The sequence below is a fragment of the Deinococcus multiflagellatus genome (assembly GCF_020166415.1).
Lineage (GTDB): Bacteria > Deinococcota > Deinococci > Deinococcales > Deinococcaceae > Deinococcus > Deinococcus multiflagellatus.
In genome coordinates this window covers 1-56,358 of record NZ_JAIQXV010000009.1, presented here as the reverse complement: position 1 = coordinate 56,358, position 56,358 = coordinate 1, and the positions used below count along the sequence as shown (strand labels likewise).

Genomic DNA, 56,358 nt, shown 5'->3' with positions numbered 1-56,358 from the left:
TGGGCCCGCACAGCGACCTGTACGCCCTGGGGGCGGTGCTCTACCGCGTGGCCTGCGGCAGTCCGCCCTTCGTGGGTGACAGCGACCAGAGCGTGCTCTACCAGCACGTGTACGAGGCCCCCCCCGATCCCCGCGACCTGAACCCGGCGGTGCCCGACGCCGTGGCGCGCGTGCTGCTGCGGCTGCTGGCCAAAAAGGCCGCCGAGCGCCCGGACAGCGGCGAGGCCCTGGCCCACCTGTGGGCGCTGGCGCGGCGCGACGTGTGGAGTGCCCACGCCCGCGGGCAGTACCGGGGCGGGCGCGCCCGCAGCGGCGAGCACCCCGACGGCCCGGGGCAGGTGGAGGGCCTGCGCGAAGCCTGGAGCGTCTCGCTGCCCGGCGAGGTGACGTGGCCCGCCGCCGTGATGGGGGAGGGCGATCTGGTGGCGGTGGGCACGCGCGGCGGGCAACTGGTGCTCACCCACGCTTCGGGCCGCCCCTTTGCCACCTACGCCGCGCGCGACGAGGTGACGGCCCCCGCCACCTTTCACGGCGGCCACGTGCTGTTCGGCGCCTGGGACGGGACCCTGCGCCGCGTGAACCTGCTGAGCGGCGCGCAGCTGTGGCAGCACCAGGCCCGCGCGGAATTCACGGGCGCCCCGACCCTGTGGGGCGGGCAGGTGCTGGCCAGCAGCCGCGACGGCCACCTGTACGCGCTGGACGCCCGCACAGGCGAGTTACGCTGGGCCTACCGCACCGGGGGCCCGGTGGCCGCCAGCCCGGTGCTGTGGGCCGGCGCCGCCCTGATCTGCGACGAAAGCGGCTGGTTGCACGCCCTGGACGCCCGCAGCGGGCACGCGCTGTGGAAAGTCGAAGTGGGCACGGTCCACGGCACCCCCGCCCTGCTGCCGCTGGAGGGCGCCGAGGCCACCCTGGTCGTGGCCACCTGGGAGGGCGAGGTGCACGCCCTGGCCCTGAGTGCCGCCAGTGGCCGCGCCGCCCTGGCCCCCGAACCCACCCTGTGGACCTACGACCTGGAAGATGAGGTCTGGGCGTCCCCGGCCCTGAGCGGTTCGCTCCCGGGGGGCGTGGCGGTGCTGGCCGGCTGGGGCGGCGAGGTGCGCGCCCTGCGCCTGAGCGACGGTGAGGACCTGTGGACCCACCGCTTGGGTGGCCGCGTGACCGCCAGTCCCGTGATCAGTGCCGGGCTGGTGTTCCTGGCGTCCGAGGAAGGACAGCTGTGTGCGCTGGACCTGCGCACCGGCCAGTCCCGCTGGACCCACCGCGAGGCCGCTGGGGTACAGGCCACGCCCCTGGCCGCCGACGGCACGCTGTACGTGGCCTTTATGAACGGCGTGCTGCGCGCCTACCGGGTGTTGGGCCGCAGCTCAGGCCCTCAAAGTGGATCTTGAGATCAACCGAGCGATGCGAGTCGTGAACACAGGAGGTTGGACCGGGCGTGGCGGCTGTTTGGTGCTCTCCTAAACAGTCTCCACGTGAGGGGCGATGGCCTGGGCAGCGGGCCGCACGGGTCCAGTCGCCCGCGTGGGCCACACCCAGGGGGGGCGGCACAGGCCTGGGCCGATAGCCCGCCGATCAGGGTTCCGGTTCATCCGTGATGAAAGAACGGACCCGACCGAAGGGGCCCGCAGAGAAGAAACGACGGGGCCGCAGAGGCGTGGGGGCGCCGAAGCGACGCGCAGGGGCTGGAACGGATGATCTGGCATCCGTCTGAGCCTCCCCGCATGCCTGGACACTCTGGAATAAATCTCACGCAGGGATGACATTTGCTTTCACTTGCCGGCCTACACTGAGCCCACCGACCGCGCCGCGGCCTGTTGATAAGGAGACGCCCCATGCCGAATATTGGACCCGCTGAACTGATCGTGATTCTTCTGGTGGCCCTGGTGGTGTTTGGCCCGCGCAAGCTGCCAGAACTGGGCAAGAGCCTGGGGGCGGGCCTGCGCGAATTCCGCCGCAGCACCCAGGGCCTCAAAGACGAGTTTGAAGGCAGCATGCGCGACGGCCCGGCCCGGCCCACCCAGACCATCGCCCCGGCCGCTGTCGCCGCGCCAGAGCCCGCTGCGCCTGTCTCGGCCCAGAGCGTGGCGGCCCCCACGGCAGCGGCACCCAGCCAGCCCGAACAGCGCTAAAGCTCCTCTCCGTGAAAGGCCCCCCATTGTGAGGGGCCTTCTTCGTTGCACGCCGCTTTTCGAGGGCGCGCGAGGCGCAGGACAGCTGACCAACTGCGTGCTGGGCGACTCTTTACCCACTGGCCAGATCGCGTGGGCGGTAGGTCACCGCCTCGGCCAGGTGGGCCTCGCGGATGTCGGCGCTGCCAGCCAGATCAGCCACGGTGCGCGCCACCCGCAGCACCCGGTCAAAGCCGCGTCCGGTCAGGCCCAGTTGCCGGGCAGCGGCGCGGGCAAAGGCTTCAGGGCCGCTGCCCAGCGGGGCGGCCTGCCGCAGTGCCTGCCCGTTCAGGTCGGCGTTGCGTGCGCCCTGCCGCGCCTGCATGCGCTCGCGGGCGGCCTGCACCCGGGCGCGCACAGCGGCCGAAGGCTCGGGTTCCGGCGCGCGGGTCAGTTCGTCCACCGTCAGGCGGGGCACGCGCACCAGCAGGTCCAGGCGGTCGAGCAGCGGCCCACTCAGGCGCGCGGCGTAGCGGGTGCGTTCGGCAGGGGTGCAGGCGCAGGCCTTTTCCGGGTCGCCGTGGTGGCCGCAGGGGCACGGGTTCATGGCCCCGATCAGTTGAAAGCGCGCCGGGTACTGCACACTGGCCCGCGCCCGGCTAATGGTGACGTGGCCGTCCTCCAGGGGTTGCCGGAGGGTCTCCAGCGCCTTGCGCGAGAACTCGGGGAATTCATCGAGGAACAGCACGCCCCGGTGGGCCAGGCTCACTTCACCTGGGCGCGGCACGCTGCCCCCGCCGATCAGGCCGGCGTCGGACACCGTGTGGTGGGGCGCGCGGTAGGGCGGGTTCAGGTTCAGTTGCCCCCGGGTGCCCAGCAGCCCAGCGGCTGAGTGAATTCGGGTCACCTCCAGGGCCTCGGCGCGGGTGAGGGGCGGCAGCAGGCCTGGGGCGCGGCGGGCCAGCATGGTCTTGCCACTGCCCGGCGAGCCCACCAGCAACAGGTTGTGCCCACCGGCCACCGCAATTTCCAGCGCCCGGCGGGCCCCGGACTGTCCCTTCAGGTCGGCCAGATCCAGCAGGTCGGTGTCTGTGCGCTGGGGCGTGGGCGGCAGCGTCAGGTTCAGCGGGGCCTCGCCACTGAAATGGCGCACGGCGTCGGCCAGGTGGCGCGCGCCGTACACCCGCAGGCCATCAATCAGCGCGGCCTCGGGGGCGTTGCCTTCGGGCAGCAGCACCTCGGCCTGCTCGTTGGCGGCCAGCAGCGCCAGATTCACCGCCCCGGCAATGGGGCGCAGGCTGCCGTCCAGCGCCAGCTCGCCCGCGATCAGGGTGCCGGCCAGTGCGGCCTGGGGCAGCAGCTCCTGGGCGGCCAGCAGCCCCAGGGCAATGGGCAGGTCGTACAGCGGGCCTTCCTTGCGCAGATCGGCCGGGGCGAGGTTCACCGTGATGCGCGCCGCCGGGAACGGCAGCCCGGCATTGCGCACCGCCGCACGCACCCGCTCGCGCGCCTCGCTCACCGCCTGGTCGGGGAGGCCCACCACCGTGAAGGCGGGCAGGCCCGGCGAGACATCCACCTCGACTTCAACGGGGACGGCATCCACCCCAATCAGGGCCACACTGCGGGCGCGGGCCAGCATCAGGCGGGCCTCGGAAGGGCGAAGACGATCACACCGGGCAAGCTAGCAGGGGGGCGCGTGGCGTGTTGCCGCATTTGCAGGCCCCCGACCCGCAGGCGCAGTCTTTTGCAGCTGAGCGAGGCCCTTGACGGATACGGACTGCCGTCTATGTCCGAACCATGCAGAAAAGAGCTGGACGCCCCTCCACTTTCCGGACGTCCGCCCTTTTTCCATCTCTGCCCCGCCGCTCTGCGGGCCCCTTCGGGTGCGGCCAGAAGCCGGCTGAGCGGTCCTTACTCCTCGCTGCTGTCGCGGCCCTCGCGGGTGCGGCCGTCATCGGCGCCGCTGCCGCCTTCCACCAGAGCACCGGGGCGCACCACAGCCGGCACGGCGCTGGTGGTGCCGTTCACCACGGCGGGCACCACCCCGGCGAGGTCGTCGTCGCGCCGGGCCTCGCCGGGGCGGGGGTCGTTGATCAGGTTGCCGCCCTCCTGCTCAATCTCTTCCACGCTCTTGCCCAGGGGGGCGTCGCCGTAGCGGTTGTCGCCTGTCATGGGGCAGTGTGGCGCGCGCGGTGCGGCCCGGGGGTGAGAGGGGCAGCCGCTTTTTCTTTACGGCCCGCCAACGGCCGGCACGTTCACCAGAGGTTCAGGCGCGCTGGGCGCGGCCCGCAGCGGCAGGTATGCTGGGCGGGTCGAAGAGGAGGACCCATGACCCAGCGTGCCCCGAGTGAGCGAGCCGTGCAGGCCCTGCAGGCCACCGGTATGAATGAAACCCCCCTGGCGGCGCTGGAGCGCGACGACGCCCTGTTTGCCCTGACCGCCCAGACCCTGCTGTACCAGGACAGCGGCGGCACCCGGCGCGTGACCCTGCGCGACCTGACACGCATTCACAGTGACCAGGAAGGCACCTTGCGGGTGGAAACGCCGGCCGGCACCGCCCTGACCGCCAGCCTGCTGGGCTTTGACCCGGCCAGCGTGCAGCAGTTCTTTGGGCAGGTGCGTGACGCCACCGCCCGCGCCAAGGAGCAGCCCAGTTCGCCGCTGCCCCAGACGGGCACGGCCAAAACCTTTGCCCCGGCGCCCAGCCCTGCGTCGGCTCCGGCCGCCCCTGCTGCCACGGTTCGCCCCGCGCCCACCCCGGTCCCACCCGAGCGCACGGTCATTCAGGCCAGCCCCGAGCGGCAGGACGAGCCCCGTTCGGCCGCCGCGCCGCGGGTGGCCGTGCCCGAAGCGGCGCCCGCTGTCACCCGGCCCGACCCGGTGCCGGCCACGCCCCAGCCCGAGCGCCCCGCGCCCAGCCCGGTGGTGATTTCGTCCTCGGGCTTCAGCCCCTCAAGGCCCGAGGCGCGTCCAGAGGTTCCGACCTCGGCCCCAGCCGCGCCGGCCGCCGGACTGCCCCTGCGCGGGTCGGCGGGCGCGGCCGCCACCCTGGCCCGGCAGGCCGATGGAGTGGCCGGGCTGAGCGGGCGCCTGCGCCTGTTGGGCGCGGTGCTGTTCGTGGGCGCGCTGGCCCTGGCCTTTTTCCAGTTTCAGGGCGGCGAGCCGCTGGCCGGGCTGTGGACCCTGCTGGCGGGCGGCGTGGGCACCATTGCGGTGATGGCCCTGGCGGACCTCGCGCGGCTGCTGGTGGCTCTGGCACGCGCCTCGGTGGAGGGGGCCGGGCTTCTCGATGTGGACTGAAGCGCGCGAGTTGCTGCGCGGCGCCGTTGCCATTCCCTCGGTGTCTGGGCAGGAGGCCGAGGTGGCGGCCTATCTGCAGGGCTGGATGGCGGCGCGCGGATTTGAGGCCCATATCGACGAGGCAGGCAACGCCGTGGGCGCGCGCGGCCACGGCCCCTTGACCGTGGTGCTGCTGGGCCACATGGACACCGTACCGGGCGATATTCCAGTGCGCGAGGAAGAGGGGGTGCTGTACGGGCGCGGGGCCGTGGACGCCAAGGGGCCGCTGTGCGCCTTCATGGCGGCGGTGGCGGCCCTGCCCGAAACCGCCCTCACGCGGGCACGCTTCGTGGTGATTGGCGCCACGGAAGAAGAGGCCCCCAGCAGCCGGGGCGCGCACCACGCCGCGCGCCGCTGGCAGCCGGACCTCGTGCTGATTGGCGAGCCCAGCGGCTGGGAAGGCCTGACGCTGGGGTACAAGGGGCGGCTGGTGGTCAGGGCCCAGGCCACCTGCCCGAACTTCCACACGGCGGGCGAGGGCCGCAGCGCCGGTGACGACCTGACCGAAGCGTGGTTCCGGGTGCGGGCCTGGGCCGCGCAGGCAGGCGAGCCGGGCGGCGTGTTCGGCGGGGTGCAGGCCACCGTGCAGGACCTGCAGGCCAGCACCGACGGCCTGACCCAGCGCGCGGCGGGCACCTTTGGCCTGCGCCTGCCGCCCGCCGTGGCCCCACAGGCCGCCGAGGCCGCCATCCGTGAGGCCCTGGCGGACCTGGACACGGTGACCCTGACCTTCGTGGGCCACGAAACCGCCGTGCGCCACCCCAAAGACAACGCCCTGACCCGCGCCCTGCGCGTGGCAATCCGCGCGCAGGGCGGCACGCCCGTGTTCAAGGTCAAGACCGGCACGAGTGACATGAACGTGGTGGCCCCGCACTGGCCGGTGCCCACGCTGGCCTACGGCCCGGGCGACAGCGCGCTGGACCACACCCCCAACGAGCACCTTGCCCTGGCCGAGTATGACCGCGCGGTGGCGGTGCTCACGGCGGCACTGGGCGCACTGGCCACAGGCGCCGCGCCGTGCGAAGCTCCCAAGGCCCGGTGAACTGGCCTTCACGCGCCCGGCAGGCGGCACCCGCCATGATGCCCGGGCGATGTTTGAACCCGTCACCCTGATCCTGCTGCTGTTTGTGGCGGCGCTGGTGCTGTTCGCCACTGAATGGCTGCCGGTAGACGTCACCGCCCTGGGCCTGCTCTCGGCGCTCTTGGTGCTGGGCCTGATCTCGCCCAAAGCCGCCTTTGCCGGCTTTGGCAGCGATACGGTGCTCACGCTGGCCTCGCTGTTTATCCTCACTCGGGTGCTGCTGCGCGCCGGGGTGATCGAGTGGATTGGGACGGCGCTGGTGCGGCGCTCACGCAACGCGGCCGGGACCCTGCGCGCGTTGCTGGGCACAGTGGCGGGCATCAGCGCCTTTACCAGCAACACGGCCACCACCGCCGTGTTTCTGCCGGTGGTTTCGGGCGTGGCGCGCCGGGCCGGGCTGCATGCCAGCCGCGTGCTGATGCCGCTGGCCTTTGCCAGCATTCTGGGCGGCACCATCACGGTGATTGGCACCAGCACCAACCTCGTGGTGTCGGGGGCGCTGCCGGCCCTGGGGCAAAAGCCACTGGGGTTTTTCGAACTGGCCTGGGTGGGCGTGCCGGTGGCGGTGGTGGGGCTGCTGTACCTCTTTTTTGTGGCGCCGCGCCTGCTGCCGGCCCGGGACGCAGGGCTCGAAGAGCGGCTGCGTGCCTACCTGGCTGACCTGACGGTGGTGCCGGGCAGCGCCCTGGTGGGCCAGACCCTGCGCGAGGCGGGCCTGGGCCGCGACCACGGCCTGACCGTGTTGGCCGCGCGCCGGGGCCAGGACACCCTCTACGCCCTTGGGCCCGACTTCCTGATCCAGGAGGGCGACACCCTGACCGTCGAGGGCCACACCGAGCGCATTCTGGCGGGCAAAAGCACCCTGGGCGTGGTCAGCAAAAGTGAGCAGAAACTGCAGCCGGCCGACCCCAGCGGCGTGCGGCTGGTTGAGGCGGTGGTGATGCCCGGTTCACCGCTGCTGGGGCGCACCCTGAAAGAGGCGCGTTTTCGGGAGCGCTACGGGGTCTCGGTGCTGGCCCTGCACCGCCGCGCCCGCACCCGCGAGCGGCTGGCCGGGCTGCGCGTGCACGTGGGCGACGTGTTGCTGGTGCAGGGCAGCCCCGAACGGCTGGGCGTGCTGGACGAGCATCTGGCCGTGCTGGGCGACCTCACCGAGCACGTGCGCGACCTGAAACGGGCGCCGCTGGCCCTGCTGCTGTTTGGCGGGGCGGTGGTGCTGGGCGGCCTGGGTGTGGTGCCGCTGGGGGTGGCAGTGGTCGTGGCCGTGGCCCTCAGTCTGGCCCTGCGCCTGATTTCCCCCGAGGAGGCCTACAGCGCCGTGGAGTGGCCGGTGATCGTGCTGGTGGCCTGCATGCTGGCCTTTGGCAGCGCCTTTGAAAGCAGCGGCGCGGCCCAGGTGCTCACCGGGGCCCTGTCGGGGGTGCTGGAGCCGCTGGGGCCTTATGGGCTGCTGGCGGCGCTGTTTCTGGTCACCGTGGCGCTGACCCAGCCCATGAGCAATCAGGCGGCGGCGCTGGTGATGCTACCCCTGGCCATGGGCACCGCCAAGGCCCTGGGCTACGATCCCCGGCCCTTTGTGATTGGCATCACCGTGGCCGCCAGCAACTCCTTCATTACTCCGCTGGAGCCGTCGTGCATGCTGGTCTATGGCCCCGGGCGCTACACCTTTGCTGATTTCGTGCGGGTGGGCGCGGGCCTGACGGCGGTGACGTTCGCGGTGGCCCTGCTGATCATTCCCCGCGTCTGGCCGTTCTAGAGCAGTTGACATAAAGATGATGTTGGGTTTCGACCCTCTCCCCTCGTGGGAGAGGGCCTCGCGCAGCGAGGGGTGAGGGGGTTCTATGGTCAACCGCTCTAAGCGCGGCGCCTGACGAAGTCGCTTGTTGAGAAGGCCGCCTGCTCATGCTGCCGTTCAAAGCGGTTGGGTATCCCGCGTAGCGGGGGAGAGCGCAGGTCGCCGCCACCTCCTACGCCCGCCTTGGGGTCAGCCATCGGGCTGGTGGTCAGTGCCGCAGTGCCCGTGCAGGCGCGCGTCTGGCGGCATCAGTGCTGAGGCGGCAGGGCGCGCAAGGCTCTGCCGCGATTTGCTTCAGGAAGGGCTGGACAACCCGCACCGTGCTTCACTGGTGGGCCGGCGCCGCAAAGTCGTGCGGCCAGCCCAACGGCCAGCCGCCACTTCACCCCTCTGTGTGAAGCGGCGGCTGCGCGGGTGGCGCCGGGGTTAGATAAACAGAGGCGCGTCCGGGTCGTCGGGCAGGGGCCGGTCCTTGCGGGCCAGCAGCGCGGCGGTGGTGCCAATCCCGATGATCGCGCCCAGGGCAATCACGATCAGCGCCCAGGTGATGCGCGCATGCGATTGGTCAGGATTGCGGTCTGAAGCCATGGCCGCAGGATACCAGGGTGCCCCTGAACACGTTCCTTACACGGGGTTCAGAGTTTTGGCGGGGCAGGCAGAGTGCGCGGCAGGCGGGCCCACAGCAGCAGCAGGGCCGCCCCGCCCAGGGCCACCAGGGCCAGCAGCCCCCAGCGCGGGCCCAGCACCCAGTCCCGGCTGATCAGGGTGCTGGCCAACAGGGCGCCGGGCGGGCCCATGCCCACCAACACAAAGGAATACAGGCTCATCACGCGTCCGCGCAGGGCGTCAGGGATGGTGAGCTGCACGGTGCTGTTGGCGCTCACCAGGAGGCTCAGCATGCCAAAGCCGCAGGCGGCCAGCACCGGAAACGCCAGCGCCGGGCCCGGCGTCAGCGCCAGCAGCGCCGCGCTGCCCAGCAGCAGCAGCGCCCCCAGGCGCAGGTTGCGCAGCGGGTTGGGTTTGCTGGCCTGCCACAGCGCCCCCGCCATCGCCCCAATGCCAAAGGCCGCCGACAGCGCCCCGAAAGTGGCTTCCCGCGCGCCAAACACCACCCGGGCGTAGTAGGGAATGATCACATTGAAATTGATGATGGTCAGGCTCAGGGCGCCCACCAGCAGCATCACGTGGCGGACGGTGGAGGTGGCGCGCACATAGCGCAGGCCCTCGCCAATGTCGGCCAGCATGCTGGCGGGGCGGGCCTGTTCCCGCTCGGGAAAGGGCAGGGTGGCCAGCACGTACAGCACCACGAAAAAGGACGCCACGTTCAGGTAAAAGGGCAGGGCCAGCCGCGCCACGTTGTCGGTGTCGCCCCCGGCCAGTACGGTCACCCCCAGCGCCGCCACCACCCCGAACAGCGCCTGCCCCAGCGTGCGGCTCACATTGAACGACAGGCTGTTGAGCGCCACCGCGTTGGGCACGTCGCTGCGCGGCACAAAGTCCACCACCATGCTCTGGCGTGCGGGCATATCAAAGGCGTTGGCCACGCCGCCCACAAAGGCAATCACCATCACCAGCGGCAGGGTCACCAGATTGAGGTGGGTGGTGACCGCCAGCGCCAGGGCGGTCAGCAGCAGGGTGATCTGGGTGCTCAGCAGCACCCGCCGCCGGGGAACGCGGTCCACCACGGCCCCTGCAAACAGCGACAGCAGCAGGCTGGGGGTGAACTGTGCCACCGTGACCCAGCCCAGCGCGGCGCTGGAGCCCCCCGAGAGTTCCAGCACCAGATACTGCTGGGCCGTGGCCTGCATCCATGAGCCCACCAGCGACAGCAGCTGCGAAGTCCAGTAGCGCCGGTAGTCCGGGTGACGCAGGGCAGAAAAGGTGCGCTGGCGCCAGCGATCAAAAGCGGCGGTCATGCAGGGCCTGCGGTCACTGCCAGGCAGGCCCTGCGGGGCGGCGGAATCCTTCCCATGCGCTTCACGCCGCCCACCATACGCCTGGCGTTCGCCCTGGCTCCCCGCAGGAATGCACAGAAGGCGCGCCCTGGGTCCCGCCCCTCTGGACGCAGGCCGGGGAATGGGCCCACCCACAGCCCAGGCTCATCGTTGGGTCTGGGGCGCCCGGCCCCGCAGTGGTTGCAAAGAAAGCCGTTGGGCGCGCCGTGAGGGTGGCCCAGGCGCCACCCACACTTGCAGGGGAGCGGGCGCCGTGTTACGGTGCGCGGGTCTACCCCTGGTGTTTTCTTCACGCTGGTCTCATGGCGGCCGCCTCTTGCCTGCCTTCCCCCCGAGTGATCCCGTGACCCACACCCCCCCCACCCTTGTCGCTGCGCGCCTCGCCCTGCTGGTGGGCGCCCTTGTGCTCGGTCAGGGCAAAGCCCAGACCGCCGCGCCTGCAGATCTGCGCGTGGCCTCCAGTGTCACCGTACAGGCGGGCGATACCGCCTACAGTCTCGCGCGCCGTGCCGGGCTCACCCTGGACGCCCTGCTGGCCCTGAACGGCCTGAGCACTCCAGACCTGAAGGTGGGGCAGGTGCTGAAACTGCGCGCCCAGGGGCCAGCTGCCGTGCAGGCGCAGGGTCTGCCCGCCGCGCCCGCCCTCACCCACACGGTGCAGGCGGGCGACACCCTGTTTGCCCTGGCGCGGCGCTACGGCGTCAGCGTGGACGCCCTGCTGGCCGCCAACGGCCTGAGCAGCGGCGCGGTGGTCCGCACGGGGCAGGTGCTGGTGCTGCCGGCCGGGGCCCAGGCCAGTGCTGTGGCCAGCGCGGCCCCGGCCGCCCCAGTGTCCGTCCCCGCACCCGCGCCGCGCCCCGGCGTGCAGGGCTCGCCCTTTGTGCCGGGGGGCCCGGCGCCCAGTGCGCCCCAGGTGCAGCCCGGCGCCCCCATGCCGCAGCCCGGGCGGCCCACCAGCCAGGCCCCGGCCCTCCCTTTGGCGGAAACCCCCAGCCCCCTGGGCCCCAGCGCGGACTGGCGGCAGGCTGCCCTGGCACTGCTGAACACGCCCTACCTGTATGGCGGCACCACCCCGCGCGGCACCGATTGCAGCGGCTTTGTGCTGCAGGTCTTTACGCCTCTGGGGGTCAGCCTGCCGCGCACCAGCGCCGATCAGGCCAGGGCCGGGCAGGAGGTGGACCCGGACGACCTGCAGCCCGGCGACCTGGTGTTTTTCGACACCGAGGGCCGGGGCCGGGTGACGCACGTGGGCATTTATCTGGGTGAGGACCAGTTCGTGAGTGCCAACAGCTACCAGGGCCGCGTGACTGTGGACACCCTGCGCGCGGACCGCTACTGGGGCCCCCGGTACCTGCTGGCCCGCCGCATCCTGAACAGCCCCCTGGCCAGCCGCTGAGGCGCTGAAGGGGGCGGGGGGCCTGGGGCGACAGCGGCCCCGGTCCCCCCGTTCACCCTAAGCGGCAGACGCTGTGGGCCCGGGCGTGCGCCAGCGGCCCCGGCTCAGGGCCAGCAGGGCCGCCACTGCCAGCAGGCTCAGCAGCAGCCCGGCGTGCCCCCCGCTCAGAAAGGTCAGGGGCAGGGCGGCGCCCAGTGCCAGCGGCGCCAGCAGCAAGCGGCGCAGTGGGGCCCCTGGCAGCACCAGCAGCGCCAGCCCCAGGCCGGCGGCGGCGCCCAGCGCCTCGGCCAGCAGCGGCGGGAGGTAGGCGGTCAGCACCCCGCCCAGGGTAAAGCCCAGGCCCAGGGCCAGCAGCGCGCCGGCCAGCGCCAGGGGCGGCAGGGGCCGGCGGCGGCTTTGGGCCCAGGCCAGGGCCAGCAGGGCGCTCAGGCTCAGGGCCACCGCCTGGGCCACATGCACCTTGCGCAGCGTTTCGCGCAGATTGCCGCCGGTAAACACCACCGCCACGTCCTGCGCCGTAATGGCGTCGGTCAGGTGCCAGCGCAGGGTGGTCTGGCCGCCCAGGGCCGCGCGGGTCTGGCTGGTGGGGAACAGGGCGTAACGCTGGAACTTGGCGGGCCGGTCCGCATTCAGGGTCAGGTCGAAGTCGCGCAGGGCCTCGCGGCGGCTCAGCACATAACTCCAGCTGCGCGCGCCCTGGTGGCGGTAGCGCACCTGCACCGTCACGCTGCCGCGCGCGGGCACCTCGCCTTCCCAGCTCTGGCCACTGTCCTGGGCGCCGGGGCGCAGCGGCACGCCGTTGACCACCAGGGCAAAGCCGCTCAGGGTGCCGCTGCCCTGCGGCAGGGGAAAGGTGAAGCGCATGGTGGCGGGGGTGTCCAGGGGGTTGCTGAAGCGGTAGGTCGCGCCAAATGCCGCCGTGTAGTAGGTGCCGCGCCCCCCCGCCGGATCGGTGAAGCGCAGGTCGGCCTGCACCACCGCGCGGTCCAGGTCCACCGGGCGCTCGGTCAGCAGGGTGACGGCGCGCGAGTAGGTCAGTGTGTTGCCGCGCCGCACGAAGCCTTCTTGCAGGTCCTGCACGCTGCCAGGGGCGTCGCCCAGGTAGGGCAGCAGCCGGGTCCATTCGTCGCCCACCCCAATGCGCGCCACCACGTCGGGCGGCAGCGAGAGGCTGCGGGTGTAGGTGCGCGTTTCGAGCAGCGCCGCGCTTGGGGACGGCTGCGCGGTCTCGCCCCCTTCCGGGTCGGCGGCGTTGGCGTACCGGGCACTTTGCTGGGCACTCAGGCGCAGGTCCACCGCGCGCTGGGTCAGACCCGTGGCCAGCGTGGCTCCGGCAAGCGCCAGCGCCAGCAGCAGCCAGCCCGTCATCTGGGGCCCGGCCCGCAGGGCCGCCGCCAGTGCGGCGCGCGCCCGCTCACGGTCCAGCAGGCCCAGCAGCAACAGGGCCAGCAGGGCCGCCCCCAGCAGCGCGCCCAGTGGCAGCGCCAACCGCACCAGCTCATGCAGGGCCGCCAGCAGGGCAGAAACAGCAGCTTGAACCATGTCAACCTCCGGTGAGTAAAGGACTCATTGGAGTACACCACTCAAGCAAGGGGGTGGCGTCCCTCTTTTGGAGGAGGGGGGCGGCTGGCGTAAGCTCAGGGTATGCGCCCCCTGCTGCTGCTCCTGTTGTGCACCCTGGCGTCGGCGGCACCCGCCCCCTCCGTGCGGCCGGTGCTGGCCACCCTGGGGGGTGAAGCCCAGCCCTACCTGCTGGGGGCGTGGGCGCAGGGCCGCTGGCTGGGTGCTGACGCGGCCCGGGGACAGGTGCCGGCGGGGGCCACCTATACCCGCCTGCAGCTGGGCGCCGCGCCCCAGGCGGTGCGTGGCGGCAGTGTGCAGCCTCTGGACGTGCCCTGCGAGCAGACGCTGACCGTGCCGGTCTCGCCTGCCCCAGTGCTGCCGGGCGGCGCCCTGTTCGCAGGCGCGGGCGGACCGCTGCAGCCGCGCCCGGTCACGGTGCTACCCACCGCCAACCCCACCTACGCGGCGCTGGTGAAAGCCGAGCTGCAGCGCCGGGGCCTCCGGGCGCCGGTCGTCACCCTGACCCGTCTGGTGCGCACCGATCTGGACGGCAACGGTGCCCAGGAGGTCCTGATTGAAGCCAGCCGTTTCCGCGAGCGCAGCGGCGACTTTCCGCCGCCCGTGGGGCAGCCTGGGGACTACAGCCTGCTGCTGCTGCGCCACGTGGTGAACGGGCGCGCCGTGACGACCGTGCTGGGCGGGCATGTGGCCCCCCTGACCCCCTGGGACCCAGACGCGGGCGCCCCCATGCCCATGGCCACCCTGTACCGGCTGGTCGGGGTGGCCGACCTGAACGGCGACGGCCGCATGGAACTGGCACTGAGCAGTGCCTACTATGAGGGCGCGGGCGTCTCGGTGCTGGAGTGGCGCCCGGCCGGGGTGCGCCGCACGCCCCTGGAAAGCGGCTGCGGGGTCTAGGGCCCGGCCAGAGCAAACTGCTCTAGACTTGGCCACCATGAGTGAGCGTGTCTTGGTGGGCCCGGCCGGAGCGCTGCCCGAGGGCGGGCAGGTGGCGGTCACGGTGGAGGGTGTGGGCGTGGTCGTGGTGCATTTTGAAGGGCAGTTCTACGCGCTGCGCAACAACTGCACCCACAAGGACTATCCGCTGCTGGGCGGCGCCGTGAGTGACGGCCGCATCACCTGTGAGAAACACGGCGGCCGCTTTGAACTGGCCACGGGCAAGGCGCGGGCCCTGCCTGCCGTGAAGCCTGTGCGCATCTACCGCACCGAAGTCGAGGACGGCCAGCTGTACGTCTGCGCGCTCTAAGGACCTCGCCCCGAGAATGGAAACGTTTCGGCGCTCTTCTGAAACGTTGAAATAGGAGGGGCGAGGTCCTTTTTTCGCTTCTCGCTCTGCTCGGTTGATCTCAAGATCAACAGCGAGTGACTTAGTTCAGGTCCTTGGGCCCCGGGTCTGGCGGCCAGGGCAGTCCACGCCCGCCGCGCAGGGCGTACAGTACGGTGGTTCCATCCGTTGGTGTCTGAGCCGGCCTCGTGGCCGCCGGAGGTCTTATGCTGGACGACCCGCAGCCCAAGAAACGTAGGCGCAAGGCCCAGGCGGCGCCCGAGCCGCTGGTGCCGCCCCTGATCACGCCCAATCTGCGCGACAGCCGCGCGCCCGGGCCGCTGCCCGCCCCGGCCCGGCCCCGGCGCGTGACCCTGGCCGCCTTCCTGGCACCCCCAGCGCCTCTCCAGGGGGCGCCCACCCAAGAGCCGGCGCTGCGCCGCCGCGCCCGGCGCCGGCGCTAGGGCTGCCTGTGGGGGCGGGGGGCCAGACGCGGCGCTGACGGTTCAGGGTCCCGTGCTGTAATACCGTGACACTGCCCTGACCGCTGGCCTGTCTACTGCCCAAGGAGTCTGTCACTGTGCCCCCCAAGAACACTTCGCGTCCGGTTTCCACCTCTGTCTCGTCCGCTGCCCGGCCGCGGCGGGCCTCTGGTCCGGCCGCCTCCAACCAGACCCACAGCACGGTGGCCAACCCGCAGAGTCCCCTGCTCAACCGGGAGTTGTCGTGGCTGGCCTTTAACGAGCGGGTGCTGGCCGAGGCCAGAGACGAGCGCAACCCCCTGCTGGAACGCCTGAAATACGCGGCCATCTGCGGCAGCAACCTCGACGAGTTCTTCATGGTGCGCGTGGCAGGCATTCACCGCCAGATTGCGGCGGGCGTGCACACCCCGGGCCCCGACGGCCTGCCCCCACAGGACACGCTGACCCTGGTGCGCGACCGCACCCAGGTGATGCTGCGCGAGATCGAGGCGGTCACGCGGCGCATTCTGCGCGACCTGGGCCGCCAGGGCGTGAAACTGGCGCGCGTGTCTGAGCTGGGGCGCCGGGCACGGGCGCAGCTGCGCGAGCATTACCTCGCCGAAATCCAGCCGGTGCTGACCCCGCTGGTGGTGGACCCCAGCCATCCTTTTCCGTACCTCAGCAACCTCAGCCTGAACCTTGCGGTGCTGCTGGACTCTGGCGAGGACGACGAGCCCGAATTCGCCCGCGTGAAGGTGCCGGTGGGCGTGCTGCCGCGCGCCGTGTGCATTGCCGACACGGTCCTGCTGCTGGAAGACGTGATCGCCGCCCACATTGGCGAACTGTTCAAGGGCCGCCGGGTGCTGGCCGCCCACGCCTTCCGCGTGACCCGCAACACCGACTACGAGTTCGAGGAAGAGGAAGCCGAGGACCTGCTCGCCACCATTGAAGACGGCCTGCGCCGCCGCCGCTTTGGCTCGGCGGTGCGGCTGGAGGTGGTGCGCGACACGCCGCCGGCCCTGATCACCTTCCTGCAGGAGCGCCTGCGCCTGGCCCCCGAGGACATCTTTACGCTGGAAGGCCCGCTGGGCACCGCTGACCTGATGGGCCTGCCCGTCAAGCGCCCAGACCTGACTTTCGAGCCGTACTCGCCCGCGGTACCCGATCTGGACGGCGACGAGGAAGACGGCATCTTCGACACCATCCGCACGCGCGACGTGCTGCTGCACCATCCCTACGACGGCTTTGCCAACATTCTGGATTTTCTGGAAGAAGCCAGCCGTGACCCCCAGGTGCTGGCGATCAAGCAGACCCTGTACCGTACGGGCGACGATCCCCGCCTGCTCAGCGCCCTGCGCGCCGCCGCCGAGAACGGGAAACAGGTGGTGGCCCTGATTGAACTCAAGGCCCGCTTTGACGAGCAGCGCAACATCTCCTGGGCCCGCAAGCTGGAGCGCGCCGGCGCCCACGTGGTGTACGGCGTGGCGGGCCTGAAAACCCACGCCAAGGTCACCCTGATCGTGCGGCGCGAAGAAGGCGGCCTGCGGCGTTACGTGCACATTGGTACCGGCAACTACAACGCCAAGACCGCCCGCCTGTACACCGACCTGAGCCTGCTCTCGGCTGACCCCGACCTGGGCGCGGATGTGGCCGAACTGTTTAACCACCTCACCGGCTACGCCGAGGCCGAATACACCCACCTGCTGGTGGCCCCCGACACCGCCCGCACGGGCTTTGAAGCCCTGCTGGAGCGCGAAGCTGCCCACGCCCGCGACGGTCTGGACGCCTGGGTCCGCGTGAAACTCAACCAGCTGACCGACCCCGCCATGATTGAGGCCCTGTACCGCGCGGCGGCGGCGGGCGTGCGCGTGGAACTGATTATTCGCGGCGTGTGCTGCCTGCGCCCCGGCGTGGAGGGTCTGTCCCAGAGTGTGCGCGTGCGCAGTCTACTGGGGCGCTACCTGGAACATGCCCGCGTGTTTGCCTTTGGCAACGGCGGCAGCCCGGAAGTGTATTTCGGCAGCGCCGACTGGATGAGCCGCAACCTCGACCGCCGCGTGGAAGTGATTGCCCCGGTGCTGGACGACGGCCACCGCGAAACCTTCCTCAGCATTCTGGACACCGAATGGGCCGACACGCGCGGCTCGTGGGAATTAAACGCCAAGGGCGAGTACGAGAAAATTCCCGGCGATTTCAGCGCCCAGGCGACGTTTGCGGCGGCGCGGCATCCGGGGTAAGGGGGCAGCGGTAAGCGGTGCGCGGGCAGCAGGAAAGGCAGGAGGGGAGAGGTTGAAGGTGGGTGGGGCAAAGGGTGGTCAGCGCCACGTCACTGCATGACCGCAGGGATTTCCTGCCGCTTGAACGCCTGCTCTGCAAGACACAACGTGCGACTTGAACGGAAGGCCCTGACTCCTCCCCCTTGCGGGGACTCGCAGAGCTGCGAAGCACAGGTTGGGAGGGGGGGTGGCGAGTTTCGCTCGCCTTCGAGCTCGACGAGCAAAACCAGTTTTGCCCCGATGTCCCTTTCACGACAACTCGTAGCAAACAAGGTGGGGGGCAACAGGTTCCAGCAGCCTGCCCACGCTGAGCCCGCTTCACTCCCTCCATCCTTGATCGCAGTCCACCCCCCGACCAACGGCCTTGACAGGGGAGACCAGTCAGAGGGACCCCGCAGCTCCTCTTTTCCCGCGTACTGCCTCCCGCTTCCCGCACCCACAACAAGAACACCCCAGACCATTCCGGTCCGGGGTGCCCAGCAACGTCCCTCAGGCGTTAGCCCTGGTTGTCGTCGCCTTCGGTCTTCTTGTCGCCGCCCAGGCCAAACTGCGCGAACAGGTCAGCGTAGACGTCGCCCAGCTTGGTGCTGATCTTGCCGCCCTGCTGGGCGTCCTTGGCGTTGTAGTTGTAGTCGGCGCCGCCTTCACGGCGACCACGGCCACCGCCGCGCTGGCCACCCTGGCCGCCACCGCTGCTGTAGCGGTCGCTGCGGGCGCCGCCACCCTGCGACACGTAGTCGCGCTGGGCGGGCACGCTGCCGCCACCCAGGAAGCGGCGACGCGACAGGCTGGCGCGCTGCTCCACGGGGTCAATGTTCAGAATGACGGCTTCAATCTCGTCGCCCTTCTTGAACAGGTCGGCGGGGTTGTTCACGCGCTGGGTGTCCAGCTCGCTGATGTGGATCAGACCCTCGATCCCCTCTTCGATCTCCATGAACACGCCGAAATCGGTCATGCCGGTGATCTTGCCCTTCACGGGGGTGCCGGGGGGGTAACGGTCAGGCAGGGCGCTCCAGGGATCGTCCGTGGTCTGCCGAATCCCGAGGGAGATGCGGCGGTCCTTGGGGTCAATGCGCAGGATGACGGCTTCGACCTCGTCGCCTTCCTTCATCACTTCGTTGGGGTGACGCACGCGCTTGGTCCAGCTCATTTCGCTGACGTGCACCAGACCTTCCAGACCCGACTCCAGCTCCACAAAGGCGCCGAAGTTGGTCAGGTTGGTGACCTTGCCCTTCACGCGCTGGCCGATGTGGTAGCGCTCGGTGGCACCTTCCCAGGGGTCCTGGGTCAGGGCCTTCATGGACAGGTTGATGCGCTCGCGCCCGCCGTCCACGTCCATGACCTGCACCTGCACCTTGTCGCCCACCTTGACCACGTCGCGGGGGTGGTTGAAGCGGCCGTAGGTCAGTTCGCTGCGGTGCACCAGGCCGTCAATGCCGCCCAGGTTCACGAACACGCCGAAGTCGGTGATTTCCACCACTTCGCCTTCAAACTGCGCGCCGGGCTCCAGCTGACCCACGGTTTCTTCGCGGGCCTTGGCCTTCTGGGCTTCCAGAATGGCGCGGTGGCTGATGATCACGCGGTTGCGCTTGCGGTTGAGCTCAATGAGCTTGACCATCAGGGGCTTGCCCACGTAGGGGTCCAGGTCATTGACGCGGCGGGTGTCCACCTGCGAGGCGGGCAGGAACGCACGGATGCCCTCGACCTGCGCGACGAGGCCGCCGCGCACCTTTTCCAGCACCTCGACTTCAAAGGCTTCGCCCTGCTCCTGCATCTTTTCCAGAACGCGCCAGCCCTTGTCCTGATCGGCGCGCTTCTTGCTCAGCACGATCTGGCTGTTGGGCAGGTCCACGCGGACCACGTAGGCTTCGATCTGGTCGCCGGACTTGTACATCTCCTGGGCCTGCTCCAGCGTCACGGGCTCGTCGCCCAGCTGGTTCAGGGGGATGATGCCTTCCACCTTGGCGCCAATGTCCACGGCAATGCCTTCCTGGCCGATGAACACGATGGTGCCGTCCACGATGTCGCCGCGCGTGACGCTCTGGGGCTCCTGGGCCTCACTGGCCAGGATGTCCTCCATGGTCATCGCGGGGTACTCGCGCTCCTCGGTGGGGGCGGGCGCGCTGGGCTGGGTGGTGCCCGTCGTGGGCTGAGTCCCGCCTTGCTGGGCGGGGGTCTGGGTGTTGTCTTCCATGAACTCCTGTCCTCCTGGGTTCACCGGCACTCCGGCCCGTGAAACCGACCTGATACCTGCTCTTCGTCCACACCTGACCAGCTGGTCAGCAGCATGCAACGGGCGCGGCAACACCTCAGTGTATCAGAGTTCAGGGAGGCGCGGCAACTGCGGTCTAAACGCGCTTCAGCGCCTCTTGCCCCCCGGGGTCGGCCCTGCCGGACATTCACGGGCAGGGGCCCCCACCCTTGACGGCTGCGCGCGGGTCCATCTATACTCCCTGACGCTGCTTTGCCAGAAAGTGGCGCGCCAGAGTATGTGGTGGGGCATCGTCTAATGGCAGGACGTCGGTTTCTGGCACCGTTAATCAAGGTTCGAGTCCTTGTGCCCCAGCCAGAGAAACTCCGCTGAAAAGCGGGGTTTTTTTCATGTGAGGCGGGCGGCGCCTTTGGGGCAGGCTCATCTGGGGGGAAGCGCTTCCAGGGCCGCGTCGCTTAGACTTCGCGCATGACTCCTGCGCACGAGTGGTACAAGAGCGCCGTGTTCTACGAGCTGTCGGTCCGCACCTTTGCGGATGGCAACGGCGACGGCAAGGGCGATTTTCCGGGCCTGACCGGGCGACTGGACTACCTGAAAAACCTGGGTGTGGACTGTCTGTGGCTGCTGCCCTTTTACCCCAGCCCCCTGCGCGACGACGGCTACGACGTGGCCGACTACGTGGGCATTCACCCGGACCTGGGCACCCTGGAGGACTTCAAGGTCTTTCTGCGTGAGGCCCACGCCCGGGGCCTGCGGGTGATTGGCGACCTCGTGACCAACCACACCTCCAGCGACCACCCCTGGTTCCAGGCGGCGCGGCGCGGCCCTACGTTGCCCGACGGCAGCCCCAACGAGTACCACGACTATTACGTCTGGAGCGATACTGGCACCGAGTATGCGGGCGCGCGCATCATCTTTACCGACACCGAAACCAGCAACTGGACGCGCGACGACCAGTGCGGGCGCTACTACTGGCACCGCTTCTTTTCCAGCCAGCCGGACCTGAACTTCGATAACCCCCGGGTGGTGGAAGAACTGCTGTCGGCCGCGCGCTTCTGGCTGGACCTGGGGGTGGACGGCTTCCGGGTGGACGCCGTGCCTTACCTGATCGAGCGCGAAGGCACCAACTGCGAGAACCTGCCCGAAACCCACGCCATCCTGAAAAGGATGCGCCGCATGGTGGACGAGGAGTACCCGGGGCGCCTGCTGCTGGCCGAAGCCAACCAGTGGCCTGAAGAGGTGGTGGAATACTTTGGCACCGACGAGGACCCCGAGTTCCACATGTGCTTTAACTTCCCGGTGATGCCCCGGCTGTACATGAGCCTGAAGAAAGAGGACACCACCTCGATCCGCGAGATCATGGGCCGGCTGCCCCAGATTCCCAAATTCGGGCAGTGGGCCACCTTCCTGCGCAACCACGACGAGCTGACGCTGGAAATGGTGACCGACGAGGAGCGCGCCTTTATGTACGCTGCCTACGCGCCGGACACCCGCATGAAGATCAACGTGGGCATTCGCCGACGGCTGGCGCCGCTGCTGGACAACGACCGGCGGCGCATTGAACTGCTGACCACCGTGCTGCTGGCCCTGCCGGGCAGCCCCATCCTGTACTACGGCGACGAAATTGGCATGGGCGACGACCTGAGCCTGGCCGACCGCAACGGCGTGCGCACGCCCATGCAGTGGAACGCGGGCATGAGCGGCGGCTTTTCCACTGCGTGGCCGTCCGACTGCTTTTTTCCGCCCATCAGCGACCCGGTGTACGGCTTTGGGCGCGTGAATGTGCAAAGCCAGGAACGTGACCCCAGCAGCCTGCTGAAATGGACCGCCCGGCAGCTGGAAGTGCGCCGCGCCCACCCGGCCTTCGCCCACGGCGAGCTGCAGTTCATTGACACCGACAACCCGGCCATTCTGGCGTTTACCCGCACCACCGCGGACGAAACCCTGCTGATCGTGAGCAACTTTGCTGCCAATGCCCAGGCGGTGCGCCTCGAACTGGGCGACCACGTGGGCCGCACCCCCGTCACGCTGTCCGGCGGCAGTCATTTCCCCGTGGTGGCCGAAGCGCAATACCCCATGATTCTGGGGAAATACGATTACTACTGGCTGCGCCTCAACTGAGTTGAGGATGAATGGGTGATGGGTGAAAGAGGGGGGCCCGCACGGTCAATGTGCGGGCCCCTTTCGCTTGCAGGTTCAGCCCTTGAGCTTCTGGGTCACCTCCACCAGGCGGCGGGCCTGATGGGCAATGCTGGCGCGGTCCTGCTCGCTCAGGGGCTGGCCGCCTGCGGTCACGCTGGCGCCGTAGGGGTTGCCGCCCGAAGCGAAAATGACGGGGTCGGTGTAGCCGGGGGGCACCAGAATGCAGCCCCAGTGCATGGCCATCACGTACAGGGTTTGCAGGGTGGTTTCCTGGCCGCCGTTGGGGTTCTGGGCGCTGGTCATGGCACTGAAGGTCTTGTTGGCGAGCACGCCGCTGGCCCACAGGCCGCCCAGAGTGTCAATGTAGGCGCGAATCTGGCTGGCCGCGCCGCCAAAGCGGGTAGGGCTGCTGAACAGAAAGGCGTCGGCCCATTCCAGATCGGCCGGAGAGGCGGTGGGTACGTCCGCCATGCGCTCCTGTTGCGCTTTCCAGGCGTCCTGCGTGTCAATAACGGCCTGCGGAGCGGTCTCGGCCACCTTCAGCAGCCGTACCTCGGCCCCGGCGGCCTGGGCGGCCTCGGCGGCCACCTGCGCCATGGCGTGATTCGTGCCGTAGGTGGAGTAGTAGACAATCGCCAGTTTCACCGGGGTGGGGGAGGTCATGCCCGAGTGTAAGCAGTCCAGAGGCTTAACATTAAATGAATTAAGAAAGAAGAAAGAGCGCCTCGGCGCTCCTTCACGGTCATTGGTTGGTCCTTAAACGCGCACGATCACGCGTGCGCCGTCGTCTTCCAGGTGCACGGTGTCAATGAAGCGCACCACGCGCGTGGCGTAGCCCATCACCAGCGTGTGGGTGCGCGCGCCGCCGCCAAAGCGACGCACGCCGCTCAGCAGTTCGCCGTAGGTGATCCCCGTGGCGCTGAAGACCATCTGCTTGCCCGGGGCGAGGTCGTTGGTCTTGTACACGCGATTTTCATCCACGCCCATCGCCTTGAAACGCTCGCGCATGGCGTCGTCCTCGGCAATAAAGCGGCCCTGAATCTCGGCGCCCAGGCACTTCATGGCCGCCGCCGACAGCACGCCTTCGGGGGCGCCCCCCGAACCCATCAGCGCGTGAACGCCCGTGCCGCGCACGCCCACCTGAAGGCTGGCCACCACGTCGCCGTCGCCAATGAGTTTCACGCGGGCGCCGGCCGCGCGCACCCGGCGAATCAGGTCGGCGTGGCGTTCGCGGTCCAGAATGGTGATCATCAGATCATCCACGTCGCGCTCCAGGCTCTGGGCCAGCACGTTCAGGTTGGCTTCCACCGGCCAGTCCAGGTTCACCTTGCCGGCGGCGGGGGGCGGCACCACCAGCTTGTCCATGTAGCAGTCCGGCGCGTGCATCAGGCCGCCGCGCTCGGACAGGGCAATCACCGCCAGCCCGTTGGGCAGCCCCTTGGCCGTGACCGAAGTGCCTTCCACCGGGTCCACGGCGATGTCCACCTCGTACTGCCCGGCGCCCACCTTTTCCCCGATGTACAGCATGGGGGCCTCGTCCATCTCGCCTTCCCCGATGACCACCGTGCCCCGGATATCCAGCGAATTCAGTAGCTCGCGCATGGCCTCGGTGCCCGCGCCGTCCACCGCATTCTTGTCCCCCATACCCATCTGACGGCTGGCCGCCAGCGCCGCCCCCTCGGTCACCCGCGCCGTTTCCAACACCAGGGCATGTTCAAAATGATTGGAGTCCACGCGCGCCTCTGGGCCGCCCTTCCGCTTGACCGTCATGCCCCGAAGCTAACACGGGGCAAAAAAAATCCCCTCTGGGAGCGATTCCAAGCCAGAGAAGAGGACGCGGTTTTGTGGTGGCTGTCTCTGAGAGGCGGACGGTGCTTAACCTTGAACTGACCCCTCACCCCTTACTGCGAAGGCCCTCTCTGGGGCGCAGCTTCTTCGAGTCCCATAAAGGAAGAGGGTCAGGACACCACCCGAGCCCTTCAAAAGTAGAACCTTCTGGGCCGCACCAAGTTCCCTTTGCCCCCCTAATGCCCGGGTCCAGACGAAGCCGTCGTGCCCGAAGGGCGCGGGCGTAAGCCGATGGGCGGAGAAGGGCGACGGCGTACATCGCGGGGCGAAGTCTGGCCGCCCGGAACCCTCAGTCAACGTTTGCCAGCGCAGCGCCGCTCCCCCTGCCCCTTTGGGGTATGGGGCTGGGGGGTGGGGCAAACCCGGGCAACACCCCCCCTACCGCAACACCCCCGCCCAAACCAAAACCCCCCACAAAATCACCGGAATCGCCAGCGACCCGGCGATCAGCTTGAACAGGCGCCACCAGTCGTTCAGAAATTCCTTCATGGCACCATGCAGGCTACCAGCACCGGCCCGCGCGCAGTGCAAGCGCCTTCACGCTGTCTTACCCCAGCGCCGCCTGCCCGGGCCGCCCTGCGTACACTGGGCCCCATGACGATCAGCGACCTGGCCGGAAAACGCGCCCCACAGCGCCTGCTGACGAACATTCCCCGCCTGGTGGCACATTACTACGAAACCCGCCCTGACCCCGCCGACCCCCTGCAGCGCGTGGCCTTTGGCACCAGCGGGCACCGGGGCAGCAGCCTGAATGGCAGCTTCAACGAGGCCCACATTCTGGCGATTGCCCAGGCCGTGGCCGAGCACCGCGCCGCCGCTGGCATTACGGGGCCGCTGTACATGGGCCTGGACAGCCACGCCCTCTCTGAACCCGCCTGGATGAGCGCGCTGCAGGTGCTGGCGGCAGGCGGCGTGCGGGTGCGCGCCCAGGCTGGCACCCTGACCGCCACGCCCCTGATCAGCCACGCGATTCTGGAACACAACCGCGCGGGGGCCGAACAGGCCGACGGGATTGTGATCACGCCCAGCCACAACCCCCCGCAGGACGGCGGTTTCAAGTACAACCCCCCCAGCGGCGGCCCCGCCGACACCGATGTGACGGGCGCCGTGCAGGCCCGTGCCAACGCCATCCTGGCCGGCGAACTGCGCGACGTGCACCGCGTCTCGCTGGAAGACGCCATGAACGCGCTGGACCCCTTTGACTTCCTGCGGCCCTACGTGCGCCAGTTGCCCGACGTGATTGACCTGGACGCCATCCGCGAAAGTGGCGTGCGCATTGGCGTGGACCCGCTGGGCGGCGCCAGCCTGCCCGTCTGGGAGCTGATTGCCGAAGAACACCGCCTGAATCTGACGGTGGTGAACCACGACGTGGACCCGCGCTTTGCCTTCATGAGTGTGGACCGCGACGGCAAGATTCGCATGGACTGTTCGAGCCCCTACGCCATGGCCGGGCTGCTGGCCCTGAAAGGCGACTTTGACGTGGCCGTGGGCAACGACCCCGACGCCGACCGCCACGGCATCGTGACCCCGGCGGGGCTGATGAACCCCAACCATTACCTCGCAGTGATGATTGACTACCTGTTCACCCACCGCCCCGGCTGGCGCCCGGACGCCGCCATTGGCAAAACCCTGGTGAGCAGCGCCCTCATTGACCGGGTGGGCGCGGGGCTGGGCCGGCGCGTGGTGGAGGTGCCGGTGGGCTTTAAATACTTCGTGCAGGGGCTGCTGGACGGCTCGCTGGGCTTTGGCGGCGAGGAATCGGCCGGGGCCAGCTTCCTGCGCCGGGACGGCCGGGCCTGGAGCACCGACAAGGACGGCATTATCGCGGGCCTGCTGGCCGCCGAGATCACGGCCACCACCGGCCAGAGCCCCGCTGAGCACTTCGCGGCGCTGACCGCCCGCTACGGCGAAACCGCCTATGACCGTCAGGACGCCCCGGCCACCCCCGAGCAGAAAAAGGTGCTGAGCAACCTCAGCCCCGAGCAGGTGACGGCCACCACGCTGGGCGGCGATCCCATCACCGCGCGCCTCACCCGTGCGCCGGGCAACAACGCGGCGATTGGCGGCCTGAAGGTCACCACCGACCACGCGTGGTTCGCCGCCCGTCCCAGCGGCACGGAAGACGTGTACAAGATCTACGCCGAGAGCTTCCGGGGCCCGGAGCATCTGGCGCAGGTGATGAGCGAGGCCCGTGACGTTGTGGCCGCCGCGCTGGGTGGCAGTTAAGCGCGAGGTCGGTGGACACCACGCCCTGACAGGACCCGCCGCATCTGGACCTGGGTTGGTGCTGGCTTCAGGTGCATGTGGTCGGGCAATGGAGAGCAGACAGGGGAAGGTGGCTGGGCAAAAACAGGCCATGTACCCTTCTGGCCACGCCACACCCCGGGTCTGAACCTCTGTGCTTGAGAGGGGAGAACGCAGTTTTGGGCCTGGCCTCCGCGCGCCCCTGAAGGCGTCATGCGAATTCCGGATGATCCGTTCCAGCTCCTCCGCTGCGCTTCGGTGCTTCCACTCATCTCCGTCACTGTTTTTCCTTCTCTGCTGCGCCGCTCTGCGAGCCCCTCTGGTCGGGTTCATCCGTTCTTCCATAACCGATAAACCGGAATCCTTATCAGACCGCCGTTCAAAGTGCCTCACCTGAACGTGCGGGGCAGATGCCTCTCCCACCGCAGAGTCCATACCATACTGTAGGGTATGGAACTTCAGCTGGGGTGGCATCTGCTGGCGGCGGTGGGTCTGGTCGTGGTGGGGGCGCTGCATGTGGCCTGGGGGCTGGGTTCGCCCTGGCCGGCCCCCAGCCCCGAAGTGCTGGCGCGCGCCGTGGTGGGCGGTATGCCCGGGGGCCTACCGGGCCTGGGCCCCTGCCTGGGCGTGGCGGCGCTGCTGTTCTTGGGTGCACTGCTGGTGGTCTGGGCGCCCCAGGGGCCTGGGCTGGCGCGCCTGGGTGCTGGACTGGTGGCCGCCACCCTCCTTGCCCGCGGCCTGGCGGGGTTCTTTATGCCCGCGCTCTCGCCAGCGTTCCGGGTGCAGCCGTTTCACCGCTGGAACGCTTGGCTGTACTCGCCCCTGTGCGTGCTGTTGGGCCTGGGCGCGCTGCTGAGCTTGCGCTAGGGCGGGCTGAAGCAGCGGTGGGCCGTGGCCAGACGTGAAGCCCACGGCGCTTCCGGCGGGCAAGCCGTGTGGGGTTAGCCCTCCAGTACAGAGCAGACGCAGAGGGGGTAAAACGGCGGAAAGAACCGTTTCCCGTCACCCCGGTGGAGGCGTTCCAATCTGTGCCGCTTGCTCCGCATGCGTCCCCGTCATTGGTAACTGCCCCTGCCGCACAGAATTTCAGAGACGGCGCTGGCCTTCTCTCATCTCAGGCCCTGGTGCCACGACCGCGAGAACCCTGAATTGTGCGGCCTAGACAGCGCCTAGGTGTCCTGACACCGGCATCATGAAAAGGTGCCTGGGGTCAGTAAGTTTTATGTGAGCACCCTGGTTCTATCGTGCCTTCACGTTAACGGTTTGCCTGAACCGTCCAACAGGAGGAACCTCGATGGAACACAGTGGCATGGTCCACCATACGTGGAACAGTTCGTATATTGCGCTCTCGTTTCTGATTGCGGCGCTGGCCTCGTATATCTCGCTGGAGCTGGCTGGGCGCGCGGGGCGCAACCTGCGCAACGCCGCCAACCGCTTCTGGCTGGTGGCGCAGGCCCTGGTGCTGGGCTACGGCATCTGGGCCATGCACTTTGTGGGCATGCTGGCCTTTGAGGTCAAGGCCGCCGTGCAGTTTAACGCTGCCTGGACGGCCCTCTCGGGGCTGGCGGCCGTGGTGTTCATGTACCCGGCCCTGCTGATTCTGCACAGCGGCACGTTTAACCTGCGCCGCTTGGCGGTGGCGGGCACGGTGGCCGGCACCGGCATCGCCGTGATGCACTACCTGGGCATGTACGGCTTCCGCGTCCCCGGCACGGCGGTGGAAATCGCGTGGCTGCCGCTGATTGGCTCGCTGCTGATCGCTGTGGGCGCCAGCATGGCCGCGCTGTTCCTGTTCCACCGCCTCTCCGGCGCGTGGCGCACCCAGCAGGGCCGCTTCAAGATTGTGGGCCTGCAGGCGCTGGCGTCCCTGGTGATGGGCGCGGCGATCATTGGCATGCACTACACCGGCATGGCCGCCCTGAAATACAACGTGACCGATGAACTGGCCCTGGGCACCGCTGCGAGCGGCGCCGACACCGCCCTGCTGGGTCTGGTGGTGAGCGTGGTGTCGTTCCTGCTGCTGGGTCTGGCCGTGACCAGCATCTTCATGGACGCCGGACGCGGCGGCGACCTGGACGAACTGGACTTCGAAACCAACGCGACCGCTGCGGCGAGCGCGGCCGACTGAGCCGGCACGCCGCCCTGCGAACCTTCCTTCTTCTCCCCGAAAGGACCTTCTGAACCCCTATGGCACGAATCCTGATTGTTGATGACTCCCCCGCCGACCTCAAGTTCCTGCAGACCGCCCTGGGCAGCACCGCCCATCAGGTCACGGCGCTGAACGACCCCACCCAGGTGGAGGCAGTGGCCGACCAGGTGCGCCCCGAGCTGCTGATGGTGGACGTGGTGATGCCCGGGCGCAACGGCTACGAGGTGGTGCGCGGCCTGCGCAAGCAGCCCGGCATGGAGAACCTGAAGGTGGTCTTTGTGTCCAGCAAGGGCAACGAGACCGACGTGAAGTGGGGCCTGCGCCAGGGCGCCGACGATTACCTCGTCAAGCCGTACACCCCTGAACAGCTGCACACGGTGGTGCAGCGGCTGATCGGCTGATGATGGGCGCGCTGCTCGTCCGGGTGCAGGCAGAGCGCTTTGCCCTGCCCCTGTCGGGAGAGCAGGCCATTGCTGAGCTGGGTCCGGTCTCGCCCCTGCCCCACGGCGAACCGCTGCTGCGGGGCCTGACCACCCTGCAGGGCCGCGCCGTGCCGCTGCTGGACCTCAGCGCGCTGCTGGGCACCCCCAGCCCCGACGGCGCCGAGCCCCGCCTGATGGTGCTCACCACTCTCGAAGGCGACCGCGTGGCGCTGCTGGTGCACGAGGTTTACGGCGTGACCTCGCTGCCTACCCCGCCCCCCAGCACCGCCCTCCTGATTGAGATGCCCGGCGGCCCGCTGCTGAACACCGCCACCCTGGCCCGCGAAGTGCGCGCTTCTCTCGGTTCCTGACCCCCCCCACCCCCCGCCTGCTCTGCCCCGCCCCGGAGGCCCCCCCATGCAAACCACCCTTCCGTCCCGGACCACCCGAATCACCCGCGCCATGCGCAACAGAAACGCCCAGCGTATCGGCTGGCTGGGGCAGCTGCGCGTGGGGCAAAAGCTCTCGCTGGCCGCGCTGGCCTTCGGTCTGCCCATCACGGGCCTCGTGGGCGCGCTGCTGGTTGAGCAGCAAAAAAACGTGACCTTCGCCCAGCAGGAACTGGCCGGGATCGCGCAGTTCGCGCCGCTGCGCGACATCAACACCAACCTCGCCACCTTCGTGGACCGCGCGCTGAGCAGTGACAGCGCCGGGGCCGAGCAGGCCGCCGCCGCCGTGGACCGCGCCATTGACCAGCTGGAAGCCCAGGTGGCCCCCGAGTACCGCGAGCGCGTGCAGGCCCTGCGACGCGACTGGAAGATCCTGCCCGACTCGATTGGCACCCAGCCGGACCTCGCCGTGCTGCAGACCTACGGCCAGCTGCTCTCCACCTACCAGCGCGACCTCAGCGAAGACCTGCTGACCCAGTCGGGCCTGATGCTGGACCCCCAGGCCGACTCGTTCTTCCTGATGGAAGCCTCGCTGCGCAACCTGCCCAGGATGTCCACGCTGCTGAACCTCGCCTACCTGACGGTGGAGGCCGGCAACCGTGAACCCGGCGACGACGCGCCGTACCTGAACGTGCTGCGCGACCTGAACGTGCAGCTGCTCGACAGCGTGGCGGCCTACAGCACCAGCATGGAGCGCGCGGTGCGCTACAACCCGGCCCTGAAGCCGGCGGGTGAGGCGGCCCAGAAACTCAGCGACGCGGTGACCCCGGCGGTGGCCGACCTGGGCGCGGCCATTGAAGCGGGCAGCCTGAAATCCGTGAACATGAACGCCATCCAGGGCGACGCGCTGCTGCAGGTCACGGCCTCGTTCAACAGCGGCGTCAAGGAGCTTGCTGGAGTAATTACCCAGCGCAAGGACCGCATTGAGCGCGCCCGTCTGCTGACGCTGGCCGCGATTATCGGCGCGCTGGTGCTGGCCTTTACCCTCCTGATCCGTCTGTCGCGCTCCATCGTCAAGCCGCTCTCGGAGCTGACCCGCGCCAGCCGCGCGGTGTCGCAGGGCGATCTGAACGTGCAGGTGCCGGTGCAGACCCGCGACGAGCTGGGCTTCATGGCCCACACCTTCAACGGCGCCACCGCGCAGCTGCGCGAGAACGAAGCCAAGAACGTCATGGAGCGCGAAGAGGCGCTGAAGCTGCAGCAGAACATCGGCAACTTCCTGGACGTGACCATGGACATTGCCGGCGGCGACCTGACCCGGCGCGGCGTGGTGTCCGAGGACGTGCTGGGCAACGTGGTGGACTCGATCAACGTGATGGTTGACGAGCTGGGGGCCGTGCTGGGCGAAGTGCAGAAAGCCTCGCAGTCCGTGACCAGCGCCAGCCGCGACATGCTGAGCACCACCGACCAGATCGTGCAGGGCGCCGACACCACCACCAGCGAAACCCGCCGCGTGGCCGAGCAGGTGCGCGCCGTGACCGAAGGCTTCCGCGAGATGGCCGAAGCCGCGCAGCAAAGCGCCGAGTCCGCCCGTCAGGCGCTGGAAGCGTCGCAGCAGGGCCGCGAGGCCGTGCTGGGCACCCTGGACGGCATGCAGAACATCCGCCGCGAGGTGCAGGGCGTCTCCAAGCGCATCAAGACGCTGGGCGACCGCTCGCTGGAAATTCAGGAGATCGTGGACACCATTTCGCGCCTCTCCAGCCAGACCAACCTGCTGGCGCTGAACGCCTCGATTGAGGCGGCCGGTGCAGGCGCCGCTGGCAGCCGCTTCGCCATCGTGGCCGATGAAGTGCGTAAGCTGGCCGACTCCTCGGCGCAGGCCACCGCCCGCATCGCCAGCCTGATTCGCACGGTGCAGCTGGAAATCACGGAAGTGGTCGCCAGCGTGGAAGACGGCACCCGCGAGGTGGAACAGGGCTACCGCGTGGCCTCGGCCGCCGGGGAGCGCATCGAGCAGCTGGGCAAGCTGGCCGCCGAGTCTGCGCAGTTCGCCGAGCGCATCAACACCGCCACCACCGAGCAGGTCAGAAGCGTGGAGCAGGTGAAAGAGGCCGTCGAGCAGATCGGTCAGGTGGCCGAGCAGTCCCACGAGAGCGTGCAGCGCGGCCGTGACGCCGCCCAGCGCCTGCAGCACCTCGCGCAGAACCTGCTGCAGGGCCTGTCGCGCTTCAAGATTCCCACGAACTGAACGGCGCTGGGCGGCCGTCACCTGCGCCGAGCAGGTCAGGGCAGCCCAGCTCTGAACGCCGCTGAGTCCCCCCCGCTTTTCCCAAAAGAGGTTTACCGCCATGACGCAGCCCCACACCCCGGTCACCCTGGACGCGGACCTGACCGCCACGTATCTGCAGGATGCCCGCAGCGTCGTGGCGGGCCTGGAAGACGCCACCGTTGACCTCTGGGTGCCCGATGCCCGCCCAGGTGCCATGGAGCGGCTGTGGGTGCTCAGCCACCGCCTGCACGGCACAGCGGCCCTGTACAGCCACCCCCAGACCGCCGCCCTGGCCGCCCTGATGGAGCGCCTGATGGAAGGCCGCGCCGGACTGGGCGAGGGCTCGGTGCAGCCGCTGACCGAGATCATTGAGCGCATGATCACCTGCCTGAGCCGGGCCCTGGACCGCGTGGAACAGGGCCAGAGCGAGGGTGAAGTGGGCCTGCACTTCGCGGAGCTGGCTGGCCCCGCGCAGGTCACCGAATTCCTGAAGACCCAGCCGTTTCGCCTGGAGGCCCGCTCCAGCCAGCAGGGCGCCCGGGAAGAGGCCTTTGCGGTCACCAACGCCGAAATCTGGGAAGACTTCGGGCCTGAAGCCTCGGACCTGATGACCCTGCTGCGCGCGGGGCTGCACGCCGAATCGCCCGACCTCGCCGCGCTGTTCCGCGCCGCGCACACCTTGAAGGGCTCGAGCGCCATGGTGGGCCTCGCGCCGCTGGCCGACGTGGGCCACGCCATGGAAGACCTGCTGGGGGCCGCGCGCGAAGACGCCGTGACCATCGAGCGGGCCCTGCCGCTGCTGGACGACGGCCTGAACCTCGCGGGCGCCGTGCTGGCCCACGCCGAGGGCCGCGCCGAGAACCCCGGTGAGCGCGTGCCGCTGTACCGCAACATGGTCGCCGCGCTGCTGGCCGGCCAGGACGTGACCCTCACGGCCCCGGAAACCGCCGAGGCGGTCCCGGCCGCCGCCCCCGAGCGCCTGAGCGTGCGTGTGGACAGCGCCCGCCTGGACGGCATGTTGGACGACGTGGCCGGGCTGGTGGCGGCGCGCGCGCGCCTGAACGGTCTCTTTCTGCGCCAGCAGCAGGTGGCCGCCAGCCTGGACGCCGCCCACGAGCGGGTGCAGCGCACGGTGCGCGACTTTGAAGAGCGCTACCTGAACCCGCACCTGCAGATGGGCGCCCAGAGTGGCGCGGCCCAGACTTCCTCGGCCCAGGCCACCCGCGACGGCCAGCTGCAAGACCGCCTGAGCGACTTCGGGGCGCTGGAGCTGGACACCTACGACGACCTGAACATCCTGGCCCGCGCGGTGACCGAGCTGAGCGCCGACCTTGTGGAAGTGCGGGCCCAGACCGCCCAGACCATCAGTGCGCTGGGCGATGAAGTGACCGCCCTGGAAAAGCTGACCCGCCAGCTGCGTGTGGAACTCAGCCGCGCCCGTCTGGTGCCGCTGTCGCGCGTGACCGCTCCGCTGCACCGCTGGGCCTCGCGCCGCACCGACCTGACGCTGACCATTGAGGGCGAAGAGAGCCTGCTGGACGCCCAGCACGCCGGCCCGCTGGGCGAGGCGCTGCTGCACCTGCTGACCAACGCGGCGGTGCACGGCGGCGAGGGCGAGGCCGCCCGCGTGGCCGCTGGCAAGCCGGCCCAGCTGAACATTCAGGTGAGCGCGGGCGTGACCGACGGCCAGCTGCACGTGACCGTGCGTGACGACGGCAAGGGCCTGAACTTTGAAGCTCTGCGCGCCCGCGCGCTGCAGTCTGGCCACGCCAGCGCCGGGGAACTGGCGACCTACACCGACGAGCAGACCGCCCAGCTGGTGTTTCTGCCGGGCCTGAGCACCGCGCAGCAGGTGACGCAGGAAGCCGGGCGCGGCGTGGGCATGGACGCCGTGCGCGACGCGATTGCCCGCATGGGTGGCCGCGTGAGCCTGACCAGCCGCCCTGGCCGGGGCACCGCGGTGCGCCTGCAGGTGCCGGTGGCGCAGCAGATTACCGATGTGCTGGTGATGCGGGTGGGCAGCGTGCGGGTGGCCGTGCTGGCCACGCAGCTGCAGGGCATGAGCGCCCTGGACGGCGCGGCCCCGGAGGGCGCACTGGACCTGGGCGCGGTATGGGGCGAGGCCCCCGCCCGCCAGCGCTACGTGGCCCGCCTGGCCCTGCCCGGTGGCCACACCCTGAACGTGATCGTGGATGACTTCCTGAGCCTGGAAGAAATCGTGCTGCGGCCGGCCGGCAACCTGCTGGGCGGGCTGGAATACCTCAGCGGGATGACCACGCTGATGGACGTGAGTGGTCAGGCCTACCCGGTGGCGGTGCTGGACCCGGCCGGGCTGGCCCGCCTGAAGGCGCGGCCCCAGCGGGCGCGGGCGGCCGTGGCCAGCGCCACGCAGGCCCACATTCTGCTGGTGGACGACAGCCTCAGCGTGCGCCGCCACGTGGGGCGCACCCTGGAGCGCGCGGGCTTTACCGTCACCACCGCCCACGACGGCCAGGACGCCCTGGAACGTCTGCTGGCGGGCCTGAACGCCGACCTGGTGCTGAGCGACCTGGAAATGCCCCGAATGAACGGTTTTGAATTGCTGCGCGCCCTGCGCGCCACCCCCGAACACGCCGCCACGCCCGTGGTCATGATGACCACCCGTGCGGGCGAGAAGCACCAGCAGCTCGCCATGGAGCTGGGCGCCAACGACTACCTGGCCAAACCCGCCGAGGAGCGGCTGCTGCTGCGGCGCCTGACTGCCCTCTTGCCTGGGCGCGCCGAGGTGCAGGCGTGAGCCTCGATCCGCAGGCGGGCTGCCTGGTGGTTTCGCCGCAGCTGTCGCGCGCGCTGTCGCACGCCGCCCTGATTGAGGTGGCGGGCATGAGCGCCTCCACGGCGGCAGGTGGCCTGCACGCCCTGACCCAGATTGAACGCGAGCGCCCGCCGCTGGTGGTGATTGACCCGGCGCTGGACGACCTGAGCCCGGCTGACCTGCACGAGATTCTGCGCGACGATCCGGCCAGCGCCGAGACCGTGGTGCTGATTCCCGGTGCCCAGCTGCCGGGCCGCTACGGCGGACCTTTTGACGTGGTGGTGCCGGCCGGCATGACCGCGCCCGAGGGTCTGGCGCGCGCCCTGGCCCGCATGCCTGGGCTCAGCGCGCCCACCTGGGACGACCCCGAGGCGGCGGCCCTGGAAGGGGAGCTGAGCGACCTGGGCCTGACCGACGTGCTGCTGTGCGCGCAGGACCTGCAGCTCTCGGGGCTGCTGCTGGTGCACCTGGGCGCGCAGCCCGCGCACCTCGTGCTGCGCCGCGGCGAGATTATTGACGCCGAGTGCGGTCAGCGGCCACCCACCCAGGCCGTGACCTTTTTGCTCGGTGCCCGCACGGAAGGCGACTTCCGGTTTCACCTTCTTTCCCCCGACGCCCTGGGCGGCTACCCCCGGCAGATCACCCTGCCCACCGCCCGCCTGCTGATGGAAGCGGCGGTGCATGATGACCATGCCCAAGCCGCCGATCCCCTTGCGTCCGCCCTGGAGGCCTCATGAACCCGTCTGATCTGACTGACCCCAACAACCCCACCACCGTGCTGGTGGTGGACGACAGCGTCAGTGTCCGCAAGGCCCTGGAACGCATTCTGGCCCCGCAGGGCTTTGCCGTGCGCATGGCCGACAGCGCCGAAAACGCCCTGAACACCCTGGACCCCATGCCCGACATGATCCTGGCCGACATCCTGATGCCCGGCATGAGCGGCCTGGAACTCACCCGCATCCTGGGCGACCAGGGCGTCACCGTGCCCATCATGCTCATGAGCGGCATCGTGGACGAGGTGACCCAGCGCGACGCCCAGGCGGCCGGCGCCTGCGGCGTGCTGCGCAAGCCCTTTACCCCCGGCGAACTGCTGCCCGCCATTGAGCCCCACCTGCGCGCGGCGCTGGCGGCCCGGGTGCCGGCGGCGGCCGAAACAGCGCCGGCGGCAAGCCCCACGCCGGCCCCCAGCGGCCCCACCGAAACTGGCCCCCTCGCCGGGCTGGCGCAGGTGAGCGGCCTGCGGGGCGCGACCCTGTACGGCGAGAACGGCGCCGTGGCCGCCCAGACCGGCGCGGCCCTGCCTGAAGCCTTTGGGATGTACGCCCGCTTCCTGCTCACGGCCGCCCATGTGGGCAGTGCCCACGTGGGCCAGGGCGACCTGGGCCACCTGAGCCTGAATTACGGCGGCGCCTCGGTGCTGCTGCTGCCGCACGGCGCGGGCCAGCTGGCCTGCGTGGTGTCGGGCCCCGAGGTGGCGGGCGCGGTGCTGGGCTGGCGGGCTTCGCAGCAGAACTAAAGGGCTATGGCCCATGGCTCAAAGCTCATAGCCTGCAGCCCACTTTTCCTGAGTGCGGTCATGTTAACCTGGGAGGCGGAGGCCCGGCCCCTGCCCAGCGGCAGCGGTGCCCGGCGAGACACGAGCCATGGATTACTACGAACTGCTGGGCGTGGCGCGAAGCGCGAGCGCCGATGAGATCAAGTCCGCTTACCGCAAACTGGCCCTGAAATACCACCCGGACCGCAACAAGGAAGCCGGGGCCGCCGAGAAGTTCGCGCAGATCAACGAGGCGTACGCGGTGCTCAGCGACGCCGAAAAGCGCGCGCACTACGACCGCTTTGGCAGCGCGCCGGGGGCCGGGATGCCCGGCGGCGATCCCTTCGGCGGCATGGGCGGGGCCGGCTTTGACCCCATGGACATTTTCGAGCAGCTGTTTGGCGGGGCGGTGGGGGGCCGGGGGCGCCGGGGCCCCGCCCGCGGCGACGACTTGGAGACCGAGGCCCACGTTACGCTGGCCCAGGCCCGCGCCGGCGAGGAAATTCAGGTCACGGTGGACCGCCTGACCAGCTGCGAGCACTGCCACGGCAGCCGCACCGAGCCCGGGGGCCGGGCCCCCGTGTCCTGCGCCACCTGCGGCGGGGTGGGCGCCGTGCGCGCGCAGGCCCGCACCATTTTCGGTGTGGTGGAAACCCAGCAGCCCTGTCCCACCTGCCGGGGCGAGGGCCAGACCATTCAGGACCCCTGCACGGTCTGTAAGGGCCGGGGCCGCACCCTGAAAGAAGAAACGGTCAGCGTGAAGCTGCCCCGGGGCATTGACGAGGGCTACCGCATCCGCGTGAGCGGCATGGGCAACGAGGGCCCCGGTGGCAACGGCGACCTGTACGTGCACATCGAAATGGAGCGCCACCCGGAGCTGCGCCGCGAGCAGGAGCACCTGATTCACACGGCCAAAATCGGCTTTGCCAAGGCGGCGCTGGGCGGGCAGATCACCGTGCCCACCCTGGACGGCCCGGTGCCCGTGGAGGTCAAGGCCGGCACCCAGCACGGCGAACTGCACCGCCTGCGCGGTCAGGGGATGCCCCGTCTGCAGGGTGCGGGCACCGGCGACCTGATTGTGGAATACGACGTGGTGGTCCCCAAACCCAGCCAGCTCAGCCCCGAGGCCCGCGAAGCCTTGCTGGCCTATGCCCGCGCGGTGGGCGACGAGGTGAACGAGAAGCACGAGGGTTTCCTGGGCAAGGTGGGCAAGATCTTCCGGGGCGAATAACCCACCCCATAAGCCAGAGGCGCGCGGCAGAACGCCGTGCGCCTCTGCCGGTTCCGGGGAGTCGGGATGAACTGCAACCCGTCGTAAGGATTCCGGTTCATCCGTTGTGGAACAACTGGGAGACCCGACCGGAAGGGCTCGGAGAGCGGCGCAGCAGAAAAGGAAAAACGGTGACGGAGAGGCGTGAACGCACCGAAGGGAAGCGCCGGGGCTGGAACGGATCATCCGGATTAGGCCCCCTGCGCCGCGTTGGGGGCCTGCCCGATGTCTTGACCTCCGGTGACGCCCAGCGGCTGCGCACCGGCATGCGCCTGATCGAAGTGCAGCGGCCCATTGGGGCACCCGGTGAGCAGCTGTCGGCCACGGCCAGCCACGCGGTCTCCCAGTGGAAGATTTCCCCGGCCAGTGACGCCAACGTGACCTTCACGGCTGGGCGGATCAATACCCTCGCCACCGTTGGGCTGAATGAGCCCGGCACGCTCAAGAAGACCACCCGGCGGCGGCGTTAAGGGCCACTCACCCTGAACCTGTGGTCCATCACGGCACCTCTTGAAGGCCGAACTCATCCTTCAGGGCCGCCAGCGCCGCGTGGTGCCCGGCCATGCCGTGAATCCCGCCCCCGGGCGGGGTGGCGCTGGAGCACAGGTAGACCCCTTTCACGGGCGTGCGGTAGGGCGTGGGGCTCAGGACCGGGCGGGCCAGCAGGCCCCACAGGTCGCCGCGCCCGCCGTTCACATCCCCACCCTGAAACACCGGGCTGAACGCCTGCAGCTGCGCCGCCGTGGTGCGGGTGCAGGCCAGCACGCGCCCGCCAAAGCCAGGAGCAAAGCGTTCAAGCTGGGCTTCCACCACCGCCTGCGCGTCCCCGGCGCTGCCGTTGGGAATGTGGGTATAGGCCCAGAAGGTGTGCTGCCCGGCGGGCGCGCGGCTGGGGTCAAAGAGGGTGTGCTGCGCCGTCAGCACATAGGGCCGCGCCGGAATGCGCAGGGCGACCACCGCCTCGGCCGCCGCGATATCGGCCGCCGGGCCTCCCACATGCACGGTGGCCGCGCGCGCCACCTGGGGGTCGGCCCAGGGCACCGGCCCCGAAAGCGCGTAGTCGAATTTCTGAATACCGGGACCGTAGCGGAAGCCTTCCAGGGCCGCGCGGTAGCGGGCGGGGGCGCGCTCGCCCAGCACGTCCAGCAGCACGCGGGGGCTGCTGTCCACCAGGGTCACCCGGGCCGGGGGCAGGTCAGCGGGGCCGCGCACGGTGACGCCCGTGAGCACCTCGCCGCCCAGGTGGCGCAGATAGGCGGCCAGGGCGTCGGCCAGGGCCTGCGCGCCCCCGGCCGGAAAGGGCCAGCCTACCGCGTGGGCCAGCAGCCCCAGCACCAGCGTCATGGCGGCGGTGCCTGGGGTGCTCAGTGGCAGTGTGGTGTGCGCCGCCAGCCCGGCCCACAGCGCGCGGGCTTGTGGGGTGCGGAACTGCGTCTGGGCGATCCACGCCGCGCTGGGCAGGCCGCGCAGGCCAAAGCGCGCCAGCAGCAGCGGGTGGCGTGGCACCCGGGGCAGGGGCCGCAGAATGTCTTCCAGCAGCGCCTCGTGCTCGCGGACCAGCGGCGCAAACAGGCGCACCCAGCCCCGTCCGTCCGGGCCTAGACGTTCGGCGGTGGCGTGCAGGTCGCGCTCCAGCAGCGCCGCACCTTCGGGCAGGGGGTGGGCCACCGGGGCGTCTGGGTGCACCCAGCGCAGGCCAAAGGCATGCAGCGGCCACTGCCGGAAGGCCGGGCTGGCCACCGCCAGCGGGTGAATGGCCGAGCCGTAATCATGCACGAAGCCCGGTAGGGTCAGCGCGCGGCTTTGCAGGCCGCCGCCCACGCGGTCATGCGTTTCGAGCACCTGCACGCGCAGGCCAGCGCGCGCCAGCGTAATGGCCGCCGAGAGCCCATTGGGCCCGGCCCCCACGATCACGGCGTCCAGGGTCATGGGGCCCAGCCTACCGGGTTCGGGGGGCTGTCCCTGTTGGGCAGACATTCATGGGGCGCGCCGGCCCCTGTTCCCGGCCGGGGCACGCCTGCGCGCCATGACACCCCCGTACTGGGGCAGGTATGCTGCTCAGCGGTCGGCTGGCGGCCCTGCACCCAGGGCCCGCCCCGAAAAGCCCCAGTTTTTTCGCCCCTTGCCTCTGGAGGATCTGCCCTTGTCCGCCCCCCACCGCGCTCCGTCCGCCCTGCTGCAAAGTCGCCGCTCGCCCCTGCTGGTCTTCGCCGGGCAGAGTAACCGCCCGCTGGCCCAGGCCATCTGCGACCACCTGGGGGTGCCGCTGGGCGAAAGCACCACCGAGAAGTTCAGTAACGACAACATCATCGTGCATTACGAGGAATCCCTGCGTGAAGGCGACGTGTTTATCGTGCAGAGCTTCTCCACGCCGGTCAGCGACTCGATCATGGAACTGATGCTGATGATCGACGCGGCCAAGAGCGCCAGTGCCGGGCGGGTCACGGCCGTCATTCCCTACTACTCCTACGCGCGCAGCGACAAGAAAGACAGCCCCCGCATCTCCATTGCCGGGCGCCTGATCGCCGATCTGCTGCAGGAAGCGGGCGCCGACCGCATTCTCACCATGACCCTGCACGCCCCGCAGGTGCACGGCTTTTTCAAGGTGCCGGTGGACCACCTCTCGGCCGATGTGGTGCTGGCGCAGCACTTCAAGAAGTCGGTGCCGGAGGCCCACAACGGCGTGGTGCTGGCCCCCGACGCGGGCAGCATCAAGCGCGCCTCGCAGATTGCCCGCCGCCTGGATTCGGGCCTCGCCATGATTGACAAAGAGCGCCTGTCTGACACCGAGGTCCGGCCCCGCGCCCTGATCGGGGACGTGGAAGGCAAGACGGTGTTCATTGTGGACGACGAGATCAGCACGGCGGGCAGCCTCGTGGAAACGGTGAACATTGCCCGCAGCATGGGCGCCAAGGACGTGTACGTGGCGGTCACGCACGGGGTGTACACCGGCCCGGCCATTCAGCGCATCGCGGGCCTGAATGTGACCCAGGTGGCCAGCACGAACACGGTGCTGGTGCCGGACAGCAAGATCGAAGCGTCCAACGGCCGCCTCGCGGTGCTGGACGTGGCGCCGCTGTTCGCCAACGCGATCACCAACATTCACACCGGCGCCAGCGTGAGCACCCTGTTCAGCTAAGGGGCGAGGGAGCGGGATGGACAGGGGAAACAGACCTCCTGTCCGTTTCGTCTTTGGCGAAAGGCCAGCGGTCACCGCCGCGCTTTTCCCGTGCGATCTGGCGTCTGGGTCGTCAGTACATCGAACTCTATGAAGCGGATGGAGCGGCCGTGGTGCAGCGGTTGAAGGAGCGGGAGTTTGAGGCGGGCCGGTATTCCCCCGTCATTATGTTCCCTGACTTTCCGGTCACGGCGGCTTCGCCCGCACCCGGAGCCGGGCACGCCAACATCGAGGAAGCGAGAGAAGCGGCAGACGCCGACGGCACCCGCCCCATTCTGGAGGTGCCGGGTCTGGCCGCCCACCCGGAGGACTGGGGCATGAAACAGCTCGGCCACGAAGAACTTGTGGCGCTGTTTGGCACCACGGCCCCCACGCTGGAGCAGATTCAGGCCTGCGACGAGCTGATAGACGCCCTGGGCCGGGGTGAGAGCCTGTACGTGGTGGCCCACGAGGCGGGACGCCCTGCCCACCTGTATTTCGTTGGCTCTTCCTCCGACTGAAGGAGGGCGCGCTCCTCTTCCGGTTGAGGTACAACTGACCCTATGACGGCACTGGGCTGGCTGTTGGGGGGCGGCGCCGCAGGGGCGCTGGCTCTGGGCATGATGATGGTGCGCGGCCCGCTGGCGCTGGCCCTGGCCGGCTTTGGCGGCGGGCTGGCGCTGGTCACGGCCCTGATGGTGCTGACCGGCGACAGCTTCAGTCGCAGCTTCGGGCTGGTGTATCTGGCCGTGGGCCTGATGGGCGCGGCGGTGGCGGGTCTGCCCCGGGCGCTGGTGGTGGGTGGGGCCTCGCCGGGCCGGGAACTGGTGGCTCTGGGGTTGGGGGCGGCCCTGGTGGGGCTGCTGCTGCTGGCCGGGCTGGGCCTGGACCGCCTGCTGGGCGCGCTGCTTCCCGGCGACCTCAAGGCGCGCGCCTCGGCAGGGTTGCCAGCGGGACTGCTGCTGGGCGCGGCGCTGGGCCTGCTGGCCGGGGCCCTCTGGCGCCGCCCCGGCTAGGGGAGAGCAGAGAGGGGGACTTAGAGGGCCAAGGGGCGTTCCTGGGTCGAGAGCTCGCCGGGTCGGGGGCCGACACGCAGAGCGGCACTGGTGGCCCTGAGGGTGCAGCGGAAAACGAGCCGACATGGTCGGAGACAGCCAGGGCCATGCCCCCGTCCACACCCGAACGATTGGGGGGCGGCATGAGGTGGTCTGCGGCACACCGTCACATCGCTCTACCCCACCCCCCATGCCTCCCTTGTGTTTAGAATTCCGATAGATATACTCAGGAATATGCCGGATGTGTCCCTCGATACCCTGCGCCCGGGCGACAGCGCCCATATCGTGTCGGTGGACAGCGCCCACCCCCTGCGCCGCCGCCTGACCGAACTGGGCTTTGTGCGCGGCGCGCCGGTGACCGTGATTCGCCGCGCGCCGATGGGTGATCCGGTGCAGCTGCGGCTGGGCGGCGCCCTGCTGGCCCTGCGCGCCGCCGACCTGCGCCTGATCCAGGTGCGGGCGTGAGCGCTGCCCTGAGCCCCCAGACCCTGGTGCCCGACGCCGCCGCCTGCGCCGCCACCCTGGCCCGGTTGCAGGCGGCCCACGAACCGCGCGTGGTGGTGGTGGGCAACCCCAACGTGGGCAAGACCACCCTGGTCAACGCCGTGGCGGGCACCCACCTGAAGGTGGGCAACTGGAGCGGCGTGACGGTGGAAAAGCGTGAAGCGCGGTTTCAGCGGGCCGGGCGCACCGTGCATCTGCTGGACCTGCCCGGCGCCTACTCGCTCAGCCCGCACACGCCCGAAGAGATCATCACGCGCGCCGCGCTGCTCGATGAGGCCCCCGACGCCGTGCTGAACGTGCTGGACGCCGGCAATCTGGAGCGCAACCTGTACCTGACGCTGCAGCTGATGGATTACCACCTGCCGGTGGCGGTGGCGCTGAATCTGGTGGACGAAGCGCGCGGCAAGGGCGTGCAGGTGGACGCCGCCGCGCTGGCCCGGCTGCTGGGGGTGCCGGTGGTGGAAACCGTGGCCAGCCGCGCCCAGGGCACCGGCACCCTGGTGGACGTGGCCCTGGAACGTGCCACCCTGGGCACCAGCGTGCGCTACCCCGAGGCCATTGAGGCGGCGGTGGCGGCCCTGCGCGCCGAGATGGCGCCGCTTGATACCCTGCCGCCCCATGCCCACCGCGCGCTGGCCCTGGCCCTGCTGGAGGGCGATCCCAGCGTGCGCGGGCGCCTGCACGCCACCGGACACGCGCCGCTGCTGCACGCCGCCGACGAGGTGCTGGCCGATCTGGCCGCCCAGGGCGCCGACCCCCTGATCGAGATTGCCGAGGCCCGCTACGCCCTGGCCGGCGACATTGCCCGCGCCGCCGCGCCGCAGGCCCAGGCCCGGCGCACCCTCACCGAGCGCCTGGACACGCTGGCGCTGCACCCCTGGCTGGGCGTGCCGCTGTTTCTGCTGCTGGTGCTGCTGGTCTTCCGTCTCACCTTCAGCGTGGCCGCGCCCTTTGTGGACCTGATCGGCGGGCCGCTGCAAACCACCGTGACTGGCTGGGCGACGGCCGCGCTGGCGTGGTTTCCCCTGGGCCGCGACCTGGTGACGGGCGCCATTATTCCGGGTGTGGGCACGGTGCTCAGCTTCCTGCCCACCCTGCTCGTGCTGTACCTCGCCATGAGTTTTCTGGAAGACAGCGGCTACATGGCGCGCGCCGCCTTCCTGATGGACCGGGCCATGCGCGGCCTGGGCCTGGACGGCCGGGCCTTTATTCCCCTGATTCTGGGCTTTGGCTGCAATGTGCCGGCGGTGTACGCCACCCGCACCCTGGAGCGGCGCAGCGACCGCCTGCTGGTGAGCATGGTGCTGCCGTTCATGAGCTGTTCGGCGCGCCTGCCGGTGTACGTGGTGTTTGCCGCCGCGCTGTTTCCGCGCCGCGCCAGCGTGCTGGTGTGGGCGCTGTACGTGCTGGGGATGGCGGTGGCATTTGTCTCGGCGTGGGTGCTGCGCCGCACCGCCCTGCCGGCCGAGGGCAGCGGCGTGCTGCTGGAGTTGCCCCCGTACCGCTTTCCCACGGGCGCGGTGCTCTGGAAACACGCGTGGCGCCGCACCGCCAGCTTCGCGCGCCGGGCACGCACCACGGTGATGGCCACGGTGGCAGCGGTGTGGCTGCTGCTGGCGGTGCCGGCGGTGGGCGGCGCGGCCTTTGCCTCGGTGGCGCCGCAGGACAGCCTGTTCGGCCGGGTGAGCGACTGGGTGTCGCCGCTGTTTGCGCCGCTGGGCTTTGGCGACTGGCAGGCGGCGGGCGCGCTGGTGCCGGGCTTTATCGCCAAGGAAGTGGTGGTGGGCACCCTGGGGCAGATTTACCTGGGCGAACAGGCCGCCGCCCCCACCCCGCTGGGCCTACTGGCCGGGCTGGGCGAGGCCGTGCGGGGTACCTGGGACGCCGTGGTGGCCAGCGTTTCGGCGCTGCCCACGGTGCTGGCCCTGCCCAGCCTGAACGCCGACGCGGGCGCCAGCCTGCAAACCCCTCTGGCCGCCGCGCTGGCCCACGCCTTTACGCCCGCCGGGGCTCTGGCCTACCTGGTGTTCGTGCTGCTGTACACGCCCTGCATTGCCACAGTGGGCGCGCTGGCACAGGAACACGGGCGCCGCGTGGCCTGGGGCACCGTGGCCTACCAGCTGCTCAGCGCCTGGGCGGCGGCGTTCCTCACCTACCAGCTGGCGCGGCTGTGGCTGTGAAGGCTGCGGCTGAAGGGGGCCGGGCATGAGCCTGCCACTGGCGACCATTCTGCACACCATCGCGGCGCAGCCCCGCACCCCGGACGAACTGGCCCGCCTGCTGGGCAGCACGGCCGACGCCCTGGGCGGCATGCTGCGCACCCTGCGCCAGGGCGGCTACGTGCAGGACGCCGTCCCGCAGGAAGGAAGCTGCGCCTGCGGGCCCTGCTCGCTGAAAAGCATGTGCCGCAACGCCGACCAGACCGATCCCGCCCTGCACCTGCTGCGCCTGACGCCCCGGGGCGAGGCCTACCTGCAGCAGCGCAGGCCCACCTGACCGGGGAACCGTCCAGGCGGGGGACCTCCTCAACAGCACAGCGCGCCTTCCGCAAAGGGGGCGCGTTTTCTCTGGTGCCCTGAACACTGTGCACACGGACAGGGCTCAGCCGCTCTGCCCCCCTTCCCCCTGCGGGCTGGGTCAACGTTTCCGGAAAGTGCGCTAAAGGTCTGATCAGACGCGACCAGCACGCCACTTTCTACAATGGGGTCTGTTCTGGTGCTGGTCACGCCCCCTGGGGCGGCGGCTGGCCCTGCAAGGAGACGCCTATGGACTGGAAAAATTTGCCGGGCAGTGGCGGCGGCATTGATGATCGGCGGGGTGGCGGTGGTCTGCCCGGCGGCGGCATTGCGGTGGGCGGCGTGGGCGGCCTGATTATCGCCCTGATCGCCATGTTCTTTGGGGTGGACCCAGGGGCCATCCTGGGCGGCGGCCAGAAAGGGGCGCCGCAGACCCAGTCGGGCCAGAGCCAGCCGGGCGCGGCGCCCAGTGCCAACGACGAGGAATACCAGTTCGTGGACCGCATTCTGGGCAGCACCAATCAGGTGTGGGGCCAGGTGTTTCAGGAAGCGGGGCGCACCTACACCAAGCCGCCCCTGGTGCTGTACCGCCGCGGCACCAGCAGCGGCTGCGGGCAGGCCAACAGCGCCGTGGGCCCCTTTTACTGCCCGGTGGACAACAGCGTCTACCTGGACACCAGCTTCTTTGCCACCATGCAGCAGCGTCTGGGGGGCGGCGGCGACTTTGCCTACGCCTACGTGATCGCCCATGAGGTCGGGCACCACGTGCAGAACGAACTGGGCATTGCCGATCAGGTGGAGCGCCGCCAGCGCAGCGCCCGCACCGAGGCCGAGGCCAACAGCTACGGCGTGCGCCTGGAACTGCAGGCCGACTGCTTTGCCGGGGTGTGGGGCAACCGCACCCGCCAGCAGACCAACATCACCCAGGCCGACGTGCAGGAAGCCGTGCGCACCGCCGAGGCGATTGGCGACGACAACCTGCAGCGCCAGTCGCAGGGCTACGTGGTGCCGGACGCCTTTACCCACGGCTCCAGCCAGCAGCGCGTGAAGTGGTTCATGACGGGCCTGCGCAGCGGCAACCCCAACGACTGCGACACCTTTAGCGTGGCCTACAACCAGCTGTAAGCACCAGTGCAGAGGGCCGGGCCGGAGGGCGCATCTCATGCACCGGCCCGGCTTTTGCGGTCTTCTGCAGGGCGATGTCGGGGTGGGAAGTCGCGGGGGTGCCCGTTACGGTCAAGCGCAGCCGGCGGCGGCGCACCGTGGCGCTGCAGGTCAAGCCCGGGGCCGTGACCCTCTACGCCCCGCTGCGGGTCAGCACTGCGCAGTTGCAGGCCATTCTGGAGGCCCGGCGCGAGTGGGTGGCTGGGCATCTGGCCGGGTACGCCGCCCGTCCCCCAGAGCGCCCGGCGGCGCACCACGGCCAGCCCCTGCCTTTTCTGGGCGACACGCTGACGCTGGTGCTGGACCCCGCCCGCCGCACGGCGCAGCGGGTGGGCGACAACCTGCACCTGCCTGACCATGACCCCCAGGCCGCCCTGGAACGCTGGACCCGCCGGGCCTGCGCCGAACCTTACCGGGCGCTGGTGGCCGATTACGCGGCTGGGCTGGGCGCCGCTGGCCGCCTGGGCCGGGTGGCTGTCAGCAATACCCGCTCGCGCTGGGGCAGTTGCACGGCGGCCGGGGACATCCGCTTGCACTGGAAACTCAGCCGCGCGCCGCTGCCGGTGCTGCGTTACGTGGCCCTGCACGAAGCCGCGCACCTGCTGGAACTCAACCATTCGCCGCGCTACTGGGCCCACGTCACCCGCCTCATGCCGGAGTGGCCCACGCACCGCGACTGGCTAAGGACAAACGGCCACACCCTCTGAAAGCGAGGGGGGTGGCCGCTGTGGTTCCGGGGGGACATAGCCCTGGGGCTCAGGTTTTACATCGCCGGCATCGGTTCCGGCAGGCCCGGTGTATCCGGGTTCATGGGCGGGTTGGGTTCGGGCATCCCCGGGGTGTCGGGGTTGGCGGGCGGGTCGCTGATGGGGCCGGTGCCGCCCTGGCCGGGCATCTGCTCGGGCACGGGGCCGGGGGTGTTGGTGGGTTCGGTGGCCGGGGCGGGTGGGCGGTCATAGGGACCAGTCATGGAGCACCTCCTGGGGGGCAGGTTGTGGCCGGGTCATGCTGCCGCGCCGGAGAGGCAAGCAGGCGGACCCGGCGCTCTGGGCATCGTCCCCTGAACGGCACGCGCGCCGCCGGGAACAGGCTGTTCCCTAGGCCGTGCGGATCAGAGGGACATCCAGTCTGGGCAGCGGCCACGGGCCGGCAGGGGTGAAACCCGTGAAGGCGCCTTCACGCCGCCCTGCAGCGGGGGCGCCGCGCGCCCAGGCACACTGAAGCATGCCGCACCTGCCTGCCCTGACCGCCGCCCTCCTGGCCTCTGCCGCGCTGGGCCCCGCCTCGGCCCAGGCCCCCCAGGTCGCCTTCCGGCCTTTTCTCAGTGGCCTGAATCAGGTCACGGCCATCACCCACGCCGGGGACGGTTCGGGGCGGCTGTTCGCCGCGCAGCAGGACGGGCGCATCCGGGTGGTGCAGGGCGGCAAAGTCAGCGGGGAACTGTTTCTGGACCTGCGCGCCCTGACCCGGGCGGGGGGCGAGCGCGGCCTGCTGGGGCTGGCCTTTGATCCGGCCTACAAGACCAACCGGCGCCTGTTCGTGCATTACACCGACCGCAATGGCGATACCGTGCTGGCCCGCTACATCGCCACGGCCGACGGGCGCCGGGCCGACCCCGGCAGCGCCAAGACCCTGTTTACGGCTCAGCAGCCGTACCCCAACCACAACGGCGGCCAGCTGGCCTTTGGCCCGGACGGCTTTCTGTACCTGGGGCTGGGCGACGGCGGCTCGGGCGGCGATCCCCAGAACCACGGGCAGAATCTGGCCTCGCCCCTGGGCAAGATTCTGCGCTTTGACGTGCGCGGCGCCGACGCGAAGCCGGCCCCGGGCAATCCCTTTCTGAACCGCCAGGGCGTCAATCCCAACATCTGGGCGTATGGCCTGCGCAACCCCTGGCGGTTTTCCTTTGACCGCCAGACGGGCGACCTGATCATTGCCGACGTGGGCCAGAACGCCTTTGAGGAAATTGACTGGCAGCCGCGTAGCAGCAAGGGCGGCGAAAACTACGGCTGGCGGGTGCGCGAGGGCCGGCAGTGCTTCGAGGAGAGTTGCCGGGCCGGCTCTTACGTGGAGCCGGTGCTGGTCTACGGCCGTCAGGAAGGGCAGAGCGTGACCGGCGGCTACGTGTACCGGGGCAGCGCCATTCCGGCCCTGAAGGGGCAGTACGTGTTTGCCGATTTCGCCTCGGGCACGGTGTGGGCCGCGCGCATGACTGGCCGCAATTGGACCAAGAGCGTCCTGGGCCGGGTGAGCGGCCCCAGCACCTTCGGCGAGGACGAGCGCGGCGAACTGTATGTGGCGGAGTACAGCAGCGGGCGGATTCTGAAGCTGACGCGGGGGGGGTAGGGGAGGAGGGTCGAGGGGTCGAGCCGTCGAGGGGAGGGGAACCAAGTTGAACCGTGTCTGGGTGTCGGCCCAGGTGGTTGGACCAGCGTCCCTTCTCGACCCCTCAACCCTCTGACCCCTCGACTCCCTTCCCTCCGCCACCTGGCCGATGCCATTCCCCCATCCCCTTTGCTCTCCTGCCCCTATGCAGCGCATCATCGTGATTGGCACCTCCGGCAGCGGCAAGACCACCCTGGCGCGGCACCTCGCGGCCCGGCTGGGGGTCCCGCACGGCGAGCAGGACGCCTGGAACCATCTTGCGGGCTGGCAGGAGGCGCCGCTGGCACAGTTCCGGGCCCAGGTGGCGGCGTTCACGGCCGCCTCGGCCTGGGTGATGGACGGCAACTACAGCCGCGCGCGCGACATCGGCTGGGCGCGGGCCGACACCATCGTGTGGCTGGACTACCCGGCCCACATAGTGTTTGGCCGGGTGCTGCGGCGCACGGTCCGGCGGGTGCTCACCCAGGAAGAACTGTGGAACGGCAACCGCGAAACGCTGCGCGGCGCCCTGAGTGCCGAAGGCCCGGTGCGCTGGGCCATCCGTACCCACTGGCGGCGGCGGGGCGAAACCCTGGCGCTGGTCGCGGCGCATCCCCACCTGCAGCTGATTCGCCTGCGCACCCCCGCCCAGGCCCAGGGGTGGCTTACGGCGCAGCGGCCTTTGACTGGGGTGCAGCCTGCCACTCCGTCAGTAGCGGGCGGTGGTCGCTGAAGGTCCAGGGCAGCACGCGGCTGCGGGCCGGGCGCAGGTCTGGGCTGAGCACATGGTCAATGCGCACCCGCAGGGCCGGAAAGGTCCAGCCGGGGCCGCGCCCGGCGTGGTCGTGGGCGTCCGAGCCGTAGGCCGCCCGCAGCTGCCGCCACAGCCGGCCGCGCGGGGGCGTGTTCAGGTCGCCGCCCAGCAGCACCGGCCCCTGGGTCTGCGCCGCAAGGTCACTGAGCACCCGCACCTGCTCGTCGCGGGCGGCGCGGGTGCGGTGCAGGGAGGCCCAGTCGCCGGCCAGGGCGTCCACCACCTGCACGGTCCCCAGGTGGGCGTTCACCACCGTCAGCGGGCGGCCCTGCCAGCGCAGGCGCGTGATCAGCACCTCGCGGCGGTGGCGGGGCAGCGGCACCCGGCGCACGTCCAGCAGGGGCAGGCGGGTCAGGGTGGTCACCTCGGCGGCGTGCACCACGCGGTAGCCGGGGAGGGCGGCGGCCAGCGCCTCCCGCGCTCCAGGGCGGCGAAAGTTGCTCTCCTGCAGCAGAATCACGTCGGCGTTCAGGGTCCGCAGCGCCTGCCCCAACCGCACCGGGCCCACCCGGTCACCGCGCAGCACGTTGTAGGTCGCCACGCGCAGTTCGCCGTCCCGCTGCGGGGTCCAGTGCAGCAGCCCCGCGCCCCAGAGCGCCAGCAGGGTGCCCGCCAGCGCGGCGCGTCGCCCCCGGCGCCGCCACAGTGCGGCGCCCAGCACCAAGGGCGCCGGCAGCAGCCACAGCAGCGGCGGCGCGTAGGCCAGCAGCAGGGTGGGCACCGTGCGCTCGCCCACCACGTCGCCCAGCAGCCAACCCACCGCCACCAGGGCCAGATACACCCATGCCAATCTCACCCGCGCACTCTGGCACGCGCCCAGGCGGCGCCGCGTCACACAAAAGAAGGCGAGGGGACGTGTGAACAGACACGTCCCCCCGCAGGAATGGTGGCTCAGCGGTACTGCGCCGCCAGCTCCCGGGCCTCTTCGCGCGCGGCCAGTTGCTGGCGCTGCACCTGCGCCACCGCGTCGGCCAGGGCCTCTTTCAGTTCACTCAGCCCCAGGTTGCGCAGGGCGCTCACCGGAATGCCGCCCGTGCGCTCCACTTCACGGGCCAGGGCGTCTGGCTCGGCGGCGTCGGCCTTGTTCAGCGCGATCACGGTGGGCATGTCCCGGAAGCCCAACTCTTCCAGAATGCGGTTCACGGCGTCCAGGCGGGTGTCGGCCCCGGGGCTGGCGGCGTCCACCACATGCAGCAGCACGTCGGCGTCGCCAATTTCTTCCAGGGTGGCGCGGAAGGCCCGGGTCAGGTCCTTGGGCAGGTCACGGATGAAGCCCACCGTGTCGGTCAGCACCACCGGGCCAATGCCCTCCAGGAACCCCTGGCGGCTGGTGGGCCGCAGGGTAGCAAACAGTTTGTTCTCGGCCAGCACGCGCCGGGGTTCCTCGGCGGCATGCGTAAAGGCGTTCAGGAGCGTGGACTTGCCCGCGTTGGTGTAGCCCACAATCGAGACCACGGGCACATCGTTGCGGGCGCGCTGCTTGCGCCGTTCCTCGCGCCGCGCGGACACGCCTTCAAGTTGCTTTTCCAGAAAGCTCAGGCGGTCGTTGATGCGGCGGCGGTCCAGCTCCAGCTTCGTTTCCCCGGGCCCGCGCGTGCCGATGGCCCCGCCCGCCGCACTGCCCCCACTGCCCCCGATGCGCGAGAGCTGCGCCCCGGCGCCCAGCAGGCGCGGCTTCATGTAGCGCAGCTGCGCCAGTTCCACCTGCAGCCGCGATTCCACCCCTTGCGCGTGCAGCGCGAAGATGTCCAGAATCAGCTGCGTGCGGTCAATGATCTTCAGGCCCGTGGCGGCCTCGATCTCGCGCGCCTGGGCCGGCCCCAGTTCCTGCCCGAAAATCAGCAGGTCGGCGTCCAGGTGGTAGGCCTTGCTGGTCAGTTCTTCCAGCTTGCCCGCGCCCACCAGCGTTCCCGCCTTCAGGTGACGGCGGTACACCAGCTCGCGGTGCACCACCTCGGCGCCGGCGGTGCGGGCCAGCTCGGCCAGTTCGTCCAGACGCTCCTCGGCGTCAAATTCGCCCTGGTCAATCTGCACCAGAATGGCGCGCTCGTGGTCTTTCTTGGCCTCGCGGGTGCGGGCCGTACGCGCAATTTCCTCTTCCAGGGCGCTCACCTGGGCCCCCAGGTCGAATTCATCAATCTGGAACGCGGGGACGGGTGGCAGAATGCGCCAGTCTTCTTCCTCGCCCACAGTGCCGGGCGGGGTCAGGTGGGCGGTGTGCACCAGCCCAGGCTGACCCTCCTGGCGCACCTCAATGGCGCTCACGGCATCCAGGCGCTTCAGGAACAGCGTGGACAGGTCGCCTTTGCTCAGGGCCCCGCCGCGCGGGTGGGTGTGCAGCAGGTGAAAGCCCGCCAGCCGGTTTTCGCCCAGACGCAGGTCCGGGAATTCGGTGCCCTTGGCGTCAGCCACGCTCACGGAAATCACGCGGCCCCGGCGGTCAATCAGCACGCCCACTTCGCGTCGCACGTCATGCGACAGTTCAGCGAGGTTGCGCGCCAGTTCCGGCGAGCCAATGCGGCCCGGCTCAATGCGGCGGCGGTACAGGTTGCCCAGGGCTTTGAGTTGCGCAGGACGCAGGCCAGACAGGTTGCCATGCACTTTATCTATGGTGGGTCACTTCCTTACAGGGAGGTCCGGCCAGGGCGCAGAGCCCAGGGCCAGACAGAGAGGGTGACGGGGCGAGCCACAGCTCAAAAGCCCGGGAGGTCGCACCCGTGCCCGCGCCGGGCCGCCGCACGAAGGGGCGCGGCGCCGGGGTGGGCACAGGGTTCAGCATTAGCCCCATTTTACCGTGGGGGCCGCTGCAGAACGTGTGCGATTACAGGAAAATCTTGATCGTCAGGATCATCGTGGCTTCAGGGTAGGGGAGGGGACACGCAACCCGCATCTGCTGAGTGGCGTACCGTGAACCGAAGATGACGGCCGACCTGTTGCGTGACACCTTGCGGGAAGTGCTCTATGGCCCGGACGGCTTCTCGGGCCTGTTCAGCGCCCCCGGTGAACTGGGCCTGCTACGGACGGTGCATGCCCTGGACTTGGCGGCGGTGCAGGCCCAGCCCGCCCTGGCCCGGCGGGTGCTGGCGCTGCGGCAACACTTGGAACTGGCCGCCGCGCATCTGGCCGACCCGTATGCCCTACTCCAGGATGACGCCGACCCCCAGACCTGGTTCCCTGCCGACCCCGCCGCGTGGCGCGCCGAGCTGGTAGCCCTGGCCCGCGCTGGGCAGGCCCTGTACGACGCCCTGTATCTCCCACTGAAAGGCGAGGCACTCCGGGACGCCCACGGCGCAGTGCTTCGTGCAGCGCGCGAAGCGGCGGTGCTGGCGGCGTGGCCCGTGTCACGCTGAACGCCCTCACAGCCAGCCCCGGACCCACCCCAAATGCAGCGCCCCCAGGCTGGAACCTGGGGGCTGCGTTGGCGAAGAGGGTGGGATTCGAACCCACGGTAGCCTTGCGACTACTTCGGTTTTCGAGACCGACCCATTCAACCACTCTGGCACCTCTCCGCACGGGAAAGAACGGGCAGAGGGGAGTGTAGCACAGCCCTCCTCACCCTGCACAGAGGGGCGGTGCCGGCCCCGACGCGCCCACGCCCCTTGCACCGCTTGCCGGGGAAAGCGTATGCTGCAAAGGTTGAAAACTGCCCCGGTTCCGGGTTGCACCAGGGGGGTTTTTCGGCCGGCCACCGCCGGCGCTGCCCTGCTATGGGCGCAGCGGCCCAGGCGCGGTGCGCGATCACCTCAAGCCGTTCACCTGCCAACCCAGCGCCGAGCCCGTCCGCGTGGCGCGGCCATCCGCCCTCTCCACAAGCATCTGCTTACCCCAGCTAGGAGTGATTTCCCCTGCCTACCACCCAGCAACTGCTCCGTAAGGGTCGCAAGACGATCCAGAAGAAGAGCAAGGTTCCGGCCCTCAAGGGCAGCCCCTTCCGCCGTGGCGTGTGCACGGTCGTGAAGACCACCACCCCCAAGAAGCCGAACTCGGCGCTGCGCAAGATTGCCCGCGTTCGTCTGTCCAGCGCCTTCGAAGTCACCGCGTACATCCCCGGTGAAGGCCACAACCTGCAGGAGCACAGCGTGGTGCTTATTCGCGGCGGCCGTGTGAAGGACCTCCCCGGTGTGCGCTACCACATCGTGCGCGGCAGCCTGGACACCCAGGGCGTCAAAGACCGCAACAAGAGCCGTTCCAAGTACGGCACCAAGAAGCCCAAGGCCGGCGCTGCCGCTGCGGGCGCGAAGAAGAAGTAAGGCCAGGGGCTTTCCCCCCGCCCGCCTTCACCCCAAGGGGTGATGCCAATGAAGCACGTTATTCGCGCCTGAAGTGCGCGCCGCTCGCCCAGCTGGGTCTGGGCTGAGCCTCAAGGGAGTCAACCATGGCACGTCGCCGCCAAGCTGAAGTGCGCGTCATCCAGCCGGACCTGGTCTACCAGGACGTGCTGGTGAGCGCGATGATCAACCGCATCATGCGCGATGGAAAGAAAAACCTCGCCAGCCGCATTTTCTACGGCGCTATGAAGCTCGTTCAGGAGCGCACCGGTCAGGAGTCCCTGAAGATCTTCAAGCAGGCCTACGACAACGTCAAACCCCGCGTTGAAGTGCGCAGCCGCCGCGTGGGTGGCAGCACCTACCAGGTGCCCGTGGAGCCCACCGAGCGCCGCAAGCAGAGCCTGACCCTGCGCTGGATGATCAGCGCCGTGGACAGCCGCCCCGAGCGCACCGCCGTGGAGCGCCTGGCCGGCGAGATCATGGACGCCGCGCAGGGCCGTGGCGGCGCCATCAAGAAGAAAGACGACGTGGAGCGCATGGCGGAAGCCAACCGCGCCTACGCGCACTACCGCTGGTAATCCACGGTTGAGGGGCCGCTTGGCCCCGAGACCCGAGCGCAGCGAGAAGGGACAAACGCACAGTTCGTGCAGTGGAGCAGCAAGCGGCGCTTTTCCGATTGATGCGGAGTGGAATGAACTGTGCGGCCCGAGGAACGCGGCGAGCCGCTTGAACCGGACGGTAGGCGCCCCCTGCCGTCCAACTCGCGTGAACAGCGCGCGGGAAGACCAGCCCCCAGACCGGCCCACCGTGCCGAACTGACGGTGACGAGACACGTCACCCCACAGAATCAGGGAGTCTTATGACCACCAAAGCCCAGAGCTATCTGACCCACTTCCGCAATATCGGGATTGCCGCGCACATTGACGCCGGCAAGACCACCACCACCGAGCGCATCCTGTACTACACCGGGCGCACCCACAACATCGGCGAAGTGCACGACGGCGCCGCCACCATGGACTGGATGGAGCAGGAGCGCGAGCGCGGCATCACCATCACCGCCGCCGCCACCACCGCCAAGTGGACCCGCAGCGGCACCGAGCAGGAATACGTCGTGAACATCATCGACACTCCCGGCCACGTGGACTTCACCATCGAAGTGGAGCGCTCCATGCGTGTGCTCGACGGCGCGGTGGCGGTGTTCGACTCCAGCCAGGGCGTGGAGCCCCAGTCGGAAACCGTGTGGCGTCAGGCCGACCGGTACGGCGTGCCCCGCATCGCCTTTTCCAACAAGATGGACAAGACCGGCGCCAGCTTTGAACTGGTGCTGAACGACATCCGCGAGCGCCTCGGCGCCATCCCGGCCCCCGTGCAGTACCCCATGGGCCAGGAGAGCGAGTTCAAGGGCATCATCGACATCGTGCGCCAGCGCGCCTACACCTACACCAACGACCTGGGCACCGAGATCCAGGAGCATGACGTGCCCGCCGAATACGCCGACAAGGTGACGGAAATGCGCGCGGCCCTGATTGAAGCCGCCGCCGAAGTCGACGAAGACCTGATGATGATGTACCTCGAAGGCGAGGAGCCCAGCGTGGAGCAGTTGGTCGCCGCGCTGCGCAAGGGCACCATCGAGAAGAAGATCTTCCCCGTGCTGTGCGGCAGCGCCCTGAAGAACAAGGGCGTGCAGCTGCTGCTCGACGCTGTGGTGGACTACCTGCCCAGCCCCCTGGAAGTGCCCGCCATCAAGGGCAAGATCGAGGACAGCGAGGACACCACCGAGTTCCCCGCCGACCCCGAAGGCAAGCTGGCCGCGCTGGCGTTCAAGATCATGGCTGACCCCTACGTGGGCCGCCTGACCTTCGTGCGTATCTACTCGGGCACCCTGCAGTCCGGCAGCTACGTGTACAACGCCTCCAAGGACAAGCGCGAGCGCGTGGGCCGTCTGCTGAAGATGCACGCCAACAGCCGCGAGGAAGTCACCGAACTGAAGGCCGGCGAACTGGGCGCCGTAATCGGCCTGAAAGACGCGGGCACCGGCAACACCCTGATCGGCGACGGCGACAACAAGGTGCTGCTGGAAAGCATCGACGTGCCCGAGCCGGTGATCAAGCTGGCCATCGAGCCCAAGACCAAGGCCGACCAGGAAAAGATGGGCGTGGGCCTGCAGAAGCTGGCCGAAGAAGACCCCACCTTCAAGGTGGAAACCGACCAGGAGTCCGGCCAGACCACGATTGCCGGCATGGGCGAGCTGCACCTGGAAATCCTGGTGGACCGCCTGAAGCGCGAGTACAAGGTGGAAGCCAACGTGGGCGCGCCCCAGGTGGCCTTCCGTGAAACCATCACCCGCGCCGTGGACGTCGAAGGCAAGTTCGTGCGTCAGTCCGGTGGTCGCGGTCAGTTCGGCCACGTCAAGATCAAGGCCGAGCCCCTGGAACCCGGCGCCGGCTTCGTGTTCGAGAACGCCATCGTGGGCGGCACCGTGCCCCGTGAATACGTGGGCCCCGCCCAGAAGGGCATCGAAGAAGCCATGCAGAGCGGCCCCATGTTGGGCTTCCCCGTGGTGGACATGAAGGTCACCATTTACGACGGCAGCTACCACGAAGTGGACTCCTCGGAAATGGCGTTCAAGATTGCCGGCTCCATGGCGCTGAAGGAAGCCGTGCAGAAGGGCGCCCCCGCCCTGCTGGAGCCCATCATGCGCGTTGAGGTGACCGTGCCCGAGGACTACATGGGCGACATCATCGGTGACCTGAACAGCCGCCGTGGCCAGATTCAGGGCATGGAAGCCCGTGGCAACGCGCAGATCGTGAAGGCCTTCGTGCCGCTCAGCGAAATGTTCGGCTACGCCACCGATATGCGCTCCATGACCCAGGGCCGCGCCAGCTACTCCATGTTCTTCGACCACTACAGCCAGGTACCGAACAACATCGCCCAGCAGCTGATGAAGAAGTAAGGGCCGTAAGGCTGACAAAGGGCGCCTCCTCCGGGGGCGCTTTTTTGCTTGGGGGTGCTGAGTAGGCGGCCGCGTCTTGCTGATTTTCGGGCCAGGGGCCGGTCGTGGAGAGCGAAGGTCAAGAGGGCTCATAAGGCTTCCGGTTCATTCGTTTTAGAACAACGGGTTGACCCGACCGAAGGGACGCGCAGAGGGGCGCAGCAGAGGAGGAACACCGGGGGCGGAGAGGCGTGGACGCACCGGATTATCCGGAATTCGGATCAGGCAGGGGGGCGCAAGGGGCACGCCGCGCTACTCTGGAGAAGATGACTGCGTCTTCACCTGCCCCCGGCCCTGTTCCCAAGCGCCTGAGTTTCCTGACGGTGCCCCTCTTGATTTCTCTGCTGTATGCCGCCATCTCGCTGCTGGCGCTGCCTTTCCTGGGGCCACGGGTTCAGGAGATGCTCCCCGAGCTGCAAGCCCAGATGGGGCTGCCAGCCGACGCGCTGCCGGCGTCCCTGATTCCCGCAACCCTGTGGATCTCCTTTGCACTGACGGCCCTGGAGATTTTGCTGCTGTATTACACCCGCCGCGCGGTGCTCGAAGGCCGCGCCTGGGGCCGGGTGTCCAGCCTGATCATCGCGGTGCTGAGCCTGCTTATTTTTCCGCTGGGCACGCTGCTGGGGATCGTCATGTTGATTGGGGCCTTTGACCGCGAGGTGGTGGCCTATACCCAGCGCTGAACCCAGGCGCGCGCAGACAGGGCCCGGCCAAATGGCCGGGCCCCGCCTCTTGTCGGAATGGGCCAGATCATGTACTCTGCTTCTTCGGTGCGCCGTGAGGCCCCGAGGCGTCTTGAGACCGGCTTAACCCACCGGAGACCCCAGACCCCCGGATCACAGCGCAGCGTGCCAGAGGAGCGGGACACCGCCCTGGCGAGATTCAACCCAATGTGGGCGTCACGCGCCACCAGAACCCTGCGGCATGCGCGGGGGGAGCCCGATCAAAGGGCGGTTTTGCGTGGGTCCACCGCTTGGAGGGAGTAAAGA

49 protein-coding genes and 2 tRNA genes (1 of these 51 only partly in view) are annotated in these 56,358 nt (G+C 69.5%); 38 read left to right on the top strand and 13 right to left on the bottom strand.

The window, feature by feature from the left end:
* Both K7W41_RS12175 and K7W41_RS12170 read left to right on the top strand, forming a co-directional pair.
* Positions 1-1,391 carry the 3' portion of a serine/threonine-protein kinase gene (locus tag K7W41_RS12175; RefSeq protein ID WP_224608757.1) on the top strand. The gene continues 571 nt to the left of window position 1, outside the view, so 1,391 of the gene's 1,962 nt are visible here — the last part of the coding sequence; the start codon falls outside the window, past its left edge; it ends in the stop codon at positions 1,389-1,391.
* 444 nt (positions 1,392-1,835) lie between these two features.
* Entirely contained in the window at positions 1,836-2,132 is a 297-nt protein-coding gene (locus K7W41_RS12170; RefSeq protein WP_224608754.1) for a Sec-independent protein translocase subunit TatA/TatB, read from the top strand.
* Positions 2,133-2,244: 112 nt separating this feature from the next.
* Here the strand turns inward: K7W41_RS12170 and K7W41_RS12165 are convergent, their stop codons facing one another.
* Together K7W41_RS12165 and K7W41_RS12160 are read right to left on the bottom strand one after the other, a co-directional pair.
* A complete protein-coding gene (locus K7W41_RS12165; RefSeq protein ID WP_224608751.1) occupies positions 2,245-3,750 on the bottom strand; it encodes a YifB family Mg chelatase-like AAA ATPase in 1,506 nt (501 codons plus the stop codon).
* A 272-nt stretch (positions 3,751-4,022) separates the two neighbouring features.
* Positions 4,023-4,283, bottom strand: coding sequence for a hypothetical protein (locus K7W41_RS12160; protein WP_224608748.1), 261 nt, complete (start codon positions 4,281-4,283; stop codon positions 4,023-4,025).
* Between the two features lie 156 nt (positions 4,284-4,439).
* Here K7W41_RS12160 and K7W41_RS12155 point away from each other — a divergent pair, with 156 nt between their 5' ends.
* The 3 genes from K7W41_RS12155 to K7W41_RS12145 are packed head-to-tail and all read left to right on the top strand — an operon-like array spanning position 4,440 to position 8,287.
* Positions 4,440-5,411 carry a hypothetical protein gene (locus K7W41_RS12155; RefSeq protein WP_224608745.1) on the top strand — a complete coding sequence of 324 codons (972 nt, stop codon included), beginning with the start codon at positions 4,440-4,442 and terminating at the stop codon, positions 5,409-5,411.
* Positions 5,401-6,492, top strand: coding sequence for a [LysW]-lysine hydrolase (locus K7W41_RS12150; protein WP_224608742.1), 1,092 nt, complete (start codon positions 5,401-5,403; stop codon positions 6,490-6,492). Before K7W41_RS12155 ends, K7W41_RS12150 begins: the two co-directional genes overlap by 11 nt.
* Positions 6,493-6,541: 49 nt before the next feature.
* Positions 6,542-8,287, top strand: a complete 1,746-nt coding sequence (locus K7W41_RS12145) for an SLC13 family permease (protein WP_224608739.1) — start codon at positions 6,542-6,544, stop codon at positions 8,285-8,287.
* Positions 8,288-8,752: 465 nt separating this feature from the next.
* On the opposite strand, the gene K7W41_RS12140 is transcribed toward K7W41_RS12145, so the two are convergent.
* Together K7W41_RS12140 and K7W41_RS12135 are read right to left on the bottom strand one after the other, a co-directional pair.
* Complete coding sequence (locus K7W41_RS12140) at positions 8,753-8,914, bottom strand: hypothetical protein (protein ID WP_224608736.1); 162 nt, start codon at positions 8,912-8,914, stop codon at positions 8,753-8,755.
* Positions 8,915-8,961: 47 nt separating this feature from the next.
* The gene (locus K7W41_RS12135; RefSeq protein ID WP_224608733.1) at positions 8,962-10,242 is read right to left on the bottom strand and encodes an MFS transporter; all 1,281 of its coding nucleotides are present in this window, start codon (positions 10,240-10,242) and stop codon (positions 8,962-8,964) included.
* Between the two features lie 382 nt (positions 10,243-10,624).
* Between K7W41_RS12135 and K7W41_RS12130 the strand changes: the two genes are divergently transcribed.
* A complete protein-coding gene (locus K7W41_RS12130) occupies positions 10,625-11,677 on the top strand; it encodes a LysM peptidoglycan-binding domain-containing protein (protein WP_224608730.1) in 1,053 nt (350 codons plus the stop codon).
* A gap of 57 nt (positions 11,678-11,734) precedes the next feature.
* Here the strand turns inward: K7W41_RS12130 and K7W41_RS12125 are convergent, their stop codons facing one another.
* Complete coding sequence (locus tag K7W41_RS12125) at positions 11,735-13,219, bottom strand: hypothetical protein (RefSeq protein WP_224608727.1); 1,485 nt, start codon at positions 13,217-13,219, stop codon at positions 11,735-11,737.
* 102 nt (positions 13,220-13,321) lie between these two features.
* Here K7W41_RS12125 and K7W41_RS12120 point away from each other — a divergent pair, with 102 nt between their 5' ends.
* The 4 genes from K7W41_RS12120 to ppk1 all read left to right on the top strand — a co-directional run bounded on the left by K7W41_RS12120 (position 13,322) and on the right by ppk1 (position 17,223).
* Positions 13,322-14,158: a hypothetical protein gene (locus tag K7W41_RS12120; protein WP_224608725.1), complete on the top strand. Its 837-nt coding sequence runs from the start codon at positions 13,322-13,324 to the stop codon at positions 14,156-14,158.
* 37 nt (positions 14,159-14,195) lie between these two features.
* Complete coding sequence (locus tag K7W41_RS12115) at positions 14,196-14,507, top strand: Rieske 2Fe-2S domain-containing protein (RefSeq protein ID WP_224608722.1); 312 nt, start codon at positions 14,196-14,198, stop codon at positions 14,505-14,507.
* Between the two features lie 245 nt (positions 14,508-14,752).
* Positions 14,753-14,989 (top strand): hypothetical protein, encoded by a 237-nt coding sequence (locus K7W41_RS12110; RefSeq protein ID WP_224608719.1) that lies wholly within the window; start codon positions 14,753-14,755, stop codon positions 14,987-14,989.
* A 116-nt stretch (positions 14,990-15,105) separates the two neighbouring features.
* On the top strand, positions 15,106-17,223 hold the full coding sequence (ppk1, locus tag K7W41_RS12105; protein ID WP_224608716.1) for a polyphosphate kinase 1: 2,118 nt from the start codon (positions 15,106-15,108) through the stop codon (positions 17,221-17,223).
* A gap of 535 nt (positions 17,224-17,758) precedes the next feature.
* Here ppk1 and K7W41_RS12100 read toward each other — a convergent pair.
* Positions 17,759-19,456 carry a 30S ribosomal protein S1 gene (locus K7W41_RS12100; RefSeq protein ID WP_224608713.1) on the bottom strand — a complete coding sequence of 566 codons (1,698 nt, stop codon included), beginning with the start codon at positions 19,454-19,456 and terminating at the stop codon, positions 17,759-17,761.
* A gap of 301 nt (positions 19,457-19,757) precedes the next feature.
* On the opposite strand from K7W41_RS12100, the gene K7W41_RS12095 reads away from it, so the two are divergent.
* Together K7W41_RS12095 and treS are read left to right on the top strand one after the other, a co-directional pair.
* Positions 19,758-19,831, top strand: a tRNA-Gln gene (locus K7W41_RS12095).
* A 111-nt stretch (positions 19,832-19,942) separates the two neighbouring features.
* A complete protein-coding gene (gene treS, locus K7W41_RS12090; RefSeq protein WP_224608710.1) occupies positions 19,943-21,595 on the top strand; it encodes a maltose alpha-D-glucosyltransferase in 1,653 nt (550 codons plus the stop codon).
* Positions 21,596-21,670: 75 nt separating this feature from the next.
* On the opposite strand, the gene wrbA is transcribed toward treS, so the two are convergent.
* On the bottom strand, positions 21,671-22,279 hold the full coding sequence (wrbA, locus tag K7W41_RS12085; protein ID WP_224608707.1) for an NAD(P)H:quinone oxidoreductase: 609 nt from the start codon (positions 22,277-22,279) through the stop codon (positions 21,671-21,673).
* Positions 22,280-22,372: 93 nt separating this feature from the next.
* Positions 22,373-23,386 carry a class II fructose-bisphosphatase gene (gene glpX, locus K7W41_RS12080; protein WP_224608705.1) on the bottom strand — a complete coding sequence of 338 codons (1,014 nt, stop codon included), beginning with the start codon at positions 23,384-23,386 and terminating at the stop codon, positions 22,373-22,375.
* A gap of 672 nt (positions 23,387-24,058) precedes the next feature.
* On the opposite strand from glpX, the gene pgm reads away from it, so the two are divergent.
* The 11 genes from pgm (at position 24,059) to K7W41_RS12025 (ending at position 37,005) form a co-directional block, all read left to right on the top strand.
* Positions 24,059-25,690 carry a phosphoglucomutase (alpha-D-glucose-1,6-bisphosphate-dependent) gene (gene pgm / locus K7W41_RS12075; RefSeq protein WP_224608703.1) on the top strand — a complete coding sequence of 544 codons (1,632 nt, stop codon included), beginning with the start codon at positions 24,059-24,061 and terminating at the stop codon, positions 25,688-25,690.
* 468 nt (positions 25,691-26,158) lie between these two features.
* Complete coding sequence (locus tag K7W41_RS12070) at positions 26,159-26,575, top strand: DUF3995 domain-containing protein (RefSeq protein ID WP_224608701.1); 417 nt, start codon at positions 26,159-26,161, stop codon at positions 26,573-26,575.
* A gap of 427 nt (positions 26,576-27,002) precedes the next feature.
* Positions 27,003-27,836 (top strand): MHYT domain-containing protein, encoded by an 834-nt coding sequence (locus K7W41_RS12065; protein ID WP_224608698.1) that lies wholly within the window; start codon positions 27,003-27,005, stop codon positions 27,834-27,836.
* A 59-nt stretch (positions 27,837-27,895) separates the two neighbouring features.
* Positions 27,896-28,258, top strand: a complete 363-nt coding sequence (locus K7W41_RS12060) for a response regulator (protein WP_224608695.1) — start codon at positions 27,896-27,898, stop codon at positions 28,256-28,258.
* On the top strand, positions 28,258-28,650 hold the full coding sequence (locus K7W41_RS12055) for a chemotaxis protein CheW (RefSeq protein WP_224608692.1): 393 nt from the start codon (positions 28,258-28,260) through the stop codon (positions 28,648-28,650). Before K7W41_RS12060 ends, K7W41_RS12055 begins: the two co-directional genes overlap by 1 nt.
* Positions 28,651-28,696: 46 nt before the next feature.
* Positions 28,697-30,916 (top strand): methyl-accepting chemotaxis protein, encoded by a 2,220-nt coding sequence (locus K7W41_RS12050; RefSeq protein WP_224608689.1) that lies wholly within the window; start codon positions 28,697-28,699, stop codon positions 30,914-30,916.
* A gap of 100 nt (positions 30,917-31,016) precedes the next feature.
* Positions 31,017-33,713, top strand: a complete 2,697-nt coding sequence (locus K7W41_RS12045) for a hybrid sensor histidine kinase/response regulator (RefSeq protein WP_224608685.1) — start codon at positions 31,017-31,019, stop codon at positions 33,711-33,713.
* On the top strand, positions 33,710-34,468 hold the full coding sequence (locus K7W41_RS23705; RefSeq protein WP_224608682.1) for a DUF4388 domain-containing protein: 759 nt from the start codon (positions 33,710-33,712) through the stop codon (positions 34,466-34,468). The genes K7W41_RS12045 and K7W41_RS23705 overlap by 4 nt, the downstream gene beginning before the upstream one ends.
* A complete protein-coding gene (locus tag K7W41_RS12035; protein WP_224608680.1) occupies positions 34,465-35,247 on the top strand; it encodes a response regulator transcription factor in 783 nt (260 codons plus the stop codon). The genes K7W41_RS23705 and K7W41_RS12035 overlap by 4 nt, the downstream gene beginning before the upstream one ends.
* Positions 35,248-35,374: 127 nt before the next feature.
* A complete protein-coding gene (gene dnaJ / locus K7W41_RS12030; RefSeq protein WP_224608677.1) occupies positions 35,375-36,496 on the top strand; it encodes a molecular chaperone DnaJ in 1,122 nt (373 codons plus the stop codon).
* Positions 36,497-36,666: 170 nt separating this feature from the next.
* Complete coding sequence (locus tag K7W41_RS12025) at positions 36,667-37,005, top strand: hypothetical protein (protein ID WP_224608674.1); 339 nt, start codon at positions 36,667-36,669, stop codon at positions 37,003-37,005.
* A 28-nt stretch (positions 37,006-37,033) separates the two neighbouring features.
* Here K7W41_RS12025 and K7W41_RS12020 read toward each other — a convergent pair whose 3' ends face one another.
* On the bottom strand, positions 37,034-38,464 hold the full coding sequence (locus tag K7W41_RS12020) for a phytoene desaturase family protein (RefSeq protein WP_224608671.1): 1,431 nt from the start codon (positions 38,462-38,464) through the stop codon (positions 37,034-37,036).
* A gap of 214 nt (positions 38,465-38,678) precedes the next feature.
* On the opposite strand from K7W41_RS12020, the gene K7W41_RS12015 reads away from it, so the two are divergent.
* The 8 genes from K7W41_RS12015 to K7W41_RS11980 all read left to right on the top strand — a co-directional run bounded on the left by K7W41_RS12015 (position 38,679) and on the right by K7W41_RS11980 (position 45,638).
* The gene (locus K7W41_RS12015; RefSeq protein WP_224608668.1) at positions 38,679-39,674 is read left to right on the top strand and encodes a ribose-phosphate diphosphokinase; all 996 of its coding nucleotides are present in this window, start codon (positions 38,679-38,681) and stop codon (positions 39,672-39,674) included.
* Between the two features lie 206 nt (positions 39,675-39,880).
* Positions 39,881-40,213 carry a hypothetical protein gene (locus tag K7W41_RS12010; RefSeq protein WP_224608665.1) on the top strand — a complete coding sequence of 111 codons (333 nt, stop codon included), beginning with the start codon at positions 39,881-39,883 and terminating at the stop codon, positions 40,211-40,213.
* A 42-nt stretch (positions 40,214-40,255) separates the two neighbouring features.
* Positions 40,256-40,708, top strand: a complete 453-nt coding sequence (locus K7W41_RS12005; protein WP_224608661.1) for a hypothetical protein — start codon at positions 40,256-40,258, stop codon at positions 40,706-40,708.
* 273 nt (positions 40,709-40,981) lie between these two features.
* Positions 40,982-41,212: a FeoA family protein gene (locus tag K7W41_RS12000; RefSeq protein WP_224608658.1), complete on the top strand. Its 231-nt coding sequence runs from the start codon at positions 40,982-40,984 to the stop codon at positions 41,210-41,212.
* Entirely contained in the window at positions 41,209-43,431 is a 2,223-nt protein-coding gene (feoB, locus tag K7W41_RS11995; protein WP_224608655.1) for a ferrous iron transport protein B, read from the top strand. The genes K7W41_RS12000 and feoB overlap by 4 nt, the downstream gene beginning before the upstream one ends.
* A gap of 25 nt (positions 43,432-43,456) precedes the next feature.
* On the top strand, positions 43,457-43,747 hold the full coding sequence (locus K7W41_RS11990; protein ID WP_224608652.1) for a helix-turn-helix domain-containing protein: 291 nt from the start codon (positions 43,457-43,459) through the stop codon (positions 43,745-43,747).
* Between the two features lie 269 nt (positions 43,748-44,016).
* Positions 44,017-44,892, top strand: a complete 876-nt coding sequence (gene ypfJ / locus K7W41_RS11985) for a KPN_02809 family neutral zinc metallopeptidase (protein WP_224608649.1) — start codon at positions 44,017-44,019, stop codon at positions 44,890-44,892.
* 74 nt (positions 44,893-44,966) lie between these two features.
* Positions 44,967-45,638 (top strand): M48 family metallopeptidase, encoded by a 672-nt coding sequence (locus K7W41_RS11980; protein ID WP_224608646.1) that lies wholly within the window; start codon positions 44,967-44,969, stop codon positions 45,636-45,638.
* A 56-nt stretch (positions 45,639-45,694) separates the two neighbouring features.
* Here K7W41_RS11980 and K7W41_RS11975 read toward each other — a convergent pair whose 3' ends face one another.
* On the bottom strand, positions 45,695-45,901 hold the full coding sequence (locus K7W41_RS11975) for a hypothetical protein (protein ID WP_224608643.1): 207 nt from the start codon (positions 45,899-45,901) through the stop codon (positions 45,695-45,697).
* A 254-nt stretch (positions 45,902-46,155) separates the two neighbouring features.
* Here K7W41_RS11975 and K7W41_RS11970 point away from each other — a divergent pair, with 254 nt between their 5' ends.
* Positions 46,156-47,277: a PQQ-dependent sugar dehydrogenase gene (locus tag K7W41_RS11970; RefSeq protein WP_224608640.1), complete on the top strand. Its 1,122-nt coding sequence runs from the start codon at positions 46,156-46,158 to the stop codon at positions 47,275-47,277.
* A gap of 184 nt (positions 47,278-47,461) precedes the next feature.
* Positions 47,462-48,028, top strand: a complete 567-nt coding sequence (locus K7W41_RS11965; RefSeq protein ID WP_224608637.1) for an AAA family ATPase — start codon at positions 47,462-47,464, stop codon at positions 48,026-48,028.
* On the opposite strand, the gene K7W41_RS11960 is transcribed toward K7W41_RS11965, so the two are convergent.
* The gene (locus K7W41_RS11960) at positions 47,961-48,944 is read right to left on the bottom strand and encodes an endonuclease/exonuclease/phosphatase family protein (protein ID WP_224608634.1); all 984 of its coding nucleotides are present in this window, start codon (positions 48,942-48,944) and stop codon (positions 47,961-47,963) included. The genes K7W41_RS11965 and K7W41_RS11960 overlap by 68 nt on opposite strands.
* 56 nt (positions 48,945-49,000) lie before the next feature.
* The gene (gene hflX, locus K7W41_RS11955; RefSeq protein WP_224608631.1) at positions 49,001-50,710 is read right to left on the bottom strand and encodes a GTPase HflX; all 1,710 of its coding nucleotides are present in this window, start codon (positions 50,708-50,710) and stop codon (positions 49,001-49,003) included.
* A 317-nt stretch (positions 50,711-51,027) separates the two neighbouring features.
* On the opposite strand from hflX, the gene K7W41_RS11950 reads away from it, so the two are divergent.
* Complete coding sequence (locus tag K7W41_RS11950; protein WP_224608628.1) at positions 51,028-51,459, top strand: hypothetical protein; 432 nt, start codon at positions 51,028-51,030, stop codon at positions 51,457-51,459.
* Positions 51,460-51,528: 69 nt separating this feature from the next.
* Here the strand turns inward: K7W41_RS11950 and K7W41_RS11945 are convergent.
* Positions 51,529-51,618 (bottom strand) — tRNA-Ser (locus K7W41_RS11945).
* Positions 51,619-51,954: 336 nt separating this feature from the next.
* Between K7W41_RS11945 and rpsL the strand changes: the two genes are divergently transcribed.
* From rpsL to K7W41_RS11925, 4 genes are all read left to right on the top strand, one after another.
* Positions 51,955-52,359 (top strand): 30S ribosomal protein S12, encoded by a 405-nt coding sequence (gene rpsL / locus K7W41_RS11940; protein WP_055363465.1) that lies wholly within the window; start codon positions 51,955-51,957, stop codon positions 52,357-52,359.
* Between the two features lie 125 nt (positions 52,360-52,484).
* Positions 52,485-52,955, top strand: a complete 471-nt coding sequence (gene rpsG / locus K7W41_RS11935) for a 30S ribosomal protein S7 (protein WP_224608626.1) — start codon at positions 52,485-52,487, stop codon at positions 52,953-52,955.
* 281 nt (positions 52,956-53,236) lie between these two features.
* Entirely contained in the window at positions 53,237-55,330 is a 2,094-nt protein-coding gene (gene fusA / locus K7W41_RS11930; RefSeq protein ID WP_224608623.1) for an elongation factor G, read from the top strand.
* Positions 55,331-55,635: 305 nt separating this feature from the next.
* The gene (locus K7W41_RS11925; RefSeq protein WP_224608620.1) at positions 55,636-56,052 is read left to right on the top strand and encodes a hypothetical protein; all 417 of its coding nucleotides are present in this window, start codon (positions 55,636-55,638) and stop codon (positions 56,050-56,052) included.
* The last annotated feature ends 306 nt before the right edge of the window (positions 56,053-56,358 follow it).

What these genes read in the sequence shown, in the direction of transcription:
- K7W41_RS12035 (WP_224608680.1), top strand. Translation starts at nt 34,465, where the DNA reads ATGAACCCGTCTGATCTGACTGACCCCAACAACCCCACCACCGTGCTG.
- K7W41_RS12020 (WP_224608671.1), bottom strand. Translation starts at nt 38,464, where the DNA reads ATGACCCTGGACGCCGTGATCGTGGGGGCCGGGCCCAATGGGCTCTCG.
- pgm (WP_224608703.1), top strand. Translation starts at nt 24,059, where the DNA reads ATGACGATCAGCGACCTGGCCGGAAAACGCGCCCCACAGCGCCTGCTG.
- treS (WP_224608710.1), top strand. Translation starts at nt 19,943, where the DNA reads ATGACTCCTGCGCACGAGTGGTACAAGAGCGCCGTGTTCTACGAGCTG.
- K7W41_RS12155 (WP_224608745.1), top strand. Translation starts at nt 4,440, where the DNA reads ATGACCCAGCGTGCCCCGAGTGAGCGAGCCGTGCAGGCCCTGCAGGCC.
- fusA (WP_224608623.1), top strand. Translation starts at nt 53,237, where the DNA reads ATGACCACCAAAGCCCAGAGCTATCTGACCCACTTCCGCAATATCGGG.
- K7W41_RS12070 (WP_224608701.1), top strand. Translation starts at nt 26,159, where the DNA reads ATGGAACTTCAGCTGGGGTGGCATCTGCTGGCGGCGGTGGGTCTGGTC.
- K7W41_RS12120 (WP_224608725.1), top strand. Translation starts at nt 13,322, where the DNA reads ATGCGCCCCCTGCTGCTGCTCCTGTTGTGCACCCTGGCGTCGGCGGCA.
- K7W41_RS12140 (WP_224608736.1), bottom strand. Translation starts at nt 8,914, where the DNA reads ATGGCTTCAGACCGCAATCCTGACCAATCGCATGCGCGCATCACCTGG.
- wrbA (WP_224608707.1), bottom strand. Translation starts at nt 22,279, where the DNA reads ATGACCTCCCCCACCCCGGTGAAACTGGCGATTGTCTACTACTCCACC.
- K7W41_RS12045 (WP_224608685.1), top strand. Translation starts at nt 31,017, where the DNA reads ATGACGCAGCCCCACACCCCGGTCACCCTGGACGCGGACCTGACCGCC.
- K7W41_RS12060 (WP_224608695.1), top strand. Translation starts at nt 27,896, where the DNA reads ATGGCACGAATCCTGATTGTTGATGACTCCCCCGCCGACCTCAAGTTC.
- K7W41_RS12050 (WP_224608689.1), top strand. Translation starts at nt 28,697, where the DNA reads ATGCAAACCACCCTTCCGTCCCGGACCACCCGAATCACCCGCGCCATG.
- K7W41_RS11990 (WP_224608652.1), top strand. Translation starts at nt 43,457, where the DNA reads ATGAGCCTGCCACTGGCGACCATTCTGCACACCATCGCGGCGCAGCCC.
- K7W41_RS12150 (WP_224608742.1), top strand. Translation starts at nt 5,401, where the DNA reads ATGTGGACTGAAGCGCGCGAGTTGCTGCGCGGCGCCGTTGCCATTCCC.
- K7W41_RS11925 (WP_224608620.1), top strand. Translation starts at nt 55,636, where the DNA reads ATGACTGCGTCTTCACCTGCCCCCGGCCCTGTTCCCAAGCGCCTGAGT.
- K7W41_RS12065 (WP_224608698.1), top strand. Translation starts at nt 27,003, where the DNA reads ATGGAACACAGTGGCATGGTCCACCATACGTGGAACAGTTCGTATATT.
- K7W41_RS12100 (WP_224608713.1), bottom strand. Translation starts at nt 19,456, where the DNA reads ATGGAAGACAACACCCAGACCCCCGCCCAGCAAGGCGGGACTCAGCCC.
- K7W41_RS12170 (WP_224608754.1), top strand. Translation starts at nt 1,836, where the DNA reads ATGCCGAATATTGGACCCGCTGAACTGATCGTGATTCTTCTGGTGGCC.
- glpX (WP_224608705.1), bottom strand. Translation starts at nt 23,386, where the DNA reads ATGACGGTCAAGCGGAAGGGCGGCCCAGAGGCGCGCGTGGACTCCAAT.
- K7W41_RS12005 (WP_224608661.1), top strand. Translation starts at nt 40,256, where the DNA reads ATGACGGCACTGGGCTGGCTGTTGGGGGGCGGCGCCGCAGGGGCGCTG.
- K7W41_RS12125 (WP_224608727.1), bottom strand. Translation starts at nt 13,219, where the DNA reads ATGGTTCAAGCTGCTGTTTCTGCCCTGCTGGCGGCCCTGCATGAGCTG.
- K7W41_RS11970 (WP_224608640.1), top strand. Translation starts at nt 46,156, where the DNA reads ATGCCGCACCTGCCTGCCCTGACCGCCGCCCTCCTGGCCTCTGCCGCG.
- K7W41_RS11950 (WP_224608628.1), top strand. Translation starts at nt 51,028, where the DNA reads ATGACGGCCGACCTGTTGCGTGACACCTTGCGGGAAGTGCTCTATGGC.
- K7W41_RS12055 (WP_224608692.1), top strand. Translation starts at nt 28,258, where the DNA reads ATGATGGGCGCGCTGCTCGTCCGGGTGCAGGCAGAGCGCTTTGCCCTG.
- K7W41_RS11975 (WP_224608643.1), bottom strand. Translation starts at nt 45,901, where the DNA reads ATGACTGGTCCCTATGACCGCCCACCCGCCCCGGCCACCGAACCCACC.
- K7W41_RS11965 (WP_224608637.1), top strand. Translation starts at nt 47,462, where the DNA reads ATGCAGCGCATCATCGTGATTGGCACCTCCGGCAGCGGCAAGACCACC.
- K7W41_RS12000 (WP_224608658.1), top strand. Translation starts at nt 40,982, where the DNA reads ATGCCGGATGTGTCCCTCGATACCCTGCGCCCGGGCGACAGCGCCCAT.
- K7W41_RS12135 (WP_224608733.1), bottom strand. Translation starts at nt 10,242, where the DNA reads ATGACCGCCGCTTTTGATCGCTGGCGCCAGCGCACCTTTTCTGCCCTG.
- ypfJ (WP_224608649.1), top strand. Translation starts at nt 44,017, where the DNA reads ATGGACTGGAAAAATTTGCCGGGCAGTGGCGGCGGCATTGATGATCGG.
- K7W41_RS12110 (WP_224608719.1), top strand. Translation starts at nt 14,753, where the DNA reads ATGCTGGACGACCCGCAGCCCAAGAAACGTAGGCGCAAGGCCCAGGCG.
- K7W41_RS12115 (WP_224608722.1), top strand. Translation starts at nt 14,196, where the DNA reads ATGAGTGAGCGTGTCTTGGTGGGCCCGGCCGGAGCGCTGCCCGAGGGC.
- K7W41_RS12010 (WP_224608665.1), top strand. Translation starts at nt 39,881, where the DNA reads ATGTTCCCTGACTTTCCGGTCACGGCGGCTTCGCCCGCACCCGGAGCC.
- K7W41_RS12165 (WP_224608751.1), bottom strand. Translation starts at nt 3,750, where the DNA reads ATGCTGGCCCGCGCCCGCAGTGTGGCCCTGATTGGGGTGGATGCCGTC.
- K7W41_RS11980 (WP_224608646.1), top strand. Translation starts at nt 44,967, where the DNA reads ATGTCGGGGTGGGAAGTCGCGGGGGTGCCCGTTACGGTCAAGCGCAGC.
- K7W41_RS12145 (WP_224608739.1), top strand. Translation starts at nt 6,542, where the DNA reads ATGTTTGAACCCGTCACCCTGATCCTGCTGCTGTTTGTGGCGGCGCTG.
- dnaJ (WP_224608677.1), top strand. Translation starts at nt 35,375, where the DNA reads ATGGATTACTACGAACTGCTGGGCGTGGCGCGAAGCGCGAGCGCCGAT.
- K7W41_RS12160 (WP_224608748.1), bottom strand. Translation starts at nt 4,283, where the DNA reads ATGACAGGCGACAACCGCTACGGCGACGCCCCCCTGGGCAAGAGCGTG.
- rpsG (WP_224608626.1), top strand. Translation starts at nt 52,485, where the DNA reads ATGGCACGTCGCCGCCAAGCTGAAGTGCGCGTCATCCAGCCGGACCTG.